Source organism: Arthrobacter sp. NA-172, from assembly GCF_043952055.1.
Lineage (GTDB): Bacteria > Actinomycetota > Actinomycetes > Actinomycetales > Micrococcaceae > Arthrobacter.
Genome location: NZ_JBINOT010000003.1, coordinates 1,363,609 through 1,421,279 on the forward strand (window position 1 = coordinate 1,363,609; position 57,671 = coordinate 1,421,279).

The 57,671-nt window shown below is 62.8% G+C and carries 43 protein-coding genes, 1 tRNA gene and 9 pseudogenes (2 of these 53 only partly in view); 42 read left to right on the plus strand and 11 right to left on the minus strand.

Going from position 1 to position 57,671, the window contains the following annotated elements; translation table 11 throughout:
* The 6 genes and pseudogenes from ACF0H6_RS20515 to ACF0H6_RS20540 all read left to right on the plus strand — a co-directional run.
* Nucleotides 1-46: the 3' end of a pseudouridine synthase gene (locus ACF0H6_RS20515; RefSeq protein ID WP_395251251.1), read on the plus strand. 1,190 nt of this gene lie to the left of the window's left edge; 46 of the gene's 1,236 nt are visible here — the last part of the coding sequence; its start codon lies off the left edge, out of view; the stop codon is at nucleotides 44-46.
* A gap of 3 nt (nucleotides 47-49) precedes the next feature.
* Nucleotides 50-1,159, plus strand: a pseudogene (locus ACF0H6_RS20520) (prephenate dehydrogenase).
* Nucleotides 1,159-1,872, plus strand: coding sequence for a (d)CMP kinase (gene cmk / locus ACF0H6_RS20525; RefSeq protein WP_395251252.1), 714 nt, complete (start codon nucleotides 1,159-1,161; stop codon nucleotides 1,870-1,872). Before ACF0H6_RS20520 ends, cmk begins: the two are co-directional and overlap by 1 nt.
* A gap of 25 nt (nucleotides 1,873-1,897) precedes the next feature.
* Nucleotides 1,898-2,597, plus strand: a pseudogene (locus tag ACF0H6_RS20530) (lysophospholipid acyltransferase family protein).
* A gap of 10 nt (nucleotides 2,598-2,607) precedes the next feature.
* Nucleotides 2,608-4,158 (plus strand): ribosome biogenesis GTPase Der, encoded by a 1,551-nt coding sequence (gene der, locus ACF0H6_RS20535; RefSeq protein ID WP_395251253.1) that lies wholly within the window; start codon nucleotides 2,608-2,610, stop codon nucleotides 4,156-4,158.
* 127 nt (nucleotides 4,159-4,285) lie between these two features.
* Nucleotides 4,286-4,362: transfer RNA gene (locus tag ACF0H6_RS20540), tRNA-Pro, on the plus strand.
* A gap of 341 nt (nucleotides 4,363-4,703) precedes the next feature.
* Here the strand turns inward: ACF0H6_RS20540 and ACF0H6_RS20545 are convergent.
* Nucleotides 4,704-5,150 carry a MarR family winged helix-turn-helix transcriptional regulator gene (locus tag ACF0H6_RS20545; RefSeq protein ID WP_395251254.1) on the minus strand — a complete coding sequence of 149 codons (447 nt, stop codon included), beginning with the start codon at nucleotides 5,148-5,150 and terminating at the stop codon, nucleotides 4,704-4,706.
* A 187-nt stretch (nucleotides 5,151-5,337) separates the two neighbouring features.
* Here ACF0H6_RS20545 and ACF0H6_RS20550 point away from each other — a divergent pair, with 187 nt between their 5' ends.
* Complete coding sequence (locus tag ACF0H6_RS20550; protein ID WP_395251255.1) at nucleotides 5,338-6,549, plus strand: MFS transporter; 1,212 nt, start codon at nucleotides 5,338-5,340, stop codon at nucleotides 6,547-6,549.
* An 83-nt stretch (nucleotides 6,550-6,632) separates the two neighbouring features.
* On the opposite strand, the gene ACF0H6_RS20555 is transcribed toward ACF0H6_RS20550, so the two are convergent.
* Nucleotides 6,633-7,532 (minus strand): DNA-formamidopyrimidine glycosylase family protein, encoded by a 900-nt coding sequence (locus ACF0H6_RS20555; RefSeq protein ID WP_395251256.1) that lies wholly within the window; start codon nucleotides 7,530-7,532, stop codon nucleotides 6,633-6,635.
* A 174-nt stretch (nucleotides 7,533-7,706) separates the two neighbouring features.
* Between ACF0H6_RS20555 and gcvH the strand changes: the two genes are divergently transcribed.
* The 5 genes and pseudogenes from gcvH to ACF0H6_RS20580 all read left to right on the plus strand — a co-directional run bounded on the left by gcvH (nucleotide 7,707) and on the right by ACF0H6_RS20580 (nucleotide 10,787).
* Complete coding sequence (gene gcvH, locus ACF0H6_RS20560) at nucleotides 7,707-8,093, plus strand: glycine cleavage system protein GcvH (protein ID WP_395251257.1); 387 nt, start codon at nucleotides 7,707-7,709, stop codon at nucleotides 8,091-8,093.
* A gap of 142 nt (nucleotides 8,094-8,235) precedes the next feature.
* Nucleotides 8,236-8,712 (plus strand): FHA domain-containing protein, encoded by a 477-nt coding sequence (locus ACF0H6_RS20565; protein WP_395251258.1) that lies wholly within the window; start codon nucleotides 8,236-8,238, stop codon nucleotides 8,710-8,712.
* Nucleotides 8,713-8,732: 20 nt separating this feature from the next.
* Nucleotides 8,733-9,449, plus strand: coding sequence for a MerR family transcriptional regulator (locus ACF0H6_RS20570; protein WP_395251375.1), 717 nt, complete (start codon nucleotides 8,733-8,735; stop codon nucleotides 9,447-9,449).
* A complete protein-coding gene (locus ACF0H6_RS20575; RefSeq protein ID WP_395251376.1) occupies nucleotides 9,449-9,952 on the plus strand; it encodes a bifunctional nuclease family protein in 504 nt (167 codons plus the stop codon). Before ACF0H6_RS20570 ends, ACF0H6_RS20575 begins: the two co-directional genes overlap by 1 nt.
* A gap of 240 nt (nucleotides 9,953-10,192) precedes the next feature.
* Nucleotides 10,193-10,787 (plus strand): annotated as a pseudogene (locus tag ACF0H6_RS20580) (MerR family transcriptional regulator).
* Between the two features lie 139 nt (nucleotides 10,788-10,926).
* Here the strand turns inward: ACF0H6_RS20580 and ACF0H6_RS20585 are convergent.
* Entirely contained in the window at nucleotides 10,927-11,745 is an 819-nt protein-coding gene (locus ACF0H6_RS20585; protein ID WP_395251259.1) for a ParA family protein, read from the minus strand.
* Nucleotides 11,746-12,057: 312 nt separating this feature from the next.
* On the opposite strand from ACF0H6_RS20585, the gene ACF0H6_RS20590 reads away from it, so the two are divergent.
* Complete coding sequence (locus ACF0H6_RS20590) at nucleotides 12,058-15,453, plus strand: pyruvate carboxylase (protein WP_395251260.1); 3,396 nt, start codon at nucleotides 12,058-12,060, stop codon at nucleotides 15,451-15,453.
* 95 nt (nucleotides 15,454-15,548) lie between these two features.
* Here the strand turns inward: ACF0H6_RS20590 and ACF0H6_RS20595 are convergent, their stop codons facing one another.
* Entirely contained in the window at nucleotides 15,549-17,360 is a 1,812-nt protein-coding gene (locus tag ACF0H6_RS20595) for an AMP-dependent synthetase/ligase (RefSeq protein ID WP_395251261.1), read from the minus strand.
* Between the two features lie 208 nt (nucleotides 17,361-17,568).
* On the opposite strand from ACF0H6_RS20595, the gene ACF0H6_RS20600 reads away from it, so the two are divergent.
* A complete protein-coding gene (locus ACF0H6_RS20600) occupies nucleotides 17,569-18,684 on the plus strand; it encodes an ROK family glucokinase (RefSeq protein ID WP_395251262.1) in 1,116 nt (371 codons plus the stop codon).
* A 64-nt stretch (nucleotides 18,685-18,748) separates the two neighbouring features.
* Here ACF0H6_RS20600 and ACF0H6_RS20605 read toward each other — a convergent pair whose 3' ends face one another.
* Nucleotides 18,749-19,300 (minus strand): hypothetical protein, encoded by a 552-nt coding sequence (locus ACF0H6_RS20605; protein WP_395251263.1) that lies wholly within the window; start codon nucleotides 19,298-19,300, stop codon nucleotides 18,749-18,751.
* Nucleotides 19,293-20,108, minus strand: a complete 816-nt coding sequence (locus tag ACF0H6_RS20610; protein WP_395251264.1) for an alpha/beta hydrolase — start codon at nucleotides 20,106-20,108, stop codon at nucleotides 19,293-19,295. Before ACF0H6_RS20610 ends, ACF0H6_RS20605 begins: the two co-directional genes overlap by 8 nt.
* Nucleotides 20,109-20,263: 155 nt before the next feature.
* Here ACF0H6_RS20610 and ACF0H6_RS20615 point away from each other — a divergent pair, with 155 nt between their 5' ends.
* Together ACF0H6_RS20615 and ACF0H6_RS20620 are read left to right on the plus strand one after the other, a co-directional pair.
* On the plus strand, nucleotides 20,264-21,067 hold the full coding sequence (locus tag ACF0H6_RS20615; RefSeq protein WP_395251265.1) for a lysophospholipid acyltransferase family protein: 804 nt from the start codon (nucleotides 20,264-20,266) through the stop codon (nucleotides 21,065-21,067).
* Nucleotides 21,068-21,133: 66 nt separating this feature from the next.
* Nucleotides 21,134-22,549 (plus strand): class II 3-deoxy-7-phosphoheptulonate synthase, encoded by a 1,416-nt coding sequence (locus tag ACF0H6_RS20620; RefSeq protein ID WP_395251266.1) that lies wholly within the window; start codon nucleotides 21,134-21,136, stop codon nucleotides 22,547-22,549.
* Between the two features lie 129 nt (nucleotides 22,550-22,678).
* Here ACF0H6_RS20620 and pknB read toward each other — a convergent pair whose 3' ends face one another.
* Both pknB and ACF0H6_RS20630 read right to left on the minus strand, forming a co-directional pair.
* Nucleotides 22,679-24,697 carry a Stk1 family PASTA domain-containing Ser/Thr kinase gene (gene pknB, locus ACF0H6_RS20625; protein WP_395251377.1) on the minus strand — a complete coding sequence of 673 codons (2,019 nt, stop codon included), beginning with the start codon at nucleotides 24,695-24,697 and terminating at the stop codon, nucleotides 22,679-22,681.
* Between the two features lie 128 nt (nucleotides 24,698-24,825).
* Nucleotides 24,826-26,223 carry a LysM peptidoglycan-binding domain-containing protein gene (locus tag ACF0H6_RS20630; RefSeq protein ID WP_395251267.1) on the minus strand — a complete coding sequence of 466 codons (1,398 nt, stop codon included), beginning with the start codon at nucleotides 26,221-26,223 and terminating at the stop codon, nucleotides 24,826-24,828.
* Between the two features lie 236 nt (nucleotides 26,224-26,459).
* On the opposite strand from ACF0H6_RS20630, the gene ACF0H6_RS20635 reads away from it, so the two are divergent.
* On the plus strand, nucleotides 26,460-26,813 hold the full coding sequence (locus ACF0H6_RS20635; RefSeq protein WP_395251268.1) for an Rv2175c family DNA-binding protein: 354 nt from the start codon (nucleotides 26,460-26,462) through the stop codon (nucleotides 26,811-26,813).
* Between the two features lie 117 nt (nucleotides 26,814-26,930).
* Here ACF0H6_RS20635 and ACF0H6_RS20640 read toward each other — a convergent pair.
* Nucleotides 26,931-27,930, minus strand: a pseudogene (locus ACF0H6_RS20640) (polyprenyl synthetase family protein).
* 89 nt (nucleotides 27,931-28,019) lie between these two features.
* A complete protein-coding gene (locus ACF0H6_RS20645; protein WP_395251269.1) occupies nucleotides 28,020-28,553 on the minus strand; it encodes a hypothetical protein in 534 nt (177 codons plus the stop codon).
* A gap of 96 nt (nucleotides 28,554-28,649) precedes the next feature.
* Between ACF0H6_RS20645 and dinB the strand changes: the two are divergent.
* The 23 genes and pseudogenes from dinB (at nucleotide 28,650) to dnaE (ending at nucleotide 55,638) form a co-directional block, all read left to right on the plus strand.
* Nucleotides 28,650-29,920, plus strand: a pseudogene (dinB, locus tag ACF0H6_RS20650) (DNA polymerase IV).
* Nucleotides 29,921-30,155: 235 nt separating this feature from the next.
* Nucleotides 30,156-30,518 carry a DUF3040 domain-containing protein gene (locus ACF0H6_RS20655; protein WP_395251270.1) on the plus strand — a complete coding sequence of 121 codons (363 nt, stop codon included), beginning with the start codon at nucleotides 30,156-30,158 and terminating at the stop codon, nucleotides 30,516-30,518.
* Nucleotides 30,519-30,867: 349 nt separating this feature from the next.
* The gene (mraZ, locus tag ACF0H6_RS20660; RefSeq protein ID WP_395251271.1) at nucleotides 30,868-31,299 is read left to right on the plus strand and encodes a division/cell wall cluster transcriptional repressor MraZ; all 432 of its coding nucleotides are present in this window, start codon (nucleotides 30,868-30,870) and stop codon (nucleotides 31,297-31,299) included.
* A gap of 179 nt (nucleotides 31,300-31,478) precedes the next feature.
* A pseudogene (gene rsmH / locus ACF0H6_RS20665) lies at nucleotides 31,479-32,475 on the plus strand (16S rRNA (cytosine(1402)-N(4))-methyltransferase RsmH).
* Nucleotides 32,472-33,138, plus strand: a pseudogene (locus ACF0H6_RS20670) (hypothetical protein). The pseudogenes rsmH and ACF0H6_RS20670 overlap by 4 nt, the downstream one beginning before the upstream one ends.
* Before the next feature lie 42 nt (nucleotides 33,139-33,180).
* Entirely contained in the window at nucleotides 33,181-34,977 is a 1,797-nt protein-coding gene (locus tag ACF0H6_RS20675) for a peptidoglycan D,D-transpeptidase FtsI family protein (RefSeq protein WP_395251272.1), read from the plus strand.
* Nucleotides 34,978-35,117: 140 nt separating this feature from the next.
* Nucleotides 35,118-36,758, plus strand: coding sequence for a UDP-N-acetylmuramoyl-L-alanyl-D-glutamate--2,6-diaminopimelate ligase (locus tag ACF0H6_RS20680; RefSeq protein ID WP_395251273.1), 1,641 nt, complete (start codon nucleotides 35,118-35,120; stop codon nucleotides 36,756-36,758).
* A gap of 6 nt (nucleotides 36,759-36,764) precedes the next feature.
* Nucleotides 36,765-38,254: pseudogene (gene murF, locus ACF0H6_RS20685) on the plus strand (UDP-N-acetylmuramoyl-tripeptide--D-alanyl-D-alanine ligase).
* Complete coding sequence (mraY, locus tag ACF0H6_RS20690) at nucleotides 38,251-39,360, plus strand: phospho-N-acetylmuramoyl-pentapeptide-transferase (protein ID WP_395251274.1); 1,110 nt, start codon at nucleotides 38,251-38,253, stop codon at nucleotides 39,358-39,360. The pseudogene murF and the gene mraY overlap by 4 nt, the downstream one beginning before the upstream one ends.
* A complete protein-coding gene (murD, locus tag ACF0H6_RS20695; protein WP_395251275.1) occupies nucleotides 39,342-40,943 on the plus strand; it encodes a UDP-N-acetylmuramoyl-L-alanine--D-glutamate ligase in 1,602 nt (533 codons plus the stop codon). The genes mraY and murD overlap by 19 nt, the downstream gene beginning before the upstream one ends.
* A gap of 2 nt (nucleotides 40,944-40,945) precedes the next feature.
* Entirely contained in the window at nucleotides 40,946-42,250 is a 1,305-nt protein-coding gene (ftsW, locus tag ACF0H6_RS20700) for a putative lipid II flippase FtsW (protein WP_395251276.1), read from the plus strand.
* A 6-nt stretch (nucleotides 42,251-42,256) separates the two neighbouring features.
* Nucleotides 42,257-43,378 carry an undecaprenyldiphospho-muramoylpentapeptide beta-N-acetylglucosaminyltransferase gene (murG, locus tag ACF0H6_RS20705; RefSeq protein WP_395251277.1) on the plus strand — a complete coding sequence of 374 codons (1,122 nt, stop codon included), beginning with the start codon at nucleotides 42,257-42,259 and terminating at the stop codon, nucleotides 43,376-43,378.
* Nucleotides 43,375-44,748, plus strand: a complete 1,374-nt coding sequence (gene murC, locus ACF0H6_RS20710; RefSeq protein WP_395251278.1) for a UDP-N-acetylmuramate--L-alanine ligase — start codon at nucleotides 43,375-43,377, stop codon at nucleotides 44,746-44,748. Before murG ends, murC begins: the two co-directional genes overlap by 4 nt.
* Nucleotides 44,741-45,580, plus strand: coding sequence for a cell division protein FtsQ/DivIB (locus ACF0H6_RS20715; RefSeq protein ID WP_395251279.1), 840 nt, complete (start codon nucleotides 44,741-44,743; stop codon nucleotides 45,578-45,580). Before murC ends, ACF0H6_RS20715 begins: the two co-directional genes overlap by 8 nt.
* 215 nt (nucleotides 45,581-45,795) lie before the next feature.
* Nucleotides 45,796-47,028 carry a cell division protein FtsZ gene (ftsZ, locus tag ACF0H6_RS20720; RefSeq protein ID WP_395251280.1) on the plus strand — a complete coding sequence of 411 codons (1,233 nt, stop codon included), beginning with the start codon at nucleotides 45,796-45,798 and terminating at the stop codon, nucleotides 47,026-47,028.
* A gap of 38 nt (nucleotides 47,029-47,066) precedes the next feature.
* Nucleotides 47,067-47,763: pseudogene (locus ACF0H6_RS20725) on the plus strand (polyphenol oxidase family protein).
* A complete protein-coding gene (locus tag ACF0H6_RS20730) occupies nucleotides 47,756-48,505 on the plus strand; it encodes a YggS family pyridoxal phosphate-dependent enzyme (protein ID WP_395251281.1) in 750 nt (249 codons plus the stop codon). Before ACF0H6_RS20725 ends, ACF0H6_RS20730 begins: the two are co-directional and overlap by 8 nt.
* 88 nt (nucleotides 48,506-48,593) lie before the next feature.
* The gene (locus ACF0H6_RS20735) at nucleotides 48,594-49,115 is read left to right on the plus strand and encodes a cell division protein SepF (RefSeq protein WP_395251282.1); all 522 of its coding nucleotides are present in this window, start codon (nucleotides 48,594-48,596) and stop codon (nucleotides 49,113-49,115) included.
* A 101-nt stretch (nucleotides 49,116-49,216) separates the two neighbouring features.
* Entirely contained in the window at nucleotides 49,217-49,504 is a 288-nt protein-coding gene (locus tag ACF0H6_RS20740) for a YggT family protein (RefSeq protein WP_395251283.1), read from the plus strand.
* Between the two features lie 168 nt (nucleotides 49,505-49,672).
* The gene (locus ACF0H6_RS20745) at nucleotides 49,673-50,365 is read left to right on the plus strand and encodes a DivIVA domain-containing protein (RefSeq protein WP_395251284.1); all 693 of its coding nucleotides are present in this window, start codon (nucleotides 49,673-49,675) and stop codon (nucleotides 50,363-50,365) included.
* A gap of 191 nt (nucleotides 50,366-50,556) precedes the next feature.
* Nucleotides 50,557-51,114: a signal peptidase II gene (gene lspA, locus ACF0H6_RS20750; protein WP_395251378.1), complete on the plus strand. Its 558-nt coding sequence runs from the start codon at nucleotides 50,557-50,559 to the stop codon at nucleotides 51,112-51,114.
* Nucleotides 51,107-52,033: an RluA family pseudouridine synthase gene (locus ACF0H6_RS20755; RefSeq protein ID WP_395251285.1), complete on the plus strand. Its 927-nt coding sequence runs from the start codon at nucleotides 51,107-51,109 to the stop codon at nucleotides 52,031-52,033. Before lspA ends, ACF0H6_RS20755 begins: the two co-directional genes overlap by 8 nt.
* A 47-nt stretch (nucleotides 52,034-52,080) precedes the next feature.
* Nucleotides 52,081-55,638 carry a DNA polymerase III subunit alpha gene (gene dnaE, locus ACF0H6_RS20760; RefSeq protein WP_395251286.1) on the plus strand — a complete coding sequence of 1,186 codons (3,558 nt, stop codon included), beginning with the start codon at nucleotides 52,081-52,083 and terminating at the stop codon, nucleotides 55,636-55,638.
* 1 nt (nucleotide 55,639) lies between these two features.
* Here the strand turns inward: dnaE and ACF0H6_RS20765 are convergent, their stop codons facing one another.
* A complete protein-coding gene (locus tag ACF0H6_RS20765; RefSeq protein WP_395251287.1) occupies nucleotides 55,640-56,140 on the minus strand; it encodes a flavin reductase family protein in 501 nt (166 codons plus the stop codon).
* A 117-nt stretch (nucleotides 56,141-56,257) separates the two neighbouring features.
* On the opposite strand from ACF0H6_RS20765, the gene ACF0H6_RS20770 reads away from it, so the two are divergent.
* Together ACF0H6_RS20770 and hisD are read left to right on the plus strand one after the other, a co-directional pair.
* Nucleotides 56,258-56,803 carry a hypothetical protein gene (locus ACF0H6_RS20770; RefSeq protein ID WP_395251288.1) on the plus strand — a complete coding sequence of 182 codons (546 nt, stop codon included), beginning with the start codon at nucleotides 56,258-56,260 and terminating at the stop codon, nucleotides 56,801-56,803.
* A 9-nt stretch (nucleotides 56,804-56,812) separates the two neighbouring features.
* Nucleotides 56,813-57,671, plus strand: partial view of a histidinol dehydrogenase gene (gene hisD / locus ACF0H6_RS20775; protein WP_395251289.1) — the 5' portion only. The gene runs 515 nt beyond the window's last position; the window shows 859 of its 1,374 coding nt (coding positions 1-859); its start codon is at nucleotides 56,813-56,815; the stop codon falls past the right edge of the window.

A 57,671-nucleotide genomic window follows, 5' to 3' on the forward strand; every position in this document is an offset into this window, starting at 1 on the left:
CGGCAAGCAGGAAGTCGGACACCTCCTGGCCTCTGTAGGACTATAAGGCATGTCGGCATTCCACTCGCACGGCCGGGGTCACCTTGACGGCCCGGTGGTCGTTTTCGGCACCGGCCTGCTCGGAGCCAGCATCGGCCTCGGCCTGCGTGGCCGGGGTGTCTCCGTATTCCTTTCGGATCCATCGCCCACCAACCAGGCCGTGGCCGTGGACATCGGCGCAGGCAGGCCACTGCCTGAGCTTCAGGACTCACCCCAGCTCGTTGTCGTCGCTGCGCCGCCGGATGTCACGGCCGACGTCGTTCAGCATGCCCTCGGTGAATACCCGGAGGCCACCGTCGTGGACATTGCGAGCGTCAAGCTGGCAATCCAGGCTGACCTGCGAGGCCGGGGAGTGGACATGTCCCGCTACGTGGGGACACACCCCATGGCCGGGCGCGAGAAATCCGGGCCCGTTGCTGCCCGCGGCGAGCTCTTCACCTCGATGCCTTGGGTCCTTTGCCCGTCCGAGGAAACCAATGCCGAAGCGCTCCAGATCGCGCGTTCCTTGGCTGGTGACCTGGGCGCAATCGTCTCCCAGTTCACCGCGGAGGAACACGATGAAGCCGTCGCTCTGGTGTCGCATTTGCCCCAGGTGATGTCTTCCCTTCTGGCCAGCCGCTTGCAGGGGACACCGCTCCATGCGCTGTCGCTGGCCGGCAACGGGCTGCGGGACACCGCCAGGATTGCTGCCAGCGATCCCACTCTCTGGGTGCAGATACTGGGCAACAACGCACCCAGGATGGTGGACATCCTCCATGGCGTCCGGGAGGACCTCAACCGTTTGATCGGTACCTTGGAGAATCCCACCGCTACCTGGTGCCCGTCTGGATCTTGCCCAGCTCATCAGCGAAGGCAACGCCGGACAGGCCCGGATTACCTGGAAAGCACGGCGGCCCCCCGCAGGCTTATTCATGGCTTACAGTTCTGGTAGATGACAGGCCCGGTCAGATTGCCCAGGCTGCTGACGGAGATCGGTGAGATCGGCGTCAACGTCGAAGACCTCCGCCTGGATCACTCGTCCGGGCAGAACGTTGGCATGGTGGAACTTTCCGTCATGCCCAACAAGCACGACCTCCTTGTTGAAGCGTTGACCGACCGTGGATGGCGGGTACTCCAGTAATGACACGTGAACTTTTCGGCCCGGAGACCGTAGTACGTCCGGGCAAGCCGCTCGTGGTCGCCATTGACGGCCCGTCCGGCTCCGGCAAGTCCAGCGTCAGCAAGGAAGTTGCCCGGCGCCTGAAGCTCGCCTATCTGGACACGGGTGCGATGTACCGGGCGTTGGCCTGGTACTGCCTCAAGACCGGCATAGACCTCACCGACGGTGCCGCCGTCGAACAGGCCTCGAAGGATTTGCCGCTGGAACTCAGCACCAGCGCCAACGCTGAATATGTCAGCGTTGCCGGAGTGGACATCACGGAGGAAATCCGTGAGCCCCGGATCTCGTCGTCGGTCAGCGCAGTAGCAACTACCCTGGGTGCCCGCAACGAATTGATTCGTCGCCAGCGCCAGCTGATCGAACAGCACCACCGCCGCATGGTGGTGGAAGGCCGGGACATCACCACCGTCGTCGCGCCCAACGCCGAAGTGCGTGTGCTGCTGACAGCCAGCGAGGAAGCCCGGCTGCGACGCCGCGGCCTTCAGCTGGGCGGCACGCAGAGCAAAGAGCAACTGGCCGCCCAAGTGATCCACCGCGATGCCAAGGACTCCGCCGTGGTGAACTTCACCCAAGCGGCCGACGGGGTGGTCACCCTCGATTCCTCGGACCTCGACTTCGAGGAAACGGTCGACACCGCACTGAGCATTGTGGGCAAGGTCATCTACGGTGACTGAAACCCGACTCCCGGCACGCTGGACCATGCTCTGGAGCCGGCCTGTCGGCTGGCTGCTTGACCATGTCCTGTACCGGACCGCGGTCACCGGGCGCCCCAACGTTCCGAAGTCCGGTCCGGTTATTTTCGCGGGCAACCACATCAGTTTCCTCGACGGCCCGGTGATGTTCGGCGCCGCCCCGCGGACCATGCACATCCTGGTCAAGAAAGAGATGTTCAAAGGCTTTCTGGGCAAGGTGCTGCGTGCGTCGGGGCAGATTTCGGTCGACCGATCCGGCGACCGTGCGGCGCTCCATCTCGGAAAGCAAGTGCTCGACGCCGGCCGTTGCGTAGGGATTCTCCCCGAGGGAACCAGGGGGAGCGGCACAGCCGGCAGCATCAGCAACGGGGTCGCGTGGCTCGCCCTCATGTCCGGAGCCACTGTGATTCCCGTGGCGATCCTCGGAACGCGGATCGGGGACGAACACCGTGATTTCATTCCGGGGCTGCGCCGCCGTCTGAACGTCAGTTTTGGAGCTCCCCTCAGCGTGACCCGAAGAAATGGCGAGTCGGGGCGTGTTTCAATGGACAGGGCGGCCGCGGAGATTCGCGCTGCGCTGGCTGGACACGTCCAGGACGCCGTCAAAACCACCGGTCAGTCCCTTCCCGGGGACTAAATGGGCCGGTCCACAGCCAATGCAGCAACGCCAAGAAGCAGTAGCCGGGACGCCGGCAGATCACCACTAAGGAAAGTGCAATGAGCGATACGACTCAAAAATCCGGCAACATCGGAGCCGGCGACGACGAATACACGCCCACCGGCACCGACCAGGTGGCTGAAAAACTCGCCGCCCTGGACGACGAAGAAGCCGAAGTACGCGCAGCCTCCCTCCGGGCAGGCCTGGACGATTACGATCTCGACGAGGACGACGCAGCCCTGCTGAGCGGTCTCTACGACGACGAGGGCGATGACGGCCCACTCAAGCTTGACCCGGTCCTCGCAATTATCGGGCGCCCGAACGTTGGCAAGTCCACGCTGGTCAACCGTATCCTCGGCCGGCGCGAAGCCGTGGTGGAGGACACCCCGGGCGTCACCCGTGACCGCGTTATGTATTCCGCGCACTGGAATGGCCGCAACTTCACGTTGGTGGACACCGGTGGCTGGGAGCACGACGCCAGGGGGATCCACGCCCGCGTTGCCGAGCAGGCCGAGATGGCCGTGGAACTCGCTGACGCTGTCCTCTTCGTGGTGGACTCCGCCGTCGGCGCTACTGCCACGGACGAAGGCGTCATGAAGATGCTCCGCAAGTCCAAGAAGCCGGTCATCATGGTGGCCAACAAGGTGGACGACTTTGCGCAGGAAGCCGACTCGGCTGCACTCTGGGGCCTCGGCTTCGGTGAGCCGTATCCGGTGTCGGCCCTCCACGGCCGCGGCGTTGCCGACCTCCTGGACCACGTCATGGACACGTTGCCCGAGTTCTCCACGGTGGAAGGCGTCGAGCGCTCCGGCGGTCCCCGTCGCATCGCCCTCATCGGCCGTCCCAACGTCGGTAAGTCCTCCTTGCTGAACAAGCTGGCTGGCTCCGAGCGCGTGGTCGTAGACACCCTCGCCGGGACCACCCGTGACCCCGTCGACGAATTCATCGAACTCGGCGACCGGACCTGGCGCTTCGTGGATACCGCAGGCATCCGCCGCCGTCAGCACATGGCCCAGGGTGCGGACTTCTACGCCTCGCTGCGCACGCAGGCCGCGCTCGAAAAGGCGGAGGTCGCCGTCGTGCTCCTCGCCGTTGACGAGGTCCTCAGCGAACAGGACGTCCGTATCCTGCAGCTCGCCATCGAGTCGGGCCGCGCGCTGGTGCTCGCATTCAACAAGTGGGATCTGCTCGACGACGAACGTCGGCGCTACCTTGAACGCGAAATCGAGCAAGACTTGGCGCACGTGGAGTGGGCGCCGCGCGTCAACATCTCCGCGAAGACCGGCTGGCACAAGGACCGTTTGGTGCCCGCACTGGACCTCGCTTTGGAGAGCTGGGACAAGCGAATCCCGACCGGACGCCTCAACGCGTTCCTCGGCGAGCTCGTGGCTGCACACCCGCACCCGGTGCGCGGCGGCAAGCAGCCCCGCATCCTGTTCGGCACCCAGGCATCCAGCCGTCCGCCGAAGTTCGTGCTGTTCACCACGGGCTTCCTGGACCCCGGATACCGCCGCTTCATCACCCGCCGGCTCCGCGAAACCTTTGGCTTCGACGGCACGCCCATCGAGGTCAACATGCGCGTCCGCGAAAAGCGCGGCAAGAAGCGCTGATTGAGACGGGCGTCACAGATGACACCGACCGTCGTGTCATCGACAACCTCGAACATCGTGTAAGCTTTTTGAGGTGGTTCGGCCGGACTGCTTAGATGAGAATCTAGGCGGAGAACGGCAGAACTGACGGGCTGTAGCGCAGCTTGGTAGCGCACTTGACTGGGGGTCAAGGGGTCGCAGGTTCAAATCCTGTCAGCCCGACCAAAAGGTCAGACAATAAGTCCCGGGAACCTAAGGGTTCCCGGGACTTTTGCGTTTAAGGGTTGGTTGGGGGTGCGGGTCGGGGGTCCGTCCTGAGGTGCGCGCCTGGGGTGGGCGCCTTCCTGACCTTCTTTGGAGCAGCACCCAGCGCAACACGCCGCCGACACGCCATTCAGAGGGCCACTTTGCGGTCAAAGAGGGTCAGGACGGCGCGTGGGAGGCACGGGTCGACGAGCGTTGGGACTAAATCAATCATTCCGCAGCGGGGCATCTACGTGTGACCTGCTCTCCGTCTACCTGCAGGCCCGGGCAACGTGCCCGCTGACGGGGACACGGTCAAACGCTCAGACCACCTGAAGCGCCCCCAGTGCCTTCACCAGCGGCTCAAGCTCCGGCACGGACTCCGCAGCCGTCAGCGACTCCGCGAGCGTCTCGTCATGCACGGGCCTGGCTGCCAGCAGCAGCTTCTGGCCGGCCTCGGTGAGCTCTGTGTAGATACCGCGGCGGTCGTCGGCGCACAAGATCCTGGTCAGCAGCGCACGGTCCTCGAGCCGGTTGACCAAGCGTGTGGTGGCGCTACTGGAAAGGGCCGTGGCCCGTGCCAGCTGCTGCATCCGCATGTGCCAGCCGTCCTGGCGGCTCAGGGCGTCCAGCACCGTGTACTCGACCACCGAGAGATCTGCAGCTGACTGCAGGGCTCTCTCCAGTGCAGCCTCAATATTGCCGTGCAGGGCTGCGAGAGTCCGCCATCCCTGCGCGCGCACCTCAACGGCGTCGTCCTTGATGCCCATGTCTCTTGTAACTCCTGCCGATTAATGAAGGAACCAGACGCACCGAAAGTAGTTGCTTGCGCAATTAAACAGCTTGCGCAACTACATGGCGTGTGCAACTATATATGTAGCGTCTGCAACTATTCTACGATTCTCGGCGACGCACTTCCAGTCTCACGGGAATCCATCCCCACAAAGGAGCAACAACATGCCTGCAGGGTTGATCGCCCTGGCCCTCGGCGGATTCGGCATCGGCTTGACCGAGTTCGTCATTATGGGCCTCTTGCCGGAGATTGCCACCGATTTCGGCGTCAGCGAAGCAGCGGCCGGCTGGTTCATCACAGGCTACGCGCTGAGCGTGGTTGTCGGCGCCCTCCTCGTCACGGCGGCCGTAACACGCTTGCCCCGGAAACCCGTGCTGATCGGACTCCTGGTCCTGTTCATCGCCGGAAATTTCCTCTCCGCTATCGCGGACAGCTACCAGGCGATGCTCTTGGGGCGCATCGTGGCCGCCCTCTGCCACGGAGCATTCTTCGGCATCGGTTCCGTTGTCGCGGCCAGTTTGGTCCCGGCCCACAAGAAGGCCGGAGCCATCGCCATCATGTTCACGGGCCTCACCGCCGCGAACGTGCTGGGCGTGCCGTTTGGAACCTTCCTCGGCCAGAACCTCGGCTGGCGGTCCACCTTCTGGGCCATCACCATCATCGGCGTCGTCGCACTCGCGGGAATCGCCCTCATGGTCCCGCAGACCAAGCAGGACGCTGCCGCAAGCAGCCTCCGCAAGGAGCTCCGGGCGTTCAAGTCCGCCCAGGTATGGCTTTCCCTCACCGTCACCATTCTGGGCTTTGGAGGCATGTTTGGTGCTTTCACCTACATCGCCTTCACGCTGACCGAGGTCTCCGGATTTGATCCGCACTCCGTCCCGTGGCTCCTGGTGCTGTTCGGTGCGGGGCTGTTTGTCGGCAACATTGCCGGCGGCAAAGCGGCCGATAAGTCCATCGACAAAACCCTTATGGTGATCCTCGCCGGCTTGGTACTGGTCCTCGTGTTCTTCGCCCTTACGGCGGCCAACCCCGTGGCAACCTTGTTCTCGCTGGCACTCATGGGCGGCTTCGGCTTCGCCACTGTGCCCGGGCTGCAGATGCGCGTCATGCACTTTGCCGCCACGGCGCCCACCCTCGCCTCCGGTGCGAATATCGGCGCCTTCAATCTCGGCAATGCGCTGGGGGCCTGGCTCGGCGGCGTCACCATCAGCTTTGGGTTGGGCTACACCTCACCGATTTGGGCCGGGTCCGTCATCACCCTCGCAGCCCTGCTCGTCATGATCGTCGCCGCGGTGGCAGCCCGGCGTGGGGGAGCGGAGGCACTACAGCCAGCGCCCGACGTCGTACGCGAACCAGAAGGCGCGCCGGTCGCCTAAGCGCAACACACGAAAGCTCGCCATCGTGAAAGTCCGCCACCGTTAAAGTCCGCCACAGTACAGTGGCGGGCTTTCGTTGGGAATCAGGCGTCGTCGCCGGAGCCGCGCTTGCTCAGGATCTCCCCGTTGGTCTGGCAAGTGGGGCAGTACTGCAGCGAGGTCCCCACGAAGGAAACCTCCCGCACGGTGTCACCGCAGACGGGACAAGCATCTCCTGTCCGTCCGTGCACGCGCATTGAAGCTTTCTTGGCTGGCTTCAGTTCGCTGGGCTTCTTGCCCAAGAATTCCTGGATCGCGTTTCCAAGAAGATCCTTCATTGTCGTGAAGAGACGTACCACCTCGTCCGGTTCCAGGGAGGAAGCAATCGCGACCGGGGACAATTTGGCTGCGTGGAGGATCTCATCGCTGTACGCGTTTCCAATGCCGGCAATGAGCTTCTGGTTCCTCAGAAGCCCCTTGATCTGTTGCCTCTTCGTGAATAGCCGGCTGAACTCGTCCAACCTGAAAGCCCCGTCCAGCGGCTCCGGGCCCAACTCGGCAATACCAGGGACTTCCGCGGGTTGGCGGACGATGAAAATGGCCAATCCCTTCCACGTCCCGGTGTCGGCCAAGGTGATGCCGTAATCTTGGCCGTCTTTCGAAAATCCCAGCTGCGCCGCAATGTAGCCGCCCGCCGCAGCCGCATCTGTTCCATCGTGACTCTCCGAGAACGTGAGCCAACCGTCCTTCGCGAAATTGACAATGACATAGAGCGGATCCGCCGGATCGGCTCCCGCGGACGTGCCATCTGCGGCGATCTTCATCTCAAGAAATTTGCCCCGGCGGCCAACAGATTCGACTGTCCGCCCGATCAGCGACTCATGGGGAACATCCGCAACTTTCAGGGGGAACGCCGAGGGCAGCAGCATTTGGGTGAGCTGTGCGCCGGAGAGACGCTCGTCCAGAAATCCGGTCAGGGCAGTGATTTCGGGCAGTTCCGGCATGATCGCGCTCCTTCGACGGTGCTGCAGGAAAGTTGCAGGACGATGCGGCTCGAGTCTGCTTCCAATCATTCCAGACACCTGTGGGGAGAGGGGCTGGATGTGCTTATACTTTCAGCGGTGGCCGGAAGACCGGGCCGCCGTCGTGGTCCGTAACGTCCCGATGAAAGGCGACTCATGAGCAACATTCCTGCCGATCTTTCCTACACCGCCGAACATGAATGGGTCAGTGCCCCGAATGCAGACGGCGTCGTGCGCGTCGGCATCACGGACTTCGCCCAGGATGCACTCGGCGATGTTGTCTACGCGCAGCTGCCCGAGCCCGGTACCACGGTGAAGGGCAACGACGTCGTGGGCGAGGTTGAGTCCACCAAGAGCGTGAGCGACATCTACGCCCCGGTCAGCGGCGAAATTGTCTCCCGGAACGAGGCTCTCGACGGCGATTCTGCCCTGATCAACTCAGATCCTTACGGTGACGGTTGGCTGTTCGAGGTAAAGCTTTCGGAAGCTGACGCCATCGAGACGCTGCTCAGTGCATCAGAGTACGAACAACAGGTAGGCTAAAAGGTATCTGGCCCGCCACGTCAGTTCTCCTCATCACTGGGGGAGCGGCTGCGGCGGGCCAGCGAACCGTTTGGCCCGGCGGAACCGGGCAGATGCGTAACCGGCAGTTGTCAACAGCTGCCGGCGGATGAGGAGGATTTCCATGGTTGGCGGCAAGCGGAACCAAGCCCGGAGCGAGCACGGTGCTGTAGAACAGCCAACGTCGGAGACCACCTCGATCCAGCTCACGCCCGTGCGCCACGATGAGCAGGATGTCCGCCCGCCCCTGGCGCCCGAAGAGCGGGCAGCCGTCCAGGCACTTCCCCCGGGTTCGGCGTTGCTGATTGCCCACACTGGCCCCAACGCCGGTGCGCGATTCCTCCTGGACTCGGACACCACCACGGCTGGCCGGCACCCGGATGCGGACATCTTCCTCGATGACGTGACGGTTTCGCGCAAGCACGTCCAGTTTGTCCGCACTGCCAATGGCTTCGAAGTTGTGGACACCGGAAGTCTCAATGGCACTTACGTCAACCAGGACAGGGTAGACAACGTGCTGCTCAAGAACGGTAGCGAGGTCCAGATCGGGAAATTCCGCCTCACCTACTACCTGAGCCCTGCCCGCGCAGGCCAAGACTGATTCCGAGTACGCCTGTGGCAATGCCCCAGCCGGAACGGCGCGGACCGCAGGTCCTCAACATCGGAGAGGTCCTCGCTCAACTCAGTGACGACTTTCCCACCATGACGGCGTCGAAGATCCGTTTTCTTGAGGAAAAAGGACTCATCAATCCGAAGCGCACTCCTGCCGGATACCGGCAGTATACCGAAAGTGACGTCGAACGTCTGCGCTTCGTCCTGGCACTCCAGCGTGACCAGTACTTGCCGCTCAAAGTCATCAAGGACTACCTGGACGCGATCGATCGCGGCGAACGTCCCGAGAATCTTCCACCCGGCGTGTCGGTTTCTCCCCGGATCGTCTCGGACGAGCTCGCTGCTGAATTGCACGGACACGCCCGTGCCCTGAGCGAGGAACAACTCCGGACGGAATCCGGGGCGAGCGTCCCGCTTTTGCAGTCCCTCCTCAGTTTCGGGCTGGTAAGCCACGTCAACGGAAAATTCGACGAACACGCGCTGCAGGTGGCGCGGGCCTGTGTCCAGCTCGAAAGCCACGGCCTCGAGCCGCGGCACCTCCGCCCCTTCCAGGCGGCAGCCGAACGCGAATTCGGCTTGGTGGAGCGGGTTGTTGCTCCCTTGACGTCACGCAAGGATCCGGCGTCGCAATCCCGGGCTGCCGAGGCTGCCCGCGAAATCAGCGAACTCTGCCTCAGCCTGCACCGCGCCTTGGTGCAGGACCGTATCTCGCGTATGGATGCATGATGATTGAGGTCGAGATTGTCGGAGTTCGGATTGAACTGCCTTCAAACCAACCCTTGGTGCTCCTGCGCGAGATGCACGGGGAACGGCATGTTCCGATCTGGATCGGCACTCCCGAAGCCAGCGCCATCGCGTTGGCCCAGCAAGGTGTGGTTCCGCCCCGGCCCATGACCCACGATCTCCTGATCGACGTAGTGGAGTCCCTCGGCCACTCAATCATCAGCGTGAACATCGTGGCGGTTGAGGACAATATCTTCTACGGCCAGCTGCAGTTCGACGACGGTACGGTGGTTAGTTCCCGGGCCTCGGACGCGCTGGCGCTTGCATTGCGGGCGAAATGCCGCATTTGGTGCGCCGACGCCGTGATGGACGAAGCCGGAGTCCGGATCACTGAACACGACGAAGGCGAAGAGGCCGAGCCCGGTCCCGAGGTGGACGAAGAACGTGAACTGCGCCGCTTCAGGGAATTCCTGGACGACGTCGAGCCCGAGGATTTCGAAGGCTGACGACGACCTAAGGTTAAAGTTGAGGGTGAAAGTTTCGACACGACTCGAAAATGGTCCGGACGTCTTTGACCTGAGGCCCCCGCACGCCTAACGTCGAATGTATCAAGTTCCCGTTGCATACAGGACCCGCGCAAGTCACACTGATAGGTGCAGACGCGTTGAAATTACACGACTGCTTTTCCCTTCGTGTTGGCCTCCGTATGCACCATCCCCAAGGGAACTTCTGACAAGGAGGGTCACGTGAGTCCCAAAGGCGAAGCAGGCGAGCTAAAGCAGGCGTCGACAGGCGTTGCTGTACCCGCAAGCGGTGCCCAGGGTCTGCTATTCACCGAGGACCTTCCGGTCACTGGATGAAGATGCCGGCTACCGCGGTCCCACCGCGTGCAAGGCAGCAGGGATTACCTACCGCCAACTGGATTACTGGGCACGCACCGGCCTTGTCGAACCCGCTGTTCGGGGCGCTGCCGGTTCCGGGTCGCAGCGGCTGTACGGCTTCCGGGACATCCTGGTCCTCAAAGTCGTCAAGCGCCTCCTGGACACGGGTGTTTCCCTCCAGCAGATCCGGACCGCCGTTGAGCATTTGCGCGAACGCGGAGTGGAAGACCTCGCGCAGATCACACTGATGAGCGATGGTGCGAGTGTCTATGAATGTACGTCAGCGGACGAAGTCATCGATCTGGTCCAAGGCGGACAGGGTGTCTTCGGAATCGCCGTTGGCCGCGTATGGCGTGAAGTCGAGGGCAGCCTCGCTGCGCTCCCGAGCGAGCACGCAGCCGAACAGTCCTTTCCGGACGACGAATTGAGTAAGCGCCGTTCCGCACGCCGCACTGGCTGAACCGCCGTCGGGATTTCCCCGGAATTGATGTTAAGCGAAATATAGATGTGAAGCCCAATGAGGCCGCCTTCCGAAAGGAAGGCGGCCTCATTGGTGTCGCGGTGAGACTGTCTTGCAGGGCCTCTGGGGGGTGAACCCGTCAGTGTTGCCGGCGTTCCCGGCCGCTGTTGCGAGTGGACAGCATGTTCTCCAAAAGGGAGTCGAACAGCTTGGCTGTGTTCTTGGCGGAGTCGCCAGGCCAGTGGTGCACGGCATGTGCGGCGCCTTGGATTTGCTGCCAGTTCGCCTGCTCCGGGATATGGGGCGAGAGCAGGAGCTCGCCGAACATCGATTCCATCTCGGCGAGCCGGAACGTGTGTTCGGACGAGGCCGGGCGGACGCGGTTGGCCACAATGCCCGCCGGTGCCAGTTGGGGAGCGAACTCCTGGCGGAACAGCTGGATGGCGCGCATGGTGCGCTCAGTGCCGGCTACGGAGAAGAGTCCGGGCTCTGCGACCAGGACAACGCGGTCGCTGGCGCTCCAGGCCATGCGGGTCAGTCCATTGAGCGACGGGGGACAGTCCACGAGAACCAGTTCGTACTTTTCAGCCGCGGCGAGGACTGCACTGAGCCGGCGGAGATCGCGGCGCCCGAGGTCGGGCCGATCGTAGATCCCCGTGTAGGCGGATCCGACGGCGACATCGAGGGGCGTCCCTCCGCCATTGCGGCGTGCCTGCTCAACCCAGCCGCTGCTGACCACGTTGTCCATGAGCTTTGCTTTGCGGGGGTTCTTCAGCATGCGGCCAATGTCCAGCTGATCGCTGGCTTGGACGCCGAGGGCCGTGGAGGCGTCGGCATGCGGATCCAGGTCCACAACAAGGGTGGGGACGCCTGCGGCCAATGCGGCCGAGGCCAGTCCAGTGGTTACGGATGTCTTTCCCACGCCGCCTTTGAGGCTGCTGATGCTGACTACTTGCACTTGAAAACCCAAAACCTAACGCCGGTTGCCGTGTCGCGGTGCTTGTATTCCGACGTTGCCGGAACCGGGGCTCTGCGCCGCCCTCCAACATCATATGTTGAGTGGCCGCTGATTCCCGCCTTATCCGCCGTGAACGGCGGGGACGTACTGTTACGGGTTCCGCTTTTAGCATGTGAATTTGGATCGTGCGCGAATGTACACTGCTCGTGACGATTCCCCCTGTGACTGTCACCACAAAGATTTGTGTTTGGGTATGGAGGTCTTACACACTGTGACCACCGACCGATACACCCGCAATGATGCAGGAGAAGCATGTTTTCCAAGATTCTGGTGGCTAATCGCGGCGAAATCGCGATCAGGGCCTTCCGCGCCAGCTACGAGCTCGGCGCCAAGACCGTAGCGGTCTTTCCGTATGAAGATCGCAACTCGATCCACCGGCAGAAGGCTGATGAGGCTTATCTGATCGGCCATGAGGGCCATCCGGTGCGCGCATACCTGGACGTGGACGAGATTGTCCGCGTCGCCAAGGAAGCCGGGGCTGACGCCATCTACCCGGGCTACGGATTCCTGTCCGAGAATCCGGATCTTGCCCGGGCCGCCAAGGCCGCCGGCATTACCTTTATTGGCCCGCCGGCTGAAGTCCTGGAGCTGGCCGGCAACAAGGTCGCCGCGCTTGAAGCCGCCCGCAAGGCCGGTGTGCCGGTCCTGAAGTCCAGCGCGCCGTCCCGCGACATCGACGAACTGATCGCAGCGGCGGACGAGGTCGGCTTCCCGATCTTCGCGAAGGCTGTGGCCGGCGGCGGTGGCCGTGGCATGCGCCGGGTTGAGACCCGCGAGGACCTGCCGGAAGCCCTCCAGTCCGCCATGCGCGAAGCCGACGCTGCGTTCGGGGACCCCACCATGTTCCTGGAGCAGGCCGTGCTGCGTCCCCGCCACATCGAGGTCCAGATCCTGGCCGACGCCGAGGGCAATGTCATGCACCTCTTCGAGCGCGACTGCTCCCTCCAGCGCCGCCACCAGAAGGTCGTGGAAATCGCGCCGGCTCCCAACCTTGACGAGTCCATCCGCCAGGCTCTCTACCGCGACGCCGTGGCTTTCGCGAAGGCCCTCAATTACGTCAACGCCGGAACCGTGGAGTTCCTGGTGGACACTGAGGGCGAGCGTGCCGGCCAGCATGTGTTCATTGAGATGAACCCGCGCATCCAGGTGGAGCACACGGTCACCGAGGAAATCACCGACGTCGACCTCGTCCAGGCACAGATGCGGATCGCATCGGGCGAAACCCTTGCAGACCTCGGCCTGAGCCAGGAGTCGGTATCCATCAAGGGTGCTGCCCTGCAGTGCCGCATCACCACTGAAGATCCCGCCAACGGCTTCCGCCCGGACGTCGGAAAGATCACCGGTTACCGCTCAGCGGGCGGTGCCGGCGTGCGTCTCGACGGCGGTACGGTCTACTCGGGTGCCGAGATCAGCCCGCACTTCGACTCCATGCTGGTCAAGCTGACCTGCCGTGGACGCGACTACCCGGCGGCCGTCGCCCGCGCGCGCCGCGGCCTGGCCGAGTTCCGAATCCGTGGCGTGTCCACCAACATCCCGTTCCTTCAGGCTGTTCTTGCTGATCCGGACTTCATCGCCGGAAACGTCGCAACCGACTTCATCGACAAGCGCCCTGAATTGCTGAAGTCCCACATCTCCGCTGACCGTGGAACCAAGTTGCTGACGTGGCTCGCTGACGTTACTGTCAACAAGCCCAACGGTGAACTGAAGGTCCACACGGACCCTGCGGCCAAGCTTCCCGCTGTTGCCGGGATCGCGGTGCCTGCCGGATCCCGCCAGAGGCTCCAGGAACTGGGTCCCGAAGGATTCGCCAAGGCCCTGCGAGAGCAGGGGGCCGTGGCCGTCACTGACACCACGTTCCGCGACGCCCACCAGTCGCTGCTGGCCACGCGTGTCCGTACCCGCGACCTTGTGGCCGCAGGTCCCGCCGTTTCTGCGCTGCTGCCGGAACTGCTGTCGGTCGAAGCCTGGGGCGGTGCGACCTACGACGTCGCCCTGCGCTTCCTCGGGGAAGACCCTTGGGACCGGCTCGCCGCCTTGCGCAAGGCGCTGCCCAATGTCTGCATTCAGATGCTGCTTCGTGGCCGCAACACTGTCGGGTACACGCCGTACCCGGAAGAAGTCACCGAGGCCTTCGTCAATGAAGCAGCTGCAACCGGAATCGACATTTTCCGCATCTTCGACGCCTTGAACGACGTCAACCAGATGGCCCCGGCCATCCGCGCGGTGCGCGCCACCGGCACTGCGGTGGCCGAGGTGGCCCTCTGCTACACGGGCGATCTCCTTGACCCGAACGAGAATCTGTACACCCTCGACTACTACCTGGACCTCGCCCAGAAGATCGTCGACGCCGGCGCGCACATCCTCGCCATCAAGGACATGGCGGGGCTGCTTCGCCCGGCGGCCGCTGCCAAGCTTGTCAGCGCCCTGCGTGAACGCTTCGACCTCCCGGTCCACCTGCACACCCACGACACCGCAGGCGGCCAGCTGGCCACCCTCCTGGCGGCTGTGGACGCCGGCGTGGACGCCGTCGACGTCGCTTCTGCCTCCCTGGCAGGCACCACAAGCCAGCCGTCGGCGTCGGCCCTTGTGGCGGCTCTGGCGCACACCCCGCGTGACACCGGGCTAAGCCTCGCCAACGTCAGCGCGCTGGAGCCCTACTGGGAAGCCGTCCGCCGCGTCTACGCGCCGTTCGAATCCGGACTTCCGGGCCCCACCGGCCGGGTCTACCAGCACGAGATCCCGGGTGGCCAGCTCTCCAACTTGCGTCAGCAAGCCATAGCGCTGGGCCTTGGCGAGCGTTTTGAGGCCATTGAGGACATGTACACCGCGGCGGACCGTATTTTGGGCCGACTGGTCAAGGTGACTCCGTCGTCCAAGGTGGTGGGCGACCTCGCCCTGCATCTCGTGGGACTCAACGCGGATCCGGCGGACTTCAACGAGAACCCGCAAAACTACGACATCCCGGATTCAGTGATCGGTTTCCTGTCGGGTGAGCTGGGAGATCCTCCCGGAGGATGGCCCGAGCCGTTCCGCACCAAGGCTCTCCAAGGCCGCAGCATCAAGGTCCGCGATGCCGAACTGAGCGCCGAAGACAGTGCAGCCCTCAAGGGTGATTCCAAGTCCCGCCAAAGGACGTTGAACCGGCTGCTGTTCGCCGGTCCCACGAAGGACTACCTCAAGAGCGTAGACACCTACGGCAACCTGTCCGTGCTTGATACCCGCGACTACTTGTACGGCCTGCAGCTCGGTGCGGAACACGTCATGGAGCTTGAGAAGGGCGTGCGGCTGATCGCTTCCCTGGAAGCGGTCTCGGAGCCCGACGAAAAGGGCATGCGTACCGTCATGTGCAAGCTCAACGGCCAATCCCGTCCCGTGGTGGTCCGTGACAAGTCCGTGGTCAGCAACGTGAAGGCTACGGAGAAGGCCGATCCATCCCAGCCGGGCCACATCGCAGCGCCCTTCGCCGGTGCAGTGACGCTGACCGTCAAAGCAGGCGACGCCCTCAATGCCGGGGACACTGTCGCCACCATTGAGGCGATGAAGATGGAGGCTTCCATCACGACTCCGATCGCGGGCAAGGTCTCGCGTCTCGCGGTCAATGCCGTGGAGCAGGTCCAGGGCGGCGATCTGTTGATCGTCGTCGAATAGCAGCTCACTCCACTCGGAGCACTGACAAAGGAAAGGTCCTGGGCACGTTGCCCAGGAACCTTTCCATTGCGGTTCTCGGTGTTTCTACTGGGCTGTCAGGACGCCTTGGGCGCCGAGTACATTTCCTCGATCACGGCGTCGAAGTCCTTCATGACCTGCGCGCGCTTCACCTTGAGGGACGGAGTGAGGTGGCCGGACGCCTCGGTAAAGTCAGACGCCACGATCCGGAACGACTTGATCGCTTCCGCGTGGGAAACGGACTGGTTCGCGTGGCTGATGAGTTCCTGGACCGCCGCTCGGACCAGGGCGTTGTCCGCAGCATCTGCCGAAGTGGTGGAGGCTGGAAGGCCATGGCGTTCCAGCCAGCCAGGCAGGGCTTCCTCGTCGAGGGTGACCAGCGCGCCAATGAACGGCCGGTTATCGCCGATCACCAGCACTTGGGACACCAACGCGTCGGCACGGATTTGGTCTTCGAGGAGGGCCGGCACCACGTTCTTGCCGCTGGCCGTGACGATGATTTCCTTCTTGCGTCCGGTGATCTTCAGGAAACCCTGTTCGTCCAGTTCGCCGATGTCGCCGGTCCGGAACCAGCCATCCACGAAGGTTTCGGCAGCGAGGTCATCCCGCTTGTAGTAGCCCTTCATGACGCAGACACCCTTGGCGAGGATCTCGCCGTCGTCGGCGATCTTGACTGCATTTCCGGGGAGGGGAGCTCCCACGGTGCCGATCTTGATCAGGGATGGGGTGTTCACGGAAATGGGGGCCGTGGTCTCGGTCAAGCCGTATCCTTCCAGGATCTGCAAGCCGATCCCGTGGAAGAAGTGGCCCAGCCGTTCGCCCAGCGGGCCGCCACCGGAGACGGCGTGGCTGACGTGGCCGCCCATGGCCGCACGGAGTTTGCCGTACACCAGGCGGTCGAATACCGCGTGCTTGAGCTTCAACACCAGGCCGACTGAGCCGGACTGCTGCGCCGTGGAATAGGCGATCGCGGTCTCCACTGCCTTGTGGAAAATGGCACCTTTGCCACCGTCCTCCGCCTTGGTGAGCGCCGAGTTGAAAACTTTCTCGAAGACGCGCGGGACGGCAAGGATGAAGGTCGGCTGGAAGCTCTGCAGATCCGCCAGAAGGTTCTTGATGTCCGGTGTGTGGGCCACTTGGGAGCCGGCTGCCACGGCCAGGACCGAGATGAAACGGGCAAAGACGTGGGCCAGCGGGAGGAACATGATGGTCTTGGCGTCCTCGCTGACAACGTCGCCGAGGGAGGCCAACGCGTTCTCCGAGAGTTCCACGAAGTTTCCGTGGGTGAGTTCGCATCCCTTCGGGCGGCCCGTGGTGCCGGAGGTGTAAATGATGGTGGCCACATCGGCAAGGACGGCACTCCCGCGGCGGGCCTCAAGGTCCTCATCGCTGATTTCCCTGCCCGCATTGCGGAGCGCATCAAGGCCGCCGCCTTCGAGCTGCCATACATGGGCAACTGAGCTGAGGCCTTCGGCCGTGACGGCCTGGCGAATGATGTCTTCGTGGTGTGCGGACTCGGCGAATACTGCAACCGCACCTGAGTCTCCGAGGTTCCATGCCACCTGCGACGGCGATGACGTTTCGTAAATCGGCACGGAAATGCCGCCTGCGAACCAGATTGCGAAGTCCACCAGGGACCACTCATAGCGGGTCCTGGACATGATTCCCACGCGGTCGCCTGCTCCGACGCCGCTGGCGATCAGGCCTTTTGCCAGCGCCGAGACGTCTTTGAGGAAGTCCGTTGCGCGGATGTCCTGCCATTGGCCGGCGCCGTCGAGCTTGGCAAAGAGCGCGGGGTTGGATGGCTTTGCGGCCTGACGGACCACAAGATCCGTGATGTTGGTTTCGGGGGCAACATTCACCAGGGGCGGAACACTGAATTCACGCACGATAGCTCCTTCGATATCAACAGACCATTGCGGGGCTGCTCTAACTCTATACGGCCAAGTAATGGGTGTGTCGCAATTCACTACTTTCAAGTTACTGATGAGTAACATTACTTGAAGCGGGTCATTCAGCCAATGCAGCGGGTCCGGGCCGCGCAGCCGGGCAACGGGTTTGTCCGTACATATGCGGCACTCGGAATAGGATGGCGACATGCCTCTGAATTCATCCAACGACCAGGCCGCGGCAAGAGTTCGGAAATGGGCCTGGTCCGGATCGACCGCAGCCGGCCGGCGGCCCGGCCCAGCACACGGTGGTACCCGTTGGGAATCGGTGCCCTGGGCTGCACGCCGTTCCCACCTTGGACGCAGGGGATTGGCGATCGGGATCGACATCGGCGGTACGAAAGTCGCCGCAGGGGTGGTTGATCCGTCAGGTCACGTGGTCGAGGAAGCGTGGCGCTCCACGCCGGGCAATGACGCCCGGGCGGTGGAGCAAGTGATCGTTGAGCTTGTCCAGGAACTGGGCAGGAGCCACCGCATCGGCTCGGTGGGAATCGGGGCCGCCGGCTGGATGGATCTCGACGGCGGCACGGTGCTGTTCAGCCCGCATCTGGCATGGCGCAACGAGCCGCTGCGCGAAAACCTGCAGAGCCTGCTGAGGCGTCCGGTGCTCGTCACCAACGACGCCGATGCTGCCGCCTGGGCTGAATGGCGTTTTGGCGCAGGGCAAGGGGAGAGCCGCCTCGTCTGCATCACGCTCGGCACGGGCATCGGTGGCGCCATGGTTATGGATGGGCGGGTGGAACGCGGTCGCTTCGGGGTAGCGGGGGAGTTCGGCCACCAGATCGTGGTGCCGGGCGGGCATCGCTGCGAATGCGGCAACCGCGGGTGCTGGGAGCAATATGCCTCCGGAAACGCTCTTGGCAGGGAAGCCCGGGAGCTGGCTCTGCGGAATTCACCGGTTGCGTACGAATTGCTCAAGGCCGCTGGTGGCTTGGCCGCGAACATCACGGGCGTTACCGTGACCGAAAGGGCAAAGGCAGGGGACTCGGCCTCGAGGGAGCTCCTCGAAGAAGTAGGGCACTGGCTCGGGCTCGGCCTTGCCAACCTGGCAGCTGCGCTGGACCCGGGGACGTTCGTCATCGGCGGTGGGCTATGCGACGCCGGGGAACTTCTGGTCGGTCCAGCGCGGACCGCATTCACCCGGAATCTCACCGGCCGCGGCTTCCGGCCCGCCGCCGCCATCAAGCTTGCGGCGCTGGGACCTCGGGCAGGCATGATCGGCGCTGCCGACCTGTCACGCGTCAGTGGCCGGGCGCGAGGCTAGTGACGGCCACCGCAGCTACCGCGGGGCACTTGCTGTAGCGGCAACCCCGGCGCGCCGGTTTTCGTTAGACGCGGGCGCCGTCGTCGTTCTCGTCTTTTTCCTGGGGCAGCTTCATGATCAGATACACCACCGAAGCCAGGAATGCCGCCAAGATGCCCATGACGGCCAGGAGGGGCGCTGAGCGCCAGAACATGGCGATGAACAGCAGGGCAACCGGGCCGCCCACCGCTCCGAGCCAGGCGAGCATGGTCATCGGTTCAGTCCCTGCGAGGCTCGGAGGGTCCTCCGGCACGAATCCGCTCCCGTCCTCCACCTCATAGTCACGAGGGCCGGTTTCTCCGCTTTCTTCCCCGTCGCGCTTGGCCGGTTCTTCGGCAGCGCCCCTTCGGGCCAGTCCCAGAGGATCGAAGTCCTGGAAAGAACGGGACGGGGATTTGTCCGGAGTGGCGCCCGGCCTCGGCACCGTGCCAGGAGAGTCGGGTAGTTCCTCGGCCGGCAGCGGTTCGTCCGTGGCCGCGGAGGGCATTGATTCAAGCCGTGCCACGAGATCGAGCCAAACGGCGTCATCGTCCTTGTTGGCGCTCTGGTCCGCGGGATCAGCTCCCGGCCTATTCATGGGGGGAGTCCCGAAACTCTGTGCCGGGTTGGCCGGCAGGGGTGGGGCTGTTGGTGAGTCCAGCCATGGTTTTCCGGATGAACTCGGCAGAGCCGCGGAAGATCTCCAGGGCATCGTTGTCCAGGGTGGCCACGTGGTAGCTGTTTTCCAGGGCGCTGAACTCCATCGGAGCTGTGACGCCTTCCTTCAATTGCATGATGCTCTTCTTGGAAACCACGTGGTCCATGGTGGACCGGAAGACGCGCACGGGGGCGGAAATCCGGGGGAGGAGCGTAATGGTGTCCTTGTACATCTTTTTCAGCTCATGGGCCGAGGCGACGGGAGTCCTCGGATAGGCGCCTTCGTCCACGCCGGTCTTAAGGATGTCGTTGGCAATGGCCGGAGTGGATTTCAGGACATGCTTGAGGACGCCAACAATGGCGGCGCGCGGATCGTCGATCACCAGTCCGGGATTGACGACGACGGTACCGGCCACCGGGCGGGTGGCCGCGATCCGGAGCGCGAGGGTCCCTCCCATCGACAAGCCGGCAGCGAAGACAAACTCGCACTCGGACTGGAGCTCGAGATACGCCGCATCCACCGCACGGTGCCATTCCTGCCAGTGCCGTGTAGCCATATCCTGCCAAGTGGTCCCGTGGCCAGGGAGCAGCGGGAGCCGCACGGCGTAGCCTTCTGCCGCAAGGTACTCCGCCCAGGGGCGCATGCTGTGTGGACTACCGGTGAATCCATGGCTCATGACGATGCCGACGCTCGGTCCAGTACCGGTGAAGTTGCTGGCGTACGGGGAGGGATCCAGAAGAGAGTTCATGATGAGTCCGAGGCTACTCTGTTGGCCGCATGGCTTTCCGTCATGAGTCCATCGTGTCACTGTTCGGGACATTTCTCACTGGAGTAGGGTGGCTTCTGAGTGCCGGCGGGGACCGTCCGGACGCCTTGCAGACGCCGCCCCGGAGAGGAACCACAGTGTTCTATTGGGTCATGAAGGGGATCTTTTTGGGTCCGCTTCTCAAATTGCTGTTCCGCCCTTGGGTCAAGGGCCTCGACAATGTTCCACAGGATGGCGCCGCGATTCTCGCTTCCAATCATTTGTCCTTTTCCGACTCGATCTTCATGCCGGTGATGGTGCCCCGGCGCGTCAGTTTCCTTGCCAAGTCCGAGTACTTCACGGGTACCGGGCTCAAGGGCAGGCTTACGGCCATGTTCTTCCGGCTCACCAACCAGTTGCCGATGGACCGTTCGGGCGGAGCCGCGTCCGAGTTGTCCCTGCAGGCCGGCAGGGACGTCCTGGCCGACGGCGGCCTGCTGGGCATCTATCCGGAAGGAACCCGCAGCCCGGATGCCAGGCTGTACCGAGGCAAAGTGGGAGTCGCCAAACTTGCCCTCCAAACACGGGTACCCGTTGTTCCCGTGGCGATGATCGGTACCGAAAAAGTCCAGCCCATCGGGAAGCGGTTGCCCAATATCCGCCGCATCGGGATCATTTTCGGCCAGCCGCTGGACTTTAGCCGCTACTACGGCCAAGAGGAAGACCGCGCAGTTCAGCGTGCCGTGACCGATGAAATCATGTACGAGCTCATGAGGCTTTCCGGGCAGGACTACGTTGACGAATACGCCGCCGTCGTCAAACAGCGACTCGCCGGTCAGCGTCCGGACGCGGCGGGCGGCAGCGAAACTCCTGCGGCAGACACAGGGGAGGAAAACCCGCCCGAGTCCACTGACGATTCAGTAGGGGACGACAGCTCTGGCCCGGCGAACGGAAAAGTGTGACGGCCTGCGGATAACGGTTACGGGAGCTGTACCCGGAACACCGGGCAAGGCAACTAGTCTTGGAGAGTGACTGAGCTATCCGCGAACCCCGCACCGTCCGTGACCAGCCCGCTGGGAAGTCCCATGACCAGTACCGCGCAAAGCGGTGCGGCAAACTATCCCGGCTTGGACGACTGGCGGCAGCTGCCTATTTCGCAGCAACCCACCTGGTCCGACAGGGGCGTCTTCGAAGCCTCCGTCAAAGAACTTTCCGTCCTTCCGCCGCTCGTCTTTGCCGGCGAAGTGGACGTGCTGCGCGAGCGTTTGGCGGCTGCAGCCCAGGGCAAAGCCTTCCTGCTTCAGGGCGGCGACTGCGCCGAGACTTTCGGCGACGCGACGGCTGACAAGATCAGCGCCCGGGTCCGTACCATCCTGCAGATGGCGGTTGTGCTCACCTATGGCGCGGCCATGCCCGTCATCAAGATGGGCCGCATGGCCGGCCAGTTTGCCAAGCCCCGGTCCTCGAACGAGGAAACCCGCGACGGCGTGACCTTGCCCGCCTACCGTGGCGACATCGTCAACGGCTATGACTTCACTCCAGAGTCCCGCGCCCACGACGCCAGCCGCATGCTGAAGGCTTACCACACCTCGGCGTCCACCCTGAACCTCATCCGCGCCTTCACGCAGGGCGGCTTCGCCGATCTCCGCCTGGTGCATCTCTGGAACAAGGGCTTCACCGAGAACCCGGCCCACGCCCGCTACGAGTCCTTGGCCAGGGACATCGACCGGGCCATCAAGTTCATGGATTCCTGCGGTGCCGACTTCGAAGCGCTCAAGCGGGTGGAGTTCTTCGCCAGCCACGAGGCGCTCCTTCTCGACTACGAACGTGCCATGACCCGCATCGACTCCCGGACGGGGCTTCCCTACGACACCTCCGGACATTTCCTGTGGATCGGCGAGCGTACGCGCGAGCTCGATCATGCACATGTGGACTTCCTGTCCCGGGTCCGCAACCCCATTGGAGTCAAGCTTGGTCCTGGTACCTCAGGCGATGACGCGTTGCGGCTCATTGACAAGCTGGACCCGAACCGCGAGCCGGGCCGCCTCACGTTCATCACCCGCATGGGTTCCAAGAACATCAGGGAGAAGCTGCCCGCCGTCGTCGAGAAGGTCACTGCCTCCGGCGCCCAGGTTCTCTGGGTCACGGATCCCATGCACGGGAACACCGTCACCTCGCCCAACGGCTACAAGACCCGCAACTTCGACGACGTCGTGGACGAGGTCCGCGGTTTCTTTGAGGTCCACCATGCCCTGGGCACGGTTCCCGGTGGCTTGCACATGGAGATGACCGGCGACGATGTCGCGGAATGCCTGGGCGGTGCTGATCCCATTGACCAGGATGCCTTCCTGGACCGCTATGAGTCAGTGTGCGATCCCCGGCTGAACCACATGCAGTCCCTTGAGATGGCATTCCTCGTGGCCGGAGCCCTCAGCAAGCCCTAGCCCTCAGCAAGCGGGAGCCCTCAGCAAGCGGGAGCCCTCACGCAAACGAACCGAGCACAGAAGGGCGATCCGGAACTACCGGATCGCCCTTCTTTCGTCTGCAGGGTCGCGGGTGCGTAGGTGGGCTGACTAAACCACGGTCAACGTGATGACGGAGCCTTCGGGCGCGTCGCTGTCCACTGGATTCTGGTCCCGGACGGTGCCGAAGAAGCCACCCAGGATGTTGTTGATCTTGACGTCGAATCCCAGCGACTCCAGGGCTTTGCGGGCAGCGTCCGCCTGCTTGCCGATGAAGTTGGGAACGTGCACCATCTTTGGTCCCTTGGACAGGGTCAAGGTCACAGCCCCACCGCGGGTCAGCGTACCGTTGGCGGGAGTTTGGCTGACGACTGCTCCTGCCGGAACCTTTTTGTCATTGACAGAGTCCGGCGCAATTGTGGCTGTCAAGCCGGCATCGCTGATCGCTTTGACGGCTTCTTGCCGGGTCATGCCGCGAACATCCGGAACGGGGAGGGGCTGCGGTCCTTTGGAATTCACCAAAGCCACAGGGGTTCCGTGGCGTACCGGGGTGCCCTGGGCCGGGGACTGGGAAATGACGGTTCCCGACGGTACCGTGTCGTCATACTGCTCGGTGATCTTGCCGAGCGTCATCCCTTCAGTGCCGAGGGCATTCTTGGCCTGGTCGAGCGTCATGCCTGTCATCGCCACGAGGGGAAACAACTGCGGACCCTTCGAAACGAAGAGTGACACCGGCTGGAACTTCCGGACCACCTGGCCCGACGCGGGTTCCGTTCCGACTGCCAGTCCGGCGTTGACTTGGTCGTCGAAGACGTCCTGTGGCTCGGACTGGAAGCCGGCGGTCCTTAGCAGTTGCTGTGCCTCGGCAACTGTCTTGTTCTTGGTGTCCGGAATGGTTCCGGGCGAGCCTGGCCCCATGCCAAAGAACCAGCCCGCGGCCGCAGCGAGCATTGCCAGGACGATCACGACGGCGGTCCAGATCACCGCCCGGCGGCGGGGATTGCCTTCCCGGAGGGAGCGCGAGGGTGTCGCCGCGGCCCGCGCACGGTCCTTTTCTTCCTGGCGCGCCATCCTCTTGAGGTCGCGTTTGCTGACCGGAGCCCCATCCTCGGCCGGGGACACCCGTTCTTGGATAGCGGTGGCGCCGGGGGTGAACCCCGATGGCGGCAGCACGGTGGTTGGATTGCGCTGGCCGGAGATGATCTCCGTGGGCCGTCCGATCCTCTCCAAGGCTTCCGTGCGCTCGGCATGGAAGGGCGCGACTATCTCGGTTGCTCCCGACGCCAGGTCCGTACCTGCGGGGGGTGTCCTGGCGGCCGGCGGCTCGATGTCCAGCTGCGCGTCGCTCAGGGTTGTCCGGATGTGCCGCAGTTCCGACAAGAGAGCAGAACCGTCCACAGGCCGCTCGTCCGGCTCCTTCGCAGTGCACAATTGGACGAGTTCGTCCACGTCTGCGGCCAGCCCGGGAACAGCGAGCGACGGCGGCAGCACGTTCGCGTTGACGTGCTGGTAGGCAATCTGGATGGGAACGTCGCCGGCATAGGGTTGCTCGCCGGTGAGCATCTCGTAAAGCATGATGCCGGCGGAGTAGATGTCGCTCCGGGCGTCGGCGGCTTTACCCAGGACCAGTTCGGGCGCGAGATATGCCACCGTGCCGATCAAGGCACCTGTGCTTGTAGTCGCGGTGACCGCGCGGGCCAGACCGAAATCGCCCACCTTGATGCGGCCGTCGTCGGCGATCAGGACATTCTCAGGTTTCACGTCGCGGTGAATCAGCCCCGCCGCATGTGCGGCCGCGAGCCCTTCGATGACCGGGTCGATCAGTGCGAAGGCCAGCCTCGGCGGAAGTGCTGTCTTTTCGTTGAGGACATCGCGAAGAGTGTGTCCTTTGATGTACTCCATCACGATGTACGCAGTCGGGCCGTCCTGTCCCTGGTCGAGGACTCCGACGACGTGCGGGTGGGACAGGCTGGCGGCGGCCCGGGCCTCACGCTGAAGACGGTCCAGGAAGTTCTGGTCATTCGCCAGGTGCGGATGCAGCACTTTGAGCGCCACGTCGCGGTCGAGCCGCTCGTCAGTAGCGAGGTAGACGGTGGACATTCCGCCGCCCGCAAGGCGCGACCGCACCATGTAGCGCGCGTCCACGAGGGATCCGAGGAGGTGGTCCGAGACTTGTTCCTGCACCCTACGATCCTAGTTGAGCATAAAGGACGGGCCCGAATCGCCATGCGATCCGGGCCCGTTTCATGCAATGGGGCTCAGCTGAAGTTCTTCTTGAGCGCCTTGATTGAGGCGACGTAGGCCTTCGTGTCGTCGTACATTCCGTGCTTGCTGACCGAATACTGGCCCTGGTAGTAGCCGGCAATGGCGTTGTCCAGGCCCTTGCTGGTGTTCACAAGGGCGCGGATGATCGCGACGCCGGCAGTCGCGTTGTCGTACGGATCAAGCAGATTGAGCTTGCGTCCTACGAGTTCGGAAGCCCATTCACCGGAAGAGGGAATGACCTGCATCGTGCCAATGGCGTTGGCCGGCGAGACTGCACGCTGATTGAAGCCGGATTCCTGGAAGGCGAAGGCCATCGCCAACGACGGGTCTACGCCCATGCGGCGGGCAGTGTCCGCCACGATCCCCTTCATCTGGGATGTGCTGGGAACCGGTGAGGCGTTGAGCAAGGCCTTGTTTGCGTTGGCTGAACTCACTACTGCGGCCGGGTAGGTGTACCCCAGGAAAGTACTCGGAACCAAGGGAGCCGTCACCGGGGTCGGGGCAGCCGGAGCGGCAGCAGGGGCGCCGGGGACGGCGAGTTTCTGTCCCGGGTAAATGATGGTGCTCATCGACAGGTTGTTGGCCGAGAGCAGCGATGACAGCGAGACTCCGAGGCGTGACGCGATGCCGCCCAAAGTGTCGCCTGCCTTGATTGTGTAGGCGCCCGTGTTGGCAAGTGCAGGGGCTGCAGGAGCGGAAGGAGCGGGAGCCGGCGCTGCGGCAGGTGCCACCGGGGCCGGTGCTCCAGGAGCCGGTGCGCTGGTTCCCGAGCCGATCTTGATCTTTTGTCCCGGGTAGATGATTGACCGGCCATCGAGGCCGTTCCAGCTGAAGACGTCGGACAGGGCCACGCTATTGCGCGCGGCTATCCCGCTCAGCGTATCGCCGGGTACAACCGTGTACGTGGCCCCTGACGACGGCGAGCCGGGGGCCGGGCTTGCCGCGGCTGGTGCCGGCGCGGCGGCCGGACCTCCGGAACCGGACAGCTTGATCTGTTGCCCGGGGTAGATGATGGTGCTGGCTGAGAGTCCGTTGAGCTGCAACACCGTGTTCGTGTCCAGGCTGTAACGGGCCGCAATGCCGCTGATGGTATCGCCCCGGACGATCGTGTAGGTGGCCGGGGCCGCCGGTGCCATGGGCTGCAAGGCAGCAGGGATTGTGGCGGCAACCGAAGATGCAGGAATGACATTGGCTGCCACAGCGGAAGCCTGGGCCTGCGCCTGCATGGCGGCAGCAAGAGTGGCCGGGACCCTCTGGGGCTGTACGGCAGGAAGGGCAGTTGCGGGTTGGGCGAGCGCCAGTGAAGAGAGCATGACGGCGGGCAGCGCCGCTGTGGTGGCCGCAATTATGGGCATGCTCGTAGTCTTCTTGGGCGAGCGGGGCGTCGTCATGGGAGCAATCCTCATCTCAGCAGCGCAAATTTTGGGAATGCTGCTGTTGCCAGTGATACCAATGTTACTAAAGTGAGTAGTGATGCAAATGTGATCAATGTGAATCTCTCACATTTTTCGATTTCGCACAAGAAATCCGCGGGTGATCGATCATTTGGCAATTTCGCGGCCACAAATCACGCCCCTAACGCCTGGCTGGCTAGGCGCAGAGGTCAAGGGCGTGGCAATCTTGATCCGTGAGTAATGTAGAAAGCCTCGTTTCCGATTGGCTGCCGCTGCCCGATGTCGCAGAGCTGCTGAACGTGTCAATCACCAAGGTCCACGGTCTTCTGGATGAGCGTGCAGTGGTGGCGGTGAGAGTGGGCGAGCGGAACATCCGTTCGATTCCCGCGCTCTTCATTCAGGAGGGTCATGTAGTGGATAGCCTGAAGGGCACCATTGCAGTGCTTGGCGATGCCGGGTACACGGATGAGGAGCTCATTACGTGGCTCTTCACTCCGGATGAGTCGCTGCGTGGCCGCCCCGTCGACGCGTTGCGTGAAGGGCGTAAGACTGAAATCCGACGCAGGGCTCAATCGCTGGCCTGGTAACGGATCCTCTTTAGATGCAGTGAAGCTCCAAATGCAGGAGTGGCGGCAGGAAACTGCCGCCACTCCTCTATTAAGCCGTCTAATGAGGTTGTTCTTAACCTGCATTCAACCAAGAATTCATGCGGCCCGGCTGACCGCGGCTTCGGCAAGTTGACGAAGCGCAGTCAAGGGGAGCTCGGCCAGCGGGAGACGCTCCAATGCTTCGAAGGCTTCGTTGCTCAGCTCCGCGATCATGGATTCCGTTGCTTCAAGTGCTCCGCAATCCACGATGATCCGCCTGATCTCACCAACCTCGGCCTCGCCGAGGTCCTGCCTGCCGAGCATGGTGTCGATATAGGTGGAATCGGCGGCTCCGGCCTGGTTGATGGCGAAGCCCACCAGCACGGTCCGCTTGCCTTCACGCAGGTCATCGCCTGCGGGTTTTCCTGTCGTCCCCGGGTCGCCGAACACGCCCAGCGACGTCGTCGCGCAGCTGAAAGGCCTCACCAAGCGGCAGGGCGAAGGCGGAATAACCCTCCAGGAGTTCCGTGCTGGCGCCGGCCAAAGCGCCACCAAGCGCCAAGGGGTGCTCCGTTGAATACTTTGCTGACTTAAAACGGATGATCGACTGGGCACGGTTGACGGCGCCCGCACGGTCCCGCGCCGGGCCGGCAACTTCCTCCAGGATGTCCAGGTACTGCCCGGCCATGACCTCGGCGCGCATGAGGTTGAAGATCCGCCGCGCTGGCGTTCCGGAAGCTGCCCTGGCGCCAATCTGCGTGAACGCCTCTTCGCTGAAAGACAGGCACAAATCCCCGGTCAGGATGGCGGCCGCATGCCCGAAACGTTCACTGTCCAGGGCCCAACCCTCGCCTTCGTGGAGTTGACTGAACCGTTTGTGCACGCTGGGACCTCCGCGCCGGGTGTCGGAGCGGTCAATGATGTCATCGTGAATCAGGGCCGCGGCCTGAAAGAGTTCCAATGCGCAGCCAGCAGTGATGATGTCAGGATTCGCTGGCTCGCCCCCGGCGCCCCGCCACCCCCAGTAGCACATCAAGGCCCGGAGGCGCTTGCCGCCTGTTACAAGGCTCGTGATGGAGCCCATCAGTGGGGCGACGTCGGGGGATATGGTCGCCATGGTCTCTTGTTGCGCACCGAGGAAGCCATTAAGTTTGGCAGCGACGTCGGCCACGAAACGGTTCTGTTCCGAACCGGGACTCTCCACAATCACTTGATGGACCCGGCGGCCACGTTGGCGCCGATGGTGAACGTGGACTTGCCCGCGGTTTCCACCACCGAGATGTTTACCGTTTCATTGTCTCCGCGCAGGAAGTCCTTTGATTTGATACTTCCTACAGTGTTGCCGGGAACTTCCTTGAAGCCCTGTGCGGTGAGCGCGGAGTTATAGAACGCCACGACTGAATCGGCCGGCGAGGCAATGGTGCCGACCAGGGCCACCGAAGCAGGGGAGGCGTTCTTGTCGAAACTGCTGGATTCCACAGTTGCCTGCGGCATCAGCGGAATCAATTGTTGCGGGAACCCCGGTACCAACGCACCCACCGCCGTTGATGCTCCCGGCGCCGCCGTGGAAGAGCCCGTTGGCGCGGGGCTTGCCAGCGCACTTGCCGGTCCGGACGAGGTTGGCGCAGGCCCCTGGGATACCGTGCCTGCAGGAGAGGACCCGCAAGCCGAGATGGTCAACAGGACGCCTGCGGCCAACAGGGCCACGCTGACGGGTTGAGGCTTTCCAAAGAGCTTCACAAGGATTTCCTCCTGGGGGACGACGCCGGATGCTGCCTCCAGTTTAGGACGCCGGATGCAGCCACTAGTTTATCCAGTGCCTCGGCATAGGATTTGATGGTGAGACCACAGACAGAGGATGACAGGCGGGCGCCTGGACAAGGGTTCGCCCCCGATCCGGCTGTGCTGCGGGAGCTGAGGCGCACCAGCATCCTGCATGTGGATATGGATGCCTTCTTTGTTTCGGTGGAACTGCGCACCCGCCCGGAGCTCCGCGGAAGGCCCGTGATTGTGGGCTTTCCAGTGGATCGTTCCGTTGTACTGTCTGCTTCCTACGAAGCACGTGCCTTGGGCGTAAAATCGGCGATGCCCATGGCGATCGCCATGCGCATGTGCCCGAACGCGGTCATTATTGAACCGCGTCACAGCCTCTACTACGAGGTGTCCGGCCAGTTGATGGGAATCTTTGAATCAATAACCGACCTCGTGGAGCCCATTAGCGTCGACGAAGCTTTCCTGGATGTAGGCGGCGCTATCAGGAGGCTGGGTCCTCCCCTCCACATCGGACACTTGATCCGGCGTCGGGTTGCTTCCGAGCTGGGGATCACAGCGTCCGTGGGTATTGCGGCCAACAAGTTCGTCGCGAAAATCGCTTCCACGCGTTGCAAGCCGGACGGACTGCTGCTCATTAATGCGGAGCAGACCGTAGCCTACTTGCACAGCCTTCCCGTGAACGCCTTGTGGGGAGTAGGGGCCAAGACGGCCGATGTCCTGGCCAGGCTGGGCATCCGCACGGTGGCTGACGTTGCGGCCACCCCGCTTTCTTCCTTGAAAAAGGTCCTCGGAGCCTCTGGAGAGCATGTCCATCGATTGTCCATGGGCCTGGACCCACGGCCCGTCACACCCCTCCGTCTCGAAAAGAGCATTGGCTCGGAAGAGACCTTCGCGGTAGACACCCCGGATGATGCACTACTCCACCGCGAGTTGCTCAGGCTTTCGCACCGCACCGCTACCCGGCTACGGAGCACCGGAATGGTGGCCCGGACTATTGCGCTGAAGCTGCGCTACGCGGATTTTTCAACAATCAGCCGAAGCAAGACCATGCATACCCCGGTGGACAGCGCCCAGCTGATCTACCAGGTGGTGAGTCAGTTGCTGGCATCCCTGGGGAGCGGCCCATGAGCGTGCGTCTTGTAGGTGTCCGTGCGGAGCAACTCGAGCCGGCTGAACACGCGTCCCTGCAGTTGAGCCTGGATCGCAGGGACGACAACTGGCGGGCGGCTGAGCAGGCCCTGGACCGTGTCAGCGAGCGATTCGGCAATAAAACGGTCCTTCCGGCGAGGCTTTTGGAGCCGCACGCCGAGTCTGATGAGCCAGAGACTGCGTAGGGGCCGAAGTGCCTCCCGTGTGCCTTCGGCGTGTCTTTCAGAACAGCGGCCAACAAACTATCCTAGAGATACACAGATTTAGACCGTCTGGATAAATTGCTACGTTGTGTCTGTTCCGTGAGACCGTGTTCACGAGACCCGGTCTTCGGGAACCCTTTTTTGGGTTCATCCGTTCAAGGGAACAGAAGCAACGGCCGCGGCATACCCAGGCGCTGGCCGACTAAAGGAGGTCGCGATGCCCCTCTCGGAGCACGAACAGAAGCTCCTCGAGCAGCTTGAGAAGCAACTGCATGAGGACGATCCAAAGTTTGCCAATTCAATGGGCTCGGATCCCATTCGTTCATGGTCGACCAGGCACATCGTTATTGGCGTTCTAGGCACTATCGCCGGGATCCTCTTGTTATTGGTGGGTGTGTCGTTGCAGAACATCTTCCTTGGCGTGCTGGGCTTCATTGTCATGGGAGCCGGTGTTTACTTTGCGACCCTGCGAAGGGCCATCGGCGGAAAGACCAAGGGCGTCAGGCCGGCCAAGGCGAAGAACTCATTCATGAGCAACCTTGAGGAGCGCTGGGACGAGCGCCGCCGCGGCGAAGAGTAGTAAGGGCGGAATCCTCCACATTGCACCATCAGGCCTCGGCCTGATTGCGAAAAGACCCGAACTTCGGGTCTTTTCGCATTTAACGGGCCCTTCGCCCCTGCCAGGTAGGCGGTGAGCGCGACTCCCGTCCGGCGTCGTGCGATCCCCAAGAACCTCGACGCAAAATCCACTCCACTGTCCACCACGCACCAATTCCGCGGGTTTTCAGGCTCGTTCATCCGAAAGTGGGGTAGAAACACGCCGGATTGCGTTGACTGTGGGGGTTTGTGGAGTAAAGTGGAGCGCGTAAGAGGGTAGTGGCGGCGTGGGGCGGTTACGGACACCTTTGACAGATGGGGGCGGTGGGCCAATGTTTCTTGGCACACATTCTCCGCGTCTGGACGAAAAGGGCCGGATCATCCTTCCCGCCAAGTTCCGCGAGGAACTTGCTGACGGACTGGTTCTCACAAGGGGCCAAGAGCGTTGCATCTACGTCTTCAGCCAGCGGGAATTCGAACGTATTCACGAGTCCATGCGGGAGGCTCCCATCTCCTCCAAGCAGTCACGTGACTACATCCGGGTTTTCTTGTCAGGAGCCTCTGACGAGGTACCTGACAAGCAGGGGCGCGTGACGATTCCGCCGGCGCTCCGAAGCTACGCAGGTCTCGACCGGGAATTGGCGGTAATCGGCGCCGGAACCCGGGCAGAGATCTGGGACGCCCAAGCTTGGGACGAGTACCTGGCCGAGAAGGAAGCCGCCTTCTCGGAGACCGACGACGACAACCTTCCCGGGTTCATGTAGGAACCGGGGCAGGAAGCAACACAGGCTTCTTGGACGGGATCTCCAGCCGCCCATCACATCGTTTTCCTGGCTCACCTTCCCCGGTGCCAGGCAGACGCTGCGATAGGCGCGGATGGGGATCCGGCCTAAGAAGCAATCGCCCGACTGACAGATGCACCGAACGATTCTGAGGAGGCCGCATGGAGGAGCAAGACGCGCCAAAACCAACCTCGGAGCGCCATGTACCGGTCCTGAAGGATCGGTGCATCAATTTGTTGGCACCAGGTTTTGAGGCGGCCCGCAGCCGTGGAGAAACGCCCGTCGTCATCGATGCCACGTTGGGAATGGGTGGCCACTCCGAAGCCATGCTGCAGAGGTTCCCAGACCTGCACCTTGTAGGAATAGACCGGGACGAAGAGGCCCTGGCCTGCCGGAGAGCGCCTGAAGACGTTCGAGACCCGGACCGACCTCGTCCACGCCGTCTATGACGAGATCGAGGATGTCCTTGCTGATCTCGGCATCCCCGAGGTGCACGGCATCCTCATGGATCTCGGTGTCTCTTCACTCCAGCTGGACGAGCGTGAGCGTGGTTTCGCGTACTCCTACGACGCTCCGCTGGACATGCGGATGGACACCAGCCGAGGCCAGACTGCCGCTGACGTCGTCAACAACTATTCCGAAGAGGATCTGGTGCGGATTATCCGCAAGTGGGGCGAAGAGAAGTTCGCAGGCAGGATCGCAAACCGCATCGTCACTGCGAGGGCCGCCCGGCCTTTCGCCACCACGGGCGAACTCGTCGAACAGATCCGCGACGTGGTTCCTGCGGCAGCCGCAAAGTCCGGGGGGCATCCGGCGAAACGAACTTTCCAGGCATTGCGGATTGAAGTGAACGAGGAACTTGACGTCTTGGAGAGGGCAGTACCTGCGGCCCTCTCGGCCTCAGCCATGGGGGGACGCGTAGTGGTGATGTCGTACCACTCACTCGAAGACAAGATCGTCAAGTCCGTGTTCCAGTCCAGGTCCAAGTCATCGGCTCCGCTCGGATTCCCGGTGGAGCTGGAAGAACACAAACCTGAATTCAAAACCCTGACTAAAGGCACAGAAGTGCCAACATCCGAAGAAATCGCCGAAAACCCGCGTGCGGCATCTGCCCGCCTACGGGCTGTGGAACGCATCAAAGCGAGGAGAAAAGCATGAGCACCGCCGCCGCGAAGATCCTGCCGACCACGGTCGGCAACACCGCGCGCGCCCTGCCCGTCCGGGGTCCGGAGCGCGACGCCCCTCGCAAAGCCAGTGACGCTGCTCTCGCTCGTGCAAAGCGTTCCGGGACGGCGACGCACCCCGTTCGTGGTCTTTTGCTTCGGAGTACTCGCCGCAGCCCTGTTGACTGTCCTGGTGCTCAATATCTCCGTTTCCACGGCCCAATACGACCTGGTGAAGCTGAAGAACGACGCTGCATCCCTGACCAAGCAGAACCAGGATCTGACACAGCAAGTCCAGAACTACGAGGCTCCCCAGAATTTGGCCGCCAAGGCGGCAGAATTGGGAATGGTAGCTTCCACTGCCACGGGCCAGATCGACCTGGATAACCTCACGGTCACAGGAAAAGCGACGCCGGCGACCAAGGGACAGAATCCCGGTGCCGTCATTGCAGCTCCTGCGGTGGCGGGCCAGCTCAGTGTCGTATCGCCCGCACCCGCCAAGGACGATTCGTTGGACAGCCGTAAGTCCAGTTCGGCTGCGGATGCGACGCCGGCTAAACCGGCGGCACCGGTGGTTCCTGCGGCCCCCAAGCCGCCGGTGGTGGATCTCCATGGTGGTTCGGTCCCCGTTCCACAGCAGAAGGTGCCCGGGCAGTAGCTCCAGCCGACCTGATATCTAGGCAAGCAGCAAGGAATCGACGTGGTGCAGAACACCGGCAAATCGAAGAACAAGAGAACGTCGGCGGCGAAGAAGCGCCTGCGCATCGGCCTCGGAATCATGCTGACGCTGCTGCTGGTGGTTGGGGGCAAGTTGTTCCTCGTCCAGGGCCTCGACGTCGGTGGCCTGGCCGAAGCTGCCTATCACAACAGGCTCACAACCACTGTCTTGCCAGCCGAGCGCGGAAAGATCCTTGACTCCAACGGCACTGTGCTGGCAAGCAGCGTCATCCGCTACAACATCGTGGTGGACCAAACGGTCAACACGAATACGGCTCGGTTTTCCCGCTACAACTCCCAAACCCAAGCCATCGATCTGATCTCGAGAACCCAAGGCATCGCAGAACTTGCCAGCACCCTGGGGATGGACGTCGGCCAGGTGACTCAAGCCCTGACGGGCGAGAAGAAGTACAACATCGTGGCCAAGGAAGTGAAGCCGGACGTTGAAGACCGGATCTCCCAGCTGCACATTCCCGGTGTGGTGTCGGAGGGCATCAGTAAGCGGGTCTACCCCAACGGAAGCGTCGCCGGGGGAGTCCTCGGATTCCTCAAGGACGGCACCACGGGCCAGGCCGGACTTGAGCAGACCCAGGATGCCCTCCTCCGGGGGCAAGACGGAAAGCGCACCTTCGAAATCGGGGCGGATGGCCTTCGCATCCCCGTGGCAACCGACCTGCTGACCCCCGCGGTCAATGGCAAGGACGTCAAGCTGACCCTGAACACAGACATTCAGTACTTTGCGCAACAGGCCATTCAGTCGCAGGTCAACCAGCTCAATGCTGAATGGGGATCGGTGGTTGTCGAGGACATCAAGACCGGCAACATCATTGCGATGGCCGACACGAATGCTCCTGACCCCAACGACCCCGGCAAGGTTGCGGCCGCGGACCGCGGCGTGCGGTCCGTGACGGCCGCTTACGAGCCTGGTTCTGTCGAGAAGATGATCACCGCGTCGGCCGCGATCAATGAAGGAAAATCCAACCCGCTGGACACTGTCACCATTCCGCCGGCTTTGACCATCGACGGGCAGACCTTCACTGACGCTTTCGAGCATGGAACTGAACAAAGGACCCTCGCCGGCATCCTCGGCTATTCGATGAACACCGGTACCGTGATGATCGGCAGCCGCCTGACAAAGCAACAGAGGTATGACTACCTCTCGCGCTTCGGTATCGGCGAAGCTCCTGACATTGGTCTTCCGGCCGAAACTTCAGGCATCCTGGCAAAGCCTGATCAGTGGGACGACCGGCAGCAATACACCGTGCTGTTCGGGCAGGGCGTTTCCCAGTCGACGCTCCAGACTGTCCGGGCTTATCAAGCAGTGGCGAACGGCGGCCTGATGCTCCAACCACGGTTGATCAATGGCTACGTGGGAGCCGATGGAGTCGAACAAAAAGTTCCTGCCAAGGATTCGCGGCAAGTCGTTTCCCAGGACACTGCCCAACAGGTTCGCGACATCCTCGAGAGCAACGTCACCATGGGCGAAGTGAAGGATGCCGGAATCGACGGATACCGGGTCGGCGCCAAAACGGGAACTTCCCAGGCGCCCCGTGAAGATGGCCTGCCGGGCTTCGACGGCTACACCGCGTCCATCATCGGAATGGCTCCCATGGAGAATCCGCGGTTTATTGTCGAGGTAGTTGTCCAGCGCCCCAAAGGAAACATCTACGGCATCACCCAAGGCCCGATTTTCCGTTCGGTCATGGGCCAGGTCCTGCGCACGTACAACGTCCCGCCATCTACCGGAACTCCGGCACGGCTCCCGCAGTACGGCAAATAGGGCCAGTACGGCAAGTAAGTCATATTCGCCAAGTAAGCTTGTTGGGCATCTGTCCCGCCACATTACGATCCACCCATGCCGTTTGCGGGGGCCTCAGGGTTCCCGCTCGGCCAGTTTTACGAGCACCAACGGAGACTCACTTGTCAGAGCAGAATGACGCCGCATCGATCCCTACAGGGAACCCGCCGGCTACGGACAAACCCGGCTTCCGGCCCGCCGTCGTGGCGTCAGTCTCCCTGGAGACCATCGCTGCTTCCTTGGGAATCGCGCTGCCTCCGGAATCCGGTGGCACCTCGGTGACCGGAGTGTCCCTCAACTCACGCACGGTAGAGCCGGGAGACTTGTATCTCGCTTTGCCCGGAGCCACGCGCCACGGAGCCGATTTTGTTTCCCAAGCCGTGGAGGCCGGAGCCGTGGCGGTCTTGAGCGACGAGGAGGGCGCACGCCAGTTGGCACTTGGCAACGAACTTGCTGTTCCGGTGCTGATCGTCAAGAGTCCCCGCGCCGCCGTCGGGCCCCTCGCTGCCCTTATTTATCGCAGCCAACCCAGCGACGAGGCTTCGCCCTCACTTTTTGGTGTCACAGGTACCAACGGCAAAACCACCACCACCTACTTCATCAATTCGCTCCTGCGCGCGCTGGGGAAGAATCCCGGACTCATCGGGACGATCGAAATACTTGCGGGCGGTGAGGCCATCCCGAGCCTGCTGACCACACCGGAGTCCACGGATGTCCACGCGTTGCTCGCGCTCATGCGTGAACGTGGCTTGGACGCAGCGTCCATGGAGGTCTCGTCCCACGCTTTGTCGTTCCACCGGGTCGACTCGGTCATGTTCGATGTAGCAGGCTTCACCAACCTGACCCAGGACCACCTGGACCTCCACGGAAGCATGGACGGGTACTTCCGGACGAAAGCCGAACTCTTCACTGCTGCACGCGCACGACGCGCTGTGGTGACCGTGGACGACGCCTGGGGACAGTTGCTGGCTGAAGAAGCGGAAATTCCCGTGACCACCCTGTCCGCAACGCAGGGCCGGGACGCCGACTGGACGGTGGAGTCCCTGGCTCCGCGCGGGCTTGGAACCGACTTCGAATTGCGGCACGGTGATGGAACTGTCCTGCGCGTGCACACGGGATTGCCGGGGGACTTCAACGTCGCAAACGCGGCCCTCGCGACCATCATGGTGCTCGACTCCGGTGTAGACCCCCTCGCGTTGCAGGCGGCGCTGGACAGGCACGATCCCTTCACCGTTTCGGTGCCGGGCCGGATGCAACTGATCTCCGATGCACCGGCATCCGTTGTTGACTTCGCGCATAATCCGGACGCGCTGGCGAGGGCCCTGAAAGCGGTCCGCTCCCAGGAACCCGGATCTCGCGTCATCGTCGTTTTCGGCGCCACCGGCCAGCGCGACCAAAGCAAAAGGCCGACCATGGGGGCCATCGCCGCCCGCCTCGCCGACGTCGTGATTATCAGCGACGACGACCCCCACGACGAAGACGCCGCAAGTATTCGCTCGGAAGTCATGGCCGGGGCTCAGGCTGCCCGCGAATCCGAGCACCTTGGCTGCGAGATCCTGGAGGCATATCCCCGGGATGTCGCCATCCGCGAAGCCGTGGCATTGGCCACCGAAAAGGACACCATCCTGGTCGCCGGACGCGGCCACGAGGTCTGGCAAGAGGTAAAGGGCGTCAACCTCGAACTCGACGACCGGGTAGAACTACGGGCTGCCTTGACAGCCAGGGGATTCAAAGTTTCCACGGACGAGCGGATAGAGTCCTAGACCGAGATGATTGCACTTACTGCGGCGGAAATCGCCGATATCACGAACGGCCGATTGGCAGCGGACCCGGGCATTGTCCCGGCGTCCGTCGTTACCGATTCCCGTGAGGTTGCTCCCGGATCGATGTATGTGGCCAAGCCCGGAGAGAACGTTGACGGGCACGCCTATGTAGGCGCGGCCTTTGAGCGCGGCGCCGTCTTGGCGCTGGCTGAGCGCGACGTGATGGACGACGACGGACGGCCTTACCCCGCCGTCGTCGTCGATGACGCCGTGCTCGCCATGGGTGCGCTGGCCGCTGAGTGCGTGCGCCGCATCCGCGCCGCCCGCGCGGCGCAGGGCGAGCCCTTTACCGTCATCGGCATCACGGGTTCCGCGGGCAAGACCACTACCAAAGACCTGCTGGCCGGTGTTCTTTCCCGGGCCGGGTCAACGGTGGCTCCGCAGGGTTCGTACAACGGCGAGGTTGGGGTTCCGCTCACCGTGTTCCGGGCCGATGCCGGCACCCGCTATCTCGTGATCGAAATGGGCGCCACCGGCGTGGGCCACATCAAGTACCTCGCCGAGATGGTCCGCCCGGATATCGGCGTGGTTCTTGGCGTGGGCACGGCGCACGCGGGGGAGTTCGGCGGCGTGGAGAACATTGCCAAGGCCAAGGGCGAACTCGTCGAAGCACTGGGCCGGGACGGAACAGCCGTCCTCAACTTCGACGACGCGCGGGTCGCGGCGATGGTTTCCCGCACCCAAGCCAAAGTGCTCGGCACAACGGCTACCGGAGCTACCGGCTCCGAGGTCGAAGCCAGGAATGCCGACATCGACAACGACGGCCACCCTGAGTTCGAACTCCAATTGCCCGACGGCGGGGCCTCCCATGCCGTCCACAGCAAGCTCATTGGTGCACACCACATCACCAACCTGCTTGCGGCCGCGGGCGCCGCGTTCGCCGCAGGGTTATCCCCGGCGGACATCGCGTCCTCGCTGAGCGAGCAGTCGCCGGCCAGCCGGTGGCGGATGGAACGCACGGAGCGGGCAGATGGCGTCACCGTCATCAATGACGCGTACAACGCCAATCCCGAATCCATGCGTGCGGCTTTGCGCACCCTTGCAGACATCGGCCAGGGACGCCGCACGTGGGCGGTCCTGGGCGCGATGCTGGAACTTGGCGAGGATTCAATCCGCGAACACACCGCTGTGGGGACCCAGGTGGTTCGCCTGAACATCTCCCGGCTGGTGGTAGTTGGCCGTGAAGCACGCGCGCTGTATATCTCCGCGATCCAGGAAGGCTCCTGGGGCGACGAGTGCAGCTTCACCGAAACTGCCGACGAAGCCTACGAACTCCTGCAGGCTGAGCTTCAGCCAGCGACCTGGTGTTGTTCAAGTCCTCGAATGTGGTCGGCCTCAGGTATTTGGGGGATCGGATAGCATTACCACCACAGGCCGGGAAGAGTGCGAACACCGCGGCTGCGACTGCCGCCACTGAAGGGAATGAGCTGCTGTGATTGCACTGTTGATCGGCGCCGGCGTCGCCCTCCTGGTGGCTTTGATCGGCACGCCACTCTTCATCCGCTTCCTCGTCACCAAGGGCTATGGTCAGTTCATCCGGGACGACGGACCCACTTCGCACCACACCAAGCGCGGTACTCCCACCATGGGCGGAACCGTGGTGGTGGCCGCCGTGCTTATCGGCTATGGATTGACCCACCTGATCATGTGGATGATTAACCCGCATTCACCGGGACCGTCCGCCTCGGGCTTGCTCCTGTTGTTCCTCATGGTGGGTATGGGATTCGTTGGCTTCCTTGATGATTTCATCAAGATTTCCAAGCAACGAAGCCTTGGACTCAACGCTAAAGCCAAGCTGATCCTTCAAGCATTCGTCGGCATTGTTTTTGCCGTACTGGTCCTGAATTTCCCCGACGCGAGCGGGATCACGCCGGCTTCCACGCATATATCCCTGGTCCGGGACATTCCGTGGCTGAACCTGGCCTTCGGCGGAACCGTCCTTGGGGCCATCCTGTTCGTTATCTGGTCGAACCTGATAGTCACTGCCGCTACCAACGGCGTCAACCTGACGGACGGACTCGACGGCTTGGCTGCGGGCGCATCCATCATGGTCTTCGGGGCATACACGCTCATGGGCATCTGGCAGAACAACCAGGCGTGCGGCTCGCCGCGTGAAGCGGGAAGCGGTTGCTACACGGTCCGCGATCCCCTTGATCTGGCCCTCTTGGCCGCAATCTGCAGCGCAGCGCTGGTTGGATTCCTGTGGTGGAATACATCCCCGGCAAAGATCTTCATGGGAGACACCGGTTCCTTGGCCATCGGCGGTGCGGTGGCTGGCTTTGCGATCCTCTCCCGCACGGAACTTTTGCTCGGCATCATCGGCGGGCTCTTCGTTCTCATTACCCTATCGGTCATTATCCAGGTGGGCTACTTCAAGGTCACCAAGGGCAAGCGGGTTTTCAAGATGGCACCCTTGCAGCATCACTTCGAACTCAAGGGCTGGGCAGAGATCACGGTGGTTGTCCGATTCTGGATTCTCTGTGGCCTGTTCGTGGCCGCGGGCCTTGGCATTTTCTATGCGGAATGGGTGGTGCTGTTGTGAGCTCAGATCCTCAAACCAGGCCTTCGGCCGCTGACCGGCTTAAGCACCTCGTCAGTTGGGACTCCGACTGGAAGGGTCTGCGCGTTGTGGTGACCGGCATCGGCATCTCCGGATTCGCGGCCGCCGACACCTTGATCGAACTCGGCGCTCGGGTGGTGGTGGTTGACGCCGCCACGAGCACGAAAGCCCTCGCCCAAGCGGACACACTGAAGATCGTGGGCGCGGCGGATGTCCTTCTTGGCCAGGACGCCGTGAATAAACTGCCTTTGGTCGACGGCGAAAAGGCCGAACTCGTTGTCACTTCTCCGGGTTGGCGCCCGGACCAGTCCCTCCTGGCAGCTGCCAAACGGGCACATGTGCCGGTGTGGGGCGACGTCGAACTCGCATGGCGGGTGCGTGAACGCGAGGGCCGCAAGACGGCCGACTGGCTCACGATCACCGGTACCAATGGCAAGACCACCACGGTGGGCATGGCCGAAGCCATGTTGCAAGCGGCGGGCCTCAAGGCGATCGCCGTAGGCAATGTGGGCACTCCGATCCTCGACGCCCTCCGTGACCCGGTGGAATACGATGCGTTCGCGGTTGAACTGTCCAGCTTCCAGCTGCACTGGGCTGAATCACTTTCTCCGGTGGCGAGTGTCTGCCTCAATGTCGCCGAGGACCACGTCGATTGGCACGGATCCTACGAGTCATATCTTGCGGACAAAGCCAAGATCTTCGAGAACACTCAGAAGGCGTGCATCTACAACGCCGAGCAGATCGAGACCGAACGCATGGTGGAGAACGCCGACGTCGTCGAGGGATGCCGAGCCATTGGGTTCACTACTTTGACCCCGGCGGTCAGCATGCTCGGCGTGGTCGAGGGACTCCTGGTGGACCGCGCGTTCATCGAAGAACGACGGAATTCAGCCGAGGAGCTTGCCTCGCTGGCGGACCTCGGTCCGGTGGCGCCGCGGCACATGGTCGCCAACGCGTTGGCCGCAGCGGCCCTGGTGCGCGCCTACGGCGTCGAACCCGCAGCAGTGCGTGACGGCCTCCGGAACTATCTTCCGGGTGACCACCGCATCCAGCCGGTGGCCAAGCAGAACGGTGTTCTCTGGGTCAACGACTCCAAGGCCACCAACCCGCACGCTGCCTCGGCTGCCCTGTCGGCCTTCGACAACGTGGTCTGGATCGCCGGCGGCTTGTCCAAGGGCGTCAACTATGACGAATTGGTCAAAAACAACGCACAAAAACTCAAGGCCGTGGTGTTGATCGGAACCGACACGACCGACCTGGAAGCGTCCCTCAAGCGACACGCAGCGGATGTGCCCGTAATCGGGCAGCCCAAGAGCGACACTGAAATGGTGCAGCCTGCCGACTCCCTTGGTGCCGCCACGGAACTGTCCCCGATCTTCGGCGACACCGTGATGGCCCAAGCTGTCGAGTCAGCAGCCAGTATTGCTGTCTCCGGCGATACCGTGTTGATGGCCCCTGCGGCTGCTTCCATGGACCAGTTCTCTTCCTACGCTCACCGTGGCGATGCTTTCATCAGGGCAGTTCGCGAGCTAGTGGAAGGCAAGGCACAGACCACCGAGGAGTAACAATGGTCAGCACGCCCACGCGCACCGGTCCCGGGAGGACCCGGGCCGGTAAGGCAGCCCCTGCTGGACGCGCCGCTGGCAATGCTCGGCCCTCGCGGTTGTCCCGCGTTCGTTCGGGGATCTCCGGGTTCTGGTCGACGCTTGAGGGAAGCGGTAAATCCAGAAGCGGATCCACGTATTACCTGATTCTCGGCGCTTCCCTTGCGTTGACAGCTATCGGAATCATCATGGTTCTTTCCGCATCCAGCGTCGAGTCGATTGCGATCGGCGAATCTCCCTACTCGATTGGCACCAAGCAAGCCACGTTCGCGGGTATCGGCATCGTTTTGATGCTGGTGCTTTCACGAATCAATGTCTTGTGGCTCAAGAGATTCGCGTGGCCGGCAGTCATTCTTGCCGTTGCCTTGTTGGTACTGGTTCTGGTCATCGGCAAGCGTGTCTTGGGCAACCAGAACTGGATCGAGATCGGCGGCTTCACCTTCCAGCCCTCCGAATACGCCAAGTTCGCGTTGGTGCTTTGGATGGCCACGGTCCTTTCCGTGAAGGCAAAGCTCCTCGACAAATGGACGCACGCCCTGGTTCCGATCGTTCCGGTCGCAGGCGTCATCATCACCTTGATCGTCTTGGGCCATGACCTTGGCACCTCGCTGGTGGTCATGCTCATTATGGCTGCCGGGTTGTTTTTCGGCGGCGTGAACCTGAAGCTCTTTGCTGCGGCCGGTGGTGTTGCCGCCGCTGCGGCGCTGATACTGGCGGTCACCAGCGGTAACCGGATGTGCCGGATCACCTCGTGGATGGGGCAGACGTGCGCAGGGGCGACGGATATCGGCTTCCAGAGCGAACAAGGGCTGAACGCCCTTGCCTCCGGCGGCTGGCTGGGCGTGGGGCTTGGCCAGAGCCGGCAAAAGTACCAATGGATCCCCGAAGCCCACAACGACTTCATCTTCGCTGTCATCGGGGAGGAGCTCGGCCTCGTGGGGACCATCGTGGTCTTGGTGCTCTTTGCCTTGCTCGCCGTAGCCATTTATCGCGTGGTCAGCCACCAGGAAGACCTGTTCGCCCGCGTGCTGGGTGGCTCGATCATGGCCTGGATGCTGGGGCAAGCGGCCATCAACATGGCCATGGTGGCCGGCCTGCTGCCGGTGATCGGCGTTCCGCTGCCTTTCATCTCCTACGGTGGTTCTGCGTTGGTGATGTCGCTATGCGGCGTGGGCGTAGTGTTGTCTTTGGCCCGCGCCCAAATGGCTTCTGCCAAACCTTTGAAACCGCGCGGGTGGCCTGCGAAATTTGCACGAAAGCGTACATAGCACTCCATGAATTCCCACTCCCAGGATTCCCCGACCAAGCCTCTGTCCGTGGTTATCGCCGGCGGCGGAACCGCCGGACACATCAGTCCGTTGCTCGCGATCGCCGATGCCATCACCTCGCTGCGACCGGACGCCACCATCCTTGCGGTCGGCACGCCCACTGGCATGGAAACGCGCCTCGTTCCGGCAGCGGGCTATGAGCTGGCCACCATCGATCGGGTTCCGTTCCCGCGGAAGCCTTCCGCTGATCTACTCAAACTCCCGGGCCGGCTCGCGGCCGCTGTCAAACAAGCCGGCCGCATTCTCGACGAGGCGCACGCCGACGTCCTGCTGGGCGTGGGCGGCTACGTCTGCACGCCGATGTACCTCGCGGCGTGGCGCCGGAAGATTCCTATTGTCATCCATGAGGCCAACACGCGCCCCGGACTTGCAAACCGTGTTGGCGCGATGTTCACCAAGCACGTAGCTGTGGCTTTCCCGGAGACCCGGCTCCGGCACGCCCGCCATGTCGGCATGCCCATGCGCAAAGCCATCGCCGGTTTGGACCGGAGCGCCGATCGCGCAGGAGCCAGGCAATCCTTGGGCCTTGACGCCGCACAACCCGCACTCATTGTGACGGGCGGGTCGTCAGGCGCCCAGAGCATTAACCGCACGATTGCCGGCGCGCTTCCCGCTTTGGCGGAAGCGGGAATTCAAACCCTGCACATCACCGGCCGCGGCAAGGCAGTCAAGAACGACGACGGCGCACCGCTTTCGGCCCATGGGTACCATCAGGTGGAGTATGTGGACGGCATGGAAAACGTCTACGCGGCAGCAGATGTCCTCCTTGCCCGTTCCGGAGCGGCAACTGTCAGCGAGGTGGCCGCCGTCGGGCTCCCCGCAGTGTTCGTTCCGCTGCCCATCGGAAACGGCGAGCAGGCCATGAACGCCTCCGCGTTGGTCAAGGCCGGCGCCGCCCTTTTGGTGGACGATTCGGCACTGACGGCAGAGTGGCTCACCTCCAAGCTGATTCCGTTGCTCAAGGATCAATGCCGCCTTGCGGAGATGGCCAGCAAGGCAAAGGGACTCGGCATCAGGAATGCTGATCAGCTGATGGCTGATCTTGTACTGGAAGCGGTATCCGAATGACCCAGCCCCTCGCACACCTCGATTCCCTCGGCCGGGTCCACTTCATTGGGATCGGCGGCGTGGGTATGTCCGCTGTCGCGCGCATCATGGTTGCCCGGGGCGTTGCGGTAAGCGGTTCGGATGCCAAAGACCTTCCGGTCATGGAGGATCTTCAGGCGGCCGGCGCGCGGATCGCGGTCGGCTATGCGGCAGGCAATCTTGGCGACGCACAAACGGTGGTCGCAGGTTCGGCCATCAGGGCAGACAACCCGGAACTGGCGGCTGCCCGAGCGGCAGGCATTCCGGTCCTGCACCGTTCCGAGGCCCTCGCGGCCACGATGGGCGCAGACCGCGTGGTGACTGTCGCGGGAACGCACGGCAAGTCCACCACCACTTCCATGGTGGCGGTGTTGCTCAAAGAAGCAGGCCTGGATCCGTCCTTCGCCATCGGCGCCAACGTCCCCGCCCTCGGCGTCAACGCAGCGCACGGAACCTCCGACATCTTCGTTGCCGAAGCTGATGAGTCAGACGGCTCCTTCCTCAATTACCGGCCCCTTATTGCCGTTGTCACCAACGTCGAGGCCGACCACCTGGACTACTACGGCACACCAGAGGCCGTCTACGCGTCCTTCGACAGCTTCGCGGCACTGCTGCCAGCCAGCGGCGTGCTGTTCGCTTGCGCGGACGACGACGGCGCCCGGGCCCTCGCGGAACGCACCCTCGCAGCGGGCAACACGCGGGTGCTGAGTTACGGTACGGCCGACGACGCTAACATCCGCTTGCACGATGGGGGACCGGGTGATGTGTGGGTGTCTGCCGACGGGCAGATGCACCGGCTCGATCTTCAAGTTCCCGGCCGGCATAACGCGTTGAACGCGGCAGCCGCCTTCGGCGTCGCCGTCGAACTCGGCGTGGCGCCTGAAACGGCTGCGGCCGCCCTGGGCCATTTCAGCGGGGCATCCCGGCGATTTGAATTCAAGGGGCAGGGGAGGGGAGTGCGGGTCTACGACGACTACGCCCACCACCCCACCGAGGTCCGCGCGGCTCTGTCCGCCGCCCGCTCGGTGGCAGGCGGGAACAAGGTGCATGTGCTCTTCCAACCGCACCTGTTTTCCCGCACCAGGGAATTCGCCGGGGAGTTTGCTGAGGCGCTCGGAGAAGCAGACACCGCCCTTGTGCTGGACATCTACCCTGCCCGTGAGTACCCCATTCCGGGGGTCACGAGCACCTTGATCACCGATCGCCTCACGAGCGGCAGGCTCGTTGCCGCCGGGCAAGAAGCATTGGACGCCGTTCTTGCTGCGGCCGGCGACGGCGACATCGTCCTGACTGTCGGCGCAGGCGACGTGACGGCCTACGGGCCCCGGATCGTGGAGTTGCTGGGTGGCTGATACGCGGAAACCCACCTTCAAGCCGCGGGCAGGAAACCGGCCGGGAGTCGTCAGCGCTGAGCGCAGCCTCGACGATCCGGTCGAGGGCGCGTCAAAAGCCGCAAAGGCCAAGGACAGCAATGTGCTGGCCTTTCCCGAGCCCAAAGCGCGCAAGCGTCGGCGGACGGCTCTGACGGTGGTGGCCATCCTCGTGGCCGTGGTTGCCGGAATCGTCGCCGCGGCAATCTATTCGCCGATCTTCGCTGTGCGAACCGTGACGGTTGACGGGACCAAAATGCTGCAAGCAGGGAGCGTTCAGAAGGCGCTGGAGCCAGTAAAGGGAAAACCGCTTCCGCAAATCAACGACGCCGAAATTGCCGCGCTGCTCAAGCCGCTGGTCCAGGTACGCTCCGTCACTACCGAAGCCCGGCCGCCGTCGGAACTGCTGGTCCACATCGTGGAGCGGGTACCCGTGGCGCTCGTCAAGAACGGCAGCAGTTTCTTCCTGGTTGACGTCGACGGCGTGCAGTTGGGTTCAACGCCCGACGCCGGATCCGTGCCGTTGCCGCTCATCGACGGACAAGGTACCAACCAGAACCTCTTCAAGGCGATCACGGCGGTCCTCGCGACGTTGCCCGCCGATGTCCTGGCGAAGATGGCCAGCGCCTCGGCCACATCACCTGACGCAGTGGAGCTCAAGCTCAACGACGGCAAGATTGTTGTGTGGGGAAATGCGGACGAGAAGGAACTGAAGGCGCGTGTTCTGGAAGCGCTTCTGAAGGCTCCGGCCAATCCGAAAGTTCCGGTGAATGTCTACGACGTCAGCGTACCGAGGCATCCATTCACCAAGTAGGCCATTTCATGAAGTAACAGGCCGGTGTTCGGGGGCTATTTTTCGGACTTTCACACGACACGCGGAGGCGGTCATTGAATGTCGGATTCATAGCCCATACCGTCACTTAAGAGTTACTTGACATAACTATAACCTTCAACTAGAGGGTTAAGGTCCAAGGATTCAAGTTGGACTCGATCTGTTTCGATATAGGACACAAGCAAGGGGCACGAAACGTGGCAGCACCGCAGAATTACTTGGCCGTCATCAAGGTCGTCGGCATCGGCGGCGGTGGCGTGAATGCAGTTAACCGAATGATCGAAGTCGGCCTCCGCGGCGTCGAATTCATCGCCATCAACACTGATGCCCAGGCTCTCCTCATGAGCGACGCGGACGTCAAGCTTGACGTCGGACGCGAGCTCACCCGCGGTCTGGGAGCCGGCGCCAACCCCGACGTCGGACGCCAGGCCGCCGAGGATCACGCCGATGAGATCGAAGAGGTCATCCGCGGAGCGGACATGGTCTTCGTCACCGCAGGCGAAGGCGGCGGCACCGGAACCGGCGGCGCCCCCGTCGTGGCCCGGATCGCACGCTCGCTCGGTGCCCTGACCATCGGTGTCGTCACGCGGCCCTTCACCTTCGAAGGCCGCCGGCGCGCCGGTTCGGCCGAGGCCGGAATCGACGCCTTGCGCGACGAAGTCGATACCCTCATCGTCATTCCCAACGACCGTCTCCTCTCCATCAGCGACCGTAACGTCTCCGTCCTGGACGCTTTCCGTTCCGCTGACCAAGTACTCCTCTCCGGTGTCCAGGGCATTACGGACCTCATTACCACCCCCGGCCTGATCAACCTCGACTTCGCCGACGTCAAGTCGGTCATGCAGGGTGCAGGCTCCGCGCTGATGGGTATCGGCTCGGCCCGCGGTGAAGACCGTGCGGTCAAGGCCGCCGAGCTCGCCATTGCCTCGCCGTTGCTGGAAGCATCGATCGACGGCGCCCACGGCGTGCTGCTCTCCATCCAGGGTGGCTCGGACCTGGGCCTGTTCGAAATCAACGAAGCCGCCCGGCTCGTGCAGGAAGTGGCCCACCCCGAGGCGAATATCATCTTCGGTGCCGTCATTGACGACGCCCTTGGCGACGAAGCACGCGTAACAGTCATCGCTGCAGGTTTCGACGACGTCAAGGCCACTTCGCCGTCCATGAACCAGCCTGCAGCCCAGCAGGCTGGCCAGCACCAGGCAGCTTCAGTCCCGGAGCGTCCGGCTGCGCCTGCCGCTGCCCCTGCATACTCGACTCCGCAGCATGCTGCTGCCGGCGTCGGCGCTTCCGGCCTCAGCAACTGGGGCCAGCAGCGTCCTTCGGCCTTGCCGGCTGATTCAGGTTTCGACGTCGACCTCCCGTCCGTCGTCGAACCGGACCTTTCGGGTAGCCGCACTGACGATCTCGATGTTCCGGACTTCCTGAAGTAACCGGTCCGTCCTAGCCATTTCAGGAGAGTCAGTCAGCAGTGTTTTGGTGGCGAAAAGAAGTGCGGCCAGGGATCTCGGTCGCCTTCTCCGATGTTGATGCGGGCAACCTTGCACTGCATGTGGCAGATAATCCTGACGATGTGATTGCGCGCCGGGCCCGGCTGGAAGCAGCAGCGGGGCTCGGCGAACGGCATTTCCAATACATGAACCAGGTCCCACGGAAAAGCCGTCGAATTCATCACCTCGCACGGTGAGGGTCCGACGGCTGATGCCATGGTGTCCATGGGACAGCCGCTGGCGGTCATGGTTGCGGACTGCGTCCCCGTAGTGTTGTTGGGCGAGACGCCGAGTGGTACCGCCCCGGTTCTCGCCGTAGTCCACGCTGGCCGCCCTGGCGTTGCTGCAGACGTAGTTTCGGCTACCGTCGCCAGCATGCGAAGCCGTGGCGCGGGGACCATCTCCGCCTGGATGGGTCCTTCCATCTGCGGCGAATGCTACGAGGTTCCTGAACAATTGCGTGCGGACGTAGCGGCGTTGGTGCCGGAGGCATGGGCTACCACGTCGTGGGGTACGCCGGCGCTGGATCTCCCGGCCGGCGTCCGGGCCCAGCTTAAAGCGCTCGACGTCGCGGTCGAGTATTCGGGGGAGTGCACCCGGGAGACCGCCGGGCTTTATTCGTACCGGCGGAATCAGCAGACCGGCCGCTTCGCGGGCTTGGTGTGGACGCATGAGTGAGGCTCTCCCGCCAGTCGGAGCCGCCGACACCGATCCGCGGACCGCGGAACTGGGCGAGCGGCTCATGGCGGTTCGTCAAAGGATTACTTCAGCTACCTTGGCTGCCGGACGCGGCGAAGAGCCGCAGCTGATAGTCGTCAGCAAGTTCCATCCAGCAGCGGATGTTGTCCGGCTCGCTGCACTCGGGGTGCGGGATGTTGGCGAAAACCGTGACCAAGAAGCGGCTGCTAAGTCCGCGGAGCTTGGAGGGCTCGCAATGCGTTGGCACTTCATCGGGCAATTGCAGAGCAACAAAGCGAAATCCGTCGCGAAATATGCCTTCTCCGTGCAATCGATCGACCGCCCGCAGCTCGCCGAGGCGCTGGCCAAAGCTGTTGCTCGGCAGCAGGACGAGTCGGGCAGGCCCGATCTCGATTGCTATATCCAAGTCAGCCTGGAGGACGACGCCGGCGCGCACCGCGGCGGCGCCGCTCCGTCCGACGTCGAGCGCCTCGCGGAATCCATAGCCGGGGCCGCCGGGCTGCGCCTGGCCGGTGTGATGGCAGTCGCCCCTCTTGGAGCGCGCCCCGAGCAAGCGTTCGCGAAACTCGCAGCGATTTCCACCGATTTGCGAGGATTGCATCCCGATGCTGTGGCTATATCGGCCGGAATGAGCCAGGACCTCGAAATAGCCGTGCAATTCGGTGCGACACACCTGCGAGTTGGTTCGGATATTCTCGGTTCGCGCCCGCCGGTGGGGTAGCGTCAAAGTATTGGAAGCGACGGGCCGGGATTTCAGCGATGTCAAGTCATGGGCGGCCCGCCTACTGCAGACACGATAGGAGTCCAGCATGGCTGGCGCACTGCGCAAGACAATGGTTTATCTTGGGCTCGCCGATGGCGAAGAACACTACGAGTCTGAGCAGCACACGGACGAGGACGGGTCTGTCGACCACGTTCGCGAAGAGCGCCGCGCCCCTGCACCTGTACGTGAAGTAGTTCGTGAAGTCCACCCAGTCGCCGAAGAGGAATACCGCGCACCCGTGACACCTATCAAGCGTGCGGCATCGAGCCGCGAAGACGCCTCCGGGCTGAAGCAGATCACCACTGTCCATCCCCGCTCCTACAACGACGCCAAGACTATCGGTGAGAGTTTCCGGGACGGCATCCCTGTGATCATGAACGTCACGGACATGGGTGAGGCCGACGCCAAGCGCCTCGTCGATTTCTCCGCCGGACTTGCCTTCGGGCTGCACGGCAGCATCGAGCGTGTCACCAACAAGGTTTTCCTGTTGTCCCCGTCGTACGTCGAGGTTCTTGGCGAAGACAAAAAGACCAACGAAGCACAGGCAACGCTCTTCAACCAGAGCTAGCCCCAGCAGCAATGGATGCCAGGCAGAGAGATCTGCCTGGCATCTGTGTTGCAATAGAGGGACTGACCGAAGAGTGCGAACTAGGAGATCTGAGCTAACCCGTGGGCATTGTTTTCGGCCTTATCTACATTGCATTGTTGCTGTTCCTGGTCACCCTCATCATCAGGCTCGTCTTCGATCTCGTGCAGATGTTTGCTCGCCAGTGGCGCCCCCGTGGCGCCGCCCTGGTAGCTGCGCACGTGGTCTATTCTGTGACTGATCCGATGTTGAAACGGATTCGCCGGCTTATTCCACCCCTGCAGCTAGGCGGGGTGTCCCTTGACCTGGCATTCCTGATCGTGTTTATTGTCGTCAGCATTGCGATGGGATTCGTCTATTCGCTGGCGTAGCTTGGCCGTAGCCCATTGCAGACGAACTATTTTTTCGTCTGTCCGTGGGGTGCAATCCTTCGACTCAACACGATGGTGTTGAATTGGGGGAATCAGATGATATTTAGGTACCGTAGTTTTAGGACGGCCGGAAGGCCTACTGACTAACTAGACCAACGAGGTGACCAGATGGCTTTGACGCCAGAAGACGTTGTCAACAAGCGCTTTCAGCCGACCAAGTTCCGCGAAGGCTACGACCAGGACGAGGTCGATGACTTCCTCGACGAAATCGTCGTGGAGCTGAGGCGTTTGAACCAGGAGAACGACGAGCTGCGCAAGAAGCTCGCCGATAGCGGAAATCCGGTTCCGGCCAGCGCGGCTGCGGCACCCGTTGTCGAAAAGGTTCCGGCGCCGGTGAAGGCCGACAAGGACGCACAGGCAAAGGCCGAAGCCGAAGCCAAGGCAGCGGAGGACGCCAAGAAGAAGGAAGCGGCATCGGCCATTCCTGCTGCTCAGGTCGCCTCTGCACCGAATGGTGCGGGTTCTCCCTCCGCCGAGTCCGCTGCCGGTCTGTTGGCCATGGCGCAGCAGATGCACGACAAGCACGTTTCCGATGGCCAGCAGCAGAAGGAAAAGATCATTGCCGAAGCGCAGATCGAAGCCTCCAGCCTCGTCAACGATGCTCAGGACAAGTCCCGCAAGATCCTGGGCGCCCTCGAGCAGCAGCGCTCCGTCCTTGAGCGCAAGGTGGAACAGCTCCGCGGCTTCGAGCGCGACTACCGCTCCCGTCTGAAGGCCTACATCGAGGGCCAGCTGCGTGACCTGGACGCTCGCGGCTCGGTTGCGGCCCCTGAGGTCGGCGAGGCAGCCGCAGAGGTCTAGCAAGTATTCTGAAAGCCGGTGGCTGGGGATTCCTCGGCCGCCGGCTTTCGCCTGTTAAGGCGCAGAAGCCACGGTTACCGAATGAAAGTACTATGAGCGACGAACGAACTGACGGCAGCGAACCAACCAACAGCACCGAACCAACCAACAGCACCGAACCAACCAACAGCACCGAACCAACCAACAGCACCATGGAGCCGGTCCGCACCAAAATCCACACGTGGCGCCCCGCTTTGCTCTGGGCCTTCGCGGGCTTCGCTGCCTTCGCGTACGCCTTCGACCAGCTGACCAAACTGTGGGTCACCAGCACCATGGTCGAATACGAGCGGACCCCGGTGATTCCTCCGCTCCTGCACTGGTACTACATCCGCAACTCCGGGGCCGCTTTCTCGATCGGCGAAAACTTCACGTGGGTCTTCACGATCATCATGGCGGCCGTCTCCGTGGCTATCCTGTTCCAGGTGCGCCGATTGGGCTCGGCGTGGTGGGCACTTGCCCTCGGATTCTTGCTGGGTGGAGCGCTCGGAAATCTGACCGACAGGCTCTTCCGTGAGCCGTCCTTTGCGATGGGGCGCGTGGTGGACTTCATCCAGCTGCCGAATTTCGCGATATTCAACATCGCCGACTCCGCCGTGGTTTCCGGCGTCGTACTCATTTGCGTGCTGACCCTGCGGGGGATTGGCTTGGACGGCTCCCGTCACCACTCGAAGGCAACTGCCGAGGCCGGCGAGGATTCAGGCGATGTCTGAGCAGTTCCTGGTGCCCGGAGAGCTGGGCGGGGCCAGGGCCGATGCGGGCCTGGCCAAACTCATGGACATCTCGCGTTCCGCGGCGGCCCTGCTGATCGCCGAGGGCAACGTGACCGTCTCCGCAAGCGTCGTGGGTAAATCGGAAAAGCTCGTGGCCGGTTCCGTGATTGAAGTCACCGTTCCCGAACGTCGGGACCCGTTGGAAGTCGTGGAGGAAGTCGTGGAAGGCCTGAGCATCCTGTTGGACGATGAGGACTTTGTTGTCATCGATAAGCCCGTTGGAGTGGCGGCACACCCATCACCGGGTTGGGTCGGCCCCACCGTGGTGGGCGGCCTCGCAGGTGCTGGATATCGGATTTCCACCTCCGGCGCCCCTGAACGGGCCGGCATTGTCCACCGTCTCGACGTCGGAACCTCGGGCGTCATGGTGGTGGCCAAGACTGAACACGCCTACACGGTGCTCAAGCGGGCCTTCAAGGAACGCACGGTGGACAAGGTCTACCACGCGGTGGTCCAGGGCCTGCCGGATCCGCTGGAGGGAACCATCGATGCCCCCATCGGGCGCCACCCAGGGCACGACTGGCGCTTTGCCGTGATCGAAGATGGCCGTCCCTCGGTGACGCACTACGAAGTCCTCGAAGCCTTTGGCAAAGCGACCCTCGTGGAAATTCACTTGGAAACCGGCAGGACACACCAGATCAGGGTTCACTTCTCGGCCCTCCGGCATCCCTGCGCCGGCGATCTGACCTATGGGGCGGATCCGCGCTTGGCGGCGAACCTCGGACTGACCCGGCAATGGCTGCATGCCCGGCAGCTTGGCTTCAACCACCCCCGCACGGGCGAATGGGTGGAAGTCACCAGCCAGTACCCGGCAGACCTGCAGTACGCCTTGGAACTTCTGGAAAGCGGCAACGCTTAGGGCGATTGCCGCACCGTCTGCCGGGCCCCTGAAGGTAGACTGTCCGGGTGACTTCCAGCAATGACTCGTTCGTCCACCTGCACACCCACACCGAATACTCCATGCTGGATGGAGCGGCGCGGCTCACCGAGTTGTTCGATGAGACCGAGCGGCTGGGGATGCCCGCCCTTGCTACCACCGACCACGGATACCTGTTCGGCGCCTTCGACTTCTGGAAGAAGGCCACTGACAAAGGAATCAGGCCGATTATCGGCGTCGAGGCCTACGTCACCCCAGGCACGGCGCGCGGAGACAAGGAGCGTGTTCGGTGGGGCGACGAGAGCCAGCGCAAGGATGACGTCTCGGGTGGTGGTGCCTACACCCACATGACGCTGTTGAGCTACAACAACGTCGGCATGCGCAACCTTTTCCGGGCCTCCTCCATCGCCTCCCTCGATTCGGTGTTCGGCAAATGGCCCCGCTTGGACAGGGAACTGCTGAACACCTATTCCGAAGGCCTGATCGCTACCACCGGCTGCCCGTCCGGTGAAGTCCAGACCCGGCTCCGGCTCGGACAGTACCGTGAGGCTTTGGCTGCGGCATCCGAGTTCCGCGATATCTTCGGCGCGGAAAATTACTACTGCGAACTCATGGACCATGGACTGGACATCGAGCGGCGGGTCACTGGGGACCTGCTGCGCCTGGCCAAGGACCTGAAGCTCCCGTTGGTGGCCACCAACGACCTTCACTACACCCACGAGCATGACGCCAAGGCCCACGAGGCCCTGTTGGCGATCCAGTCGGGGTCCACTCTGCTGGAACCCACCTACGACAACGGCGGTTCCCGTTTCGCCTTCTCCGGAAGCGGCTACTACCTGAAGTCGCCACAGGAAATGCGGGAGTTGTTCCGCGACCATCCTGATGCCTGCGACAACACGCTGGCGATCGCCGAACGCTGCGAAGTGTCGTTCAACACCGGTGCGAACTACATGCCGCGGTTCCCTTGCCCTCCGGGCGAGGACGAGACCTCGTGGCTCGTCAAGGAAGTCGCAACGGGACTGGATTACCGGTACCCCACGGGTGTCCCGGACAAAGTGCGCAAGCAAGCCGACTACGAGCTTGACGTCATTACCTCCATGGGTTTCCCGGGCTACTTCCTGGTGGTGGCAGACTTCATCAACTGGGCCAAGAACAACGGCATCCGGGTGGGTCCGGGCCGTGGTTCCGGTGCCGGCTCGATGGTGGCCTATGCCATGCGCATCACGGACCTCGATCCGCTGGAACACGGCCTGATCTTTGAACGGTTCCTCAACCCGGACCGCGTCTCCATGCCCGACTTCGACGTCGACTTCGATGATCGCCGCCGCTCCGAGGTCATCGACTACGTGACCCGTAAGTACGGCGACGAGCGCGTGGCGATGATTGTCACGTACGGCACCATCAAGACCAAGCAGGCGCTCAAGGATTCCTCCCGCGTGCTCGGCTACCCGTTCAGCATGGGCGAAACGCTGACGAAGGCCCTGCCGCCGGCTGTCATGGCCAAGGACATTCCGCTCGCGGACATCCAGAACCCGGAGGCCAAGCGGTACGGCGAGGCCGGAGACTTCCGCCAGCTCATCAGCACCGACCCCGAAGCTGCCAAGGTCTTCGAGACCGCGCTCGGCATCGAGGGCTTGAAGCGCCAGTGGGGCGTGCACGCCGCCGGTGTCATTATGTCCTCGGACCCCATCATCGACGTGATTCCTGTCATGCGCCGTATCCAGGACGGCCAGGCCATCACGCAGTTCGACTACCCGACGTCCGAGGGCCTCGGGCTGATCAAGATGGACTTCCTCGGACTGAGGAACCTGACGATCATTTCCGACGCCCTGGAAAACATCAAGATGAACCGCGACGTCGATCTTGACCTGAAGAACCTGGCGCTGGACGACGTGGCGTCTTACGAGCTCTTGGCGCGCGGCGACACTTTGGGCGTGTTCCAGCTCGACGGCGGACCCATGCGTTCGCTGCTCAAGCTCATGAAGCCTGACAACTTCGAAGACATCTCCGCCGTGCTGGCGCTGTACCGGCCGGGTCCCATGGGCGCCAACGCGCACACGGACTATGCCCTCCGCAAAAACAAGATCCAGGACGTCATTCCCATCCACCCGGAACTCGCGGAACCTCTGCAAGACATCCTGGGCGGGACCTTCGGCCTGATCGTGTACCAGGAGCAGGTCATGGCCGTGGCCCAGAAGCTGGCGGGCTATTCACTCGGCCAAGCCGACATTCTGCGGCGCGCCATGGGCAAGAAGAAGAAATCTGAACTGGACAAGCAGTTCGCCGGCTTCTCCCAAGGCATGCAGGACAACGGCTACTCCATGGCCGCCGTGAAGACCCTTTGGGACATCCTGCTCCCGTTCTCCGACTACGCCTTCAACAAAGCGCACTCAGCCGCATACGGTGTCATCTCCTATTGGACGGCGTACCTGAAGGCCCACTACGCGCCCGAATACATGGCTGCGCTGCTCACCTCCGTGGGTGACGACAAAGACAAATCGGCCATCTACCTCAATGAATGCCGGCGCATGGGCATTACAGTCCTGCCGCCGGACGTCAACGAGTCAAGCCTCAACTTCACCCCTGTGGGAACTGACATCCGCTTCGGAATGGGCGCTATCCGTAACGTGGGCGTCAACGTGGTGGAGGCCATGGTAGCGGCCCGCGCTAGCGAGGGCGCCTACACCTCCTTCAAGGACTTCCTCATGAAGGTCCCGGCCGTTGTCTGCAACAAGCGCACCATCGAGTCCCTCATCAAGGCCGGTGCCTTCGACTCGCTGGGCCATCACCGGCGCGCACTCGCCATGGTCCACGAAGAAGCCATCGACTCCGTCATCACCCTCAAGCGCAATGAAGCGATCGGCCAGTTCGATCTCTTCGCAGGATTCGAGGACCAAGAGCCCCAGGCTTCGTTGAGCACGGAGATCCCGGACCTGCCGGAGTGGGAGAAGAAGGACAAGCTCGCCTTTGAGCGGGACATGCTCGGACTCTACGTCTCAGACCATCCTTTGCAAGGCCTCGAGGGCGTCTTGAGCCAGCATGCCGAGCAGTCGATTACGTCGATTCTGGGTGAAGACGGACCGCACGACGGCGCCATTGTCACCATTGCGGGAATGATCACGTCACTCAGCCGCAGGATCGCCAAAGCCAGCGGCAACGCCTACGCACGGGCCGAGATCGAAGACCTCGGTGCCTCCATCGAAGTCATGTTCTTCGGCCAGGCCTACGGCCCTATCGCTTCGGTCCTCGCCGAGGACCTGATCGTGGTGGTCAAGGGACGCCTGCAGAGGCGCGACGACGGCGCAGTTACCTTGAACTGCATGGAGCTCTCAGTGCCGGACCTGAGCGAAAGCACCAACGGTCCGCTGGTGATTACGATGCCTACCTATAAGGCGACCGAGGCTGTGGTCACTGATCTCCGTGATGTCCTGAACACCCACCGTGGAAACTCGGAGGTCAGGCTCCATCTTCAGGGTGATTCCAAAGTCGAAGTCATGGGCTTGCCGGTCCACCTGCGGGTGAACCCCACGCCGTCGCTCTTCGGTGATCTCAAGGTCCTCCTGGGCCCCACCTGTTTGGATAACTGACTCAGATTTCGTAGTCGAGGGGAACCGGTTGGCTGTAGGAACCTGAGTGGTAGAGCAGGGGAGTGTCATCGTCGCCGACGAGCCCGTCAACAACCTCCACCACCACGATCGCGTTGTTTTCGAAGGACAGGCGCATCTGGATCTTGCCGATCAACCAGCCGGCAACGTTCTTCAGGATGGGCACTTCCAAGGGGCCCGGTTCCCAGTGGTCGCCTTCAAACCGCTCCTGGGTTCGGCTGAAGCGGTCGGCAAGCGCCTGGTTCTCGAGGCCCAGCATGTGCAGGCCGATGTACGTCGAATTCGCCACTGCGGGCCAGGAGCTGGAACTGCGCGACATATTGAACGTGAAGCGGGGCGGCTCGGCCGACAAGGATGCCACTGACGTCGCAGTGAAGCCGAAAGGCTTGCCGTTCAAGTCGGCGGTGATGATGGCTACTCCCGCGGCGTGCCGGCGGAACATTTGCTTGAACGTTCCTTCAAAAGCCGATTTTTCCGAAGCCACTTTGCCCGATCTCCTGCATGACCTGATGGTAATAACACTGGTGTGTTCAGCGTATTCCGCCATCCGGCAGGGCGCTTCCTTGTTGAGCCCCCGGAAACGTTTGTTAATGTTTGTGTCATGACCAAGCCAACATCGAACCTCCTCGAGTCCGTCCCCGCGGCGGACCCTGAAACCCGAAGCCGTAAATGGTGGCTATGGCTCGCCGTGCCCGTAGCTTCGGGCATAGTGCTGGGACTTGCCTGGTGGCTGTTGGCCCCGGGCGGCCTCAACCTGATCTCCGGAAATTCTGCCCTCGCTGATCCCACCGCTTCGGCGAGCCGGCTTCCGAGGGACTTGGTGTTTGCGGGGCTGATGTTGCTTGCAGGATGCTTCACGGCGGTCCTGCTCGATGGCAAGGTTCGGCAGCCGGGCCAAGGCATCCGCACTTTCTTGGCGGTTCTCGGCGGCATGGCAGGTGCCCTGGTGGGCCTGGCAGGTAGGCCTGCTCGCGGCTCAATGGTGGGGTCACGCCTCCAGCGCCGTGGCAAGCGGAACCGAGGGTTTCTCTTTGCGGGCCACCGCAGCGCTTTTGCTGTGGCCGGGAGCGACGGCCCTCGTCACATTTCTCCTGGTTCTTTTCGGCTTGATGGGCAAGCAGCCGGAGGCATAGCCGTGTGCCCGTAAAATGGTGTGGTGACCATTTCTCCGGAGAATCCTGCCGACAACGCCGCCCAGCCCCTCGCCTTCCGCAGCATTGACTTGCGCGGACAGTCCCTGACCTTGGCGGAACTTCGCGCCGCAGTGCCCCGCGCGAAGCATCAGACCATGGCGGACGCCGAGCAGAAGGTTCAGGAAATTATTTCCGCCGTCCGCTCCCGTGGTTTTGAAGCGCTTGGTGAGTTGGCCCTGGCGTTCGACGGCGTGGAACAGTCCCATCCCCGCGTTCCGGCCGCTGCCCTCGCCGGAGCCCTTGAAAATCTGGATCCGGCCGTCCGCGCTGCCCTGGAGGAATCGATCAGCCGCGCCCGGCGCTTTGCCGACGGCCAGCGGCCGGCAAACGTCGACGTCGAACTGGGGGACGGCGCCGTCGTGAGCCAGAATTGGGTACCGGTGGGCCGCGTGGGGCTCTATGTGCCCGGCGGACTGGCAGTTTACCCGTCTTCGGTCATCATGAACGTTGTGCCGGCACTGGCCGCGGGCGTCGCCTCGATAGCGCTGGCGTCCCCGCCCCAGAAGGACTTCGACGGGTTGCCACACCCAACCATCCTCGCCGCCGCCGCGTTGCTGGGCATCGACGAGGTCTACGCGATCGGCGGCGCCCAGGCGATCGCTTCGTTTGCTTACGGCATCGCGGGGGCTGGCGATGAGCAGCCTATCGAGCCCGTGGATGTTGTGACTGGCCCCGGCAACATCTTCGTGGCCACCGCCAAGCGTCTGGTGAAAGGCGTGGTGGGGATCGACTCCGAGGCCGGCACCACTGAGATCGCCATCTTGGCGGACGCATCGGCCCGCCCGGCACTCGTGGCCGCGGACCTTATCAGCCAGGCCGAGC

What these genes read in the sequence shown, in the direction of transcription:
- ACF0H6_RS20545 (WP_395251254.1), bottom strand. Translation starts at nt 5,150, where the DNA reads ATGGGCATCAAGGACGACGCCGTTGAGGTGCGCGCGCAGGGATGGCGG.
- ACF0H6_RS20565 (WP_395251258.1), top strand. Translation starts at nt 8,236, where the DNA reads ATGGTTGGCGGCAAGCGGAACCAAGCCCGGAGCGAGCACGGTGCTGTA.
- murC (WP_395251278.1), top strand. Translation starts at nt 43,375, where the DNA reads ATGACCCAGCCCCTCGCACACCTCGATTCCCTCGGCCGGGTCCACTTC.
- pknB (WP_395251377.1), bottom strand. Translation starts at nt 24,697, where the DNA reads ATGGTGCGGTCGCGCCTTGCGGGCGGCGGAATGTCCACCGTCTACCTC.
- mraZ (WP_395251271.1), top strand. Translation starts at nt 30,868, where the DNA reads ATGTTTCTTGGCACACATTCTCCGCGTCTGGACGAAAAGGGCCGGATC.
- gcvH (WP_395251257.1), top strand. Translation starts at nt 7,707, where the DNA reads ATGAGCAACATTCCTGCCGATCTTTCCTACACCGCCGAACATGAATGG.
- cmk (WP_395251252.1), top strand. Translation starts at nt 1,159, where the DNA reads ATGACACGTGAACTTTTCGGCCCGGAGACCGTAGTACGTCCGGGCAAG.
- lspA (WP_395251378.1), top strand. Translation starts at nt 50,557, where the DNA reads ATGGAGCCGGTCCGCACCAAAATCCACACGTGGCGCCCCGCTTTGCTC.
- ACF0H6_RS20570 (WP_395251375.1), top strand. Translation starts at nt 8,733, where the DNA reads ATGCCCCAGCCGGAACGGCGCGGACCGCAGGTCCTCAACATCGGAGAG.
- ACF0H6_RS20600 (WP_395251262.1), top strand. Translation starts at nt 17,569, where the DNA reads ATGCCTCTGAATTCATCCAACGACCAGGCCGCGGCAAGAGTTCGGAAA.
- der (WP_395251253.1), top strand. Translation starts at nt 2,608, where the DNA reads ATGAGCGATACGACTCAAAAATCCGGCAACATCGGAGCCGGCGACGAC.
- ACF0H6_RS20555 (WP_395251256.1), bottom strand. Translation starts at nt 7,532, where the DNA reads ATGCCGGAACTGCCCGAAATCACTGCCCTGACCGGATTTCTGGACGAG.
- ACF0H6_RS20610 (WP_395251264.1), bottom strand. Translation starts at nt 20,108, where the DNA reads ATGAACTCTCTTCTGGATCCCTCCCCGTACGCCAGCAACTTCACCGGT.
- ACF0H6_RS20745 (WP_395251284.1), top strand. Translation starts at nt 49,673, where the DNA reads ATGGCTTTGACGCCAGAAGACGTTGTCAACAAGCGCTTTCAGCCGACC.
- ACF0H6_RS20730 (WP_395251281.1), top strand. Translation starts at nt 47,756, where the DNA reads ATGAGTGAGGCTCTCCCGCCAGTCGGAGCCGCCGACACCGATCCGCGG.
- murD (WP_395251275.1), top strand. Translation starts at nt 39,342, where the DNA reads ATGGGTGGTGCTGTTGTGAGCTCAGATCCTCAAACCAGGCCTTCGGCC.
- ACF0H6_RS20575 (WP_395251376.1), top strand. Translation starts at nt 9,449, where the DNA reads ATGATTGAGGTCGAGATTGTCGGAGTTCGGATTGAACTGCCTTCAAAC.
- ACF0H6_RS20655 (WP_395251270.1), top strand. Translation starts at nt 30,156, where the DNA reads ATGCCCCTCTCGGAGCACGAACAGAAGCTCCTCGAGCAGCTTGAGAAG.
- ACF0H6_RS20735 (WP_395251282.1), top strand. Translation starts at nt 48,594, where the DNA reads ATGGCTGGCGCACTGCGCAAGACAATGGTTTATCTTGGGCTCGCCGAT.
- ACF0H6_RS20605 (WP_395251263.1), bottom strand. Translation starts at nt 19,300, where the DNA reads ATGAATAGGCCGGGAGCTGATCCCGCGGACCAGAGCGCCAACAAGGAC.
- ACF0H6_RS20630 (WP_395251267.1), bottom strand. Translation starts at nt 26,223, where the DNA reads ATGACGACGCCCCGCTCGCCCAAGAAGACTACGAGCATGCCCATAATT.
- murG (WP_395251277.1), top strand. Translation starts at nt 42,257, where the DNA reads ATGAATTCCCACTCCCAGGATTCCCCGACCAAGCCTCTGTCCGTGGTT.
- ftsW (WP_395251276.1), top strand. Translation starts at nt 40,946, where the DNA reads ATGGTCAGCACGCCCACGCGCACCGGTCCCGGGAGGACCCGGGCCGGT.
- ACF0H6_RS20755 (WP_395251285.1), top strand. Translation starts at nt 51,107, where the DNA reads ATGTCTGAGCAGTTCCTGGTGCCCGGAGAGCTGGGCGGGGCCAGGGCC.
- ACF0H6_RS20770 (WP_395251288.1), top strand. Translation starts at nt 56,258, where the DNA reads ATGACCAAGCCAACATCGAACCTCCTCGAGTCCGTCCCCGCGGCGGAC.
- ACF0H6_RS20550 (WP_395251255.1), top strand. Translation starts at nt 5,338, where the DNA reads ATGCCTGCAGGGTTGATCGCCCTGGCCCTCGGCGGATTCGGCATCGGC.
- ACF0H6_RS20590 (WP_395251260.1), top strand. Translation starts at nt 12,058, where the DNA reads ATGTTTTCCAAGATTCTGGTGGCTAATCGCGGCGAAATCGCGATCAGG.